The sequence below is a fragment of the Streptomyces sp. NPDC098101 genome, assembly GCF_044760185.1.
GTDB lineage: Bacteria > Actinomycetota > Actinomycetes > Streptomycetales > Streptomycetaceae > Streptomyces.
Window position 1 is genome coordinate 329876 of sequence record NZ_JBIWAS010000006.1, and the last position, 56863, is coordinate 386738.

General features: G+C 72.6%; 55 protein-coding genes (2 of these 55 cut by a window edge). 47 read left to right on the top strand and 8 right to left on the bottom strand.

Translation table 11 applies throughout. The annotated features are described in order from the left end of the window. On the top strand, window positions 1-2 hold a 2-nt sliver of the coding sequence (locus tag ACIQVI_RS27005; protein WP_403600343.1) for a RelA/SpoT family protein. It extends 2458 nt beyond the left edge of the window; only 2 of the gene's 2460 nt are visible here; the start codon falls outside the window, past its left edge; the stop codon is cut by the window's left edge — 2 of its three bases fall inside, at window positions 1-2. 97 nt (window positions 3-99) lie between these two features. On the opposite strand, the gene ACIQVI_RS27010 is transcribed toward ACIQVI_RS27005, so the two are convergent. Together ACIQVI_RS27010 and ACIQVI_RS27015 are read right to left on the bottom strand one after the other, a co-directional pair. Beyond that, entirely contained in the window at window positions 100-1329 is a 1230-nt protein-coding gene (locus ACIQVI_RS27010) for a DUF349 domain-containing protein (RefSeq protein ID WP_403600346.1), read from the bottom strand. Window positions 1330-1531: 202 nt separating this feature from the next. Further along, window positions 1532-2335 carry a peptidylprolyl isomerase gene (locus tag ACIQVI_RS27015; protein WP_403600349.1) on the bottom strand — a complete coding sequence of 268 codons (804 nt, stop codon included), beginning with the start codon at window positions 2333-2335 and terminating at the stop codon, window positions 1532-1534. A gap of 162 nt (window positions 2336-2497) precedes the next feature. Between ACIQVI_RS27015 and ACIQVI_RS27020 the strand changes: the two genes are divergently transcribed. The 4 genes from ACIQVI_RS27020 to ACIQVI_RS27035 all read left to right on the top strand — a co-directional run bounded on the left by ACIQVI_RS27020 (window position 2498) and on the right by ACIQVI_RS27035 (window position 6627). Beyond that, a complete protein-coding gene (locus tag ACIQVI_RS27020) occupies window positions 2498-3205 on the top strand; it encodes an MBL fold metallo-hydrolase (protein ID WP_161373553.1) in 708 nt (235 codons plus the stop codon). Between the two features lie 8 nt (window positions 3206-3213). Next, complete coding sequence (gene hisS / locus ACIQVI_RS27025; protein WP_389666865.1) at window positions 3214-4476, top strand: histidine--tRNA ligase; 1263 nt, start codon at window positions 3214-3216, stop codon at window positions 4474-4476. A gap of 134 nt (window positions 4477-4610) precedes the next feature. Next, window positions 4611-5222: a vitamin K epoxide reductase family protein gene (locus tag ACIQVI_RS27030; RefSeq protein ID WP_383408967.1), complete on the top strand. Its 612-nt coding sequence runs from the start codon at window positions 4611-4613 to the stop codon at window positions 5220-5222. A 43-nt stretch (window positions 5223-5265) separates the two neighbouring features. After that, a complete protein-coding gene (locus tag ACIQVI_RS27035) occupies window positions 5266-6627 on the top strand; it encodes a replication-associated recombination protein A (RefSeq protein ID WP_403600353.1) in 1362 nt (453 codons plus the stop codon). Between the two features lie 5 nt (window positions 6628-6632). Here ACIQVI_RS27035 and ACIQVI_RS27040 read toward each other — a convergent pair whose 3' ends face one another. Continuing rightward, entirely contained in the window at window positions 6633-7328 is a 696-nt protein-coding gene (locus ACIQVI_RS27040; RefSeq protein WP_161373552.1) for a DUF2470 domain-containing protein, read from the bottom strand. Window positions 7329-7534: 206 nt separating this feature from the next. Between ACIQVI_RS27040 and rpsD the strand changes: the two genes are divergently transcribed. Next, on the top strand, window positions 7535-8149 hold the full coding sequence (gene rpsD, locus ACIQVI_RS27045) for a 30S ribosomal protein S4 (protein ID WP_030214918.1): 615 nt from the start codon (window positions 7535-7537) through the stop codon (window positions 8147-8149). Between the two features lie 28 nt (window positions 8150-8177). Here the strand turns inward: rpsD and ACIQVI_RS27050 are convergent, their stop codons facing one another. Next, entirely contained in the window at window positions 8178-10391 is a 2214-nt protein-coding gene (locus ACIQVI_RS27050) for an ATP-binding protein (protein ID WP_403600356.1), read from the bottom strand. A gap of 157 nt (window positions 10392-10548) precedes the next feature. On the opposite strand from ACIQVI_RS27050, the gene ACIQVI_RS27055 reads away from it, so the two are divergent. The 15 genes from ACIQVI_RS27055 (at window position 10549) to nusB (ending at window position 24240) form a co-directional block, all read left to right on the top strand. Further along, a complete protein-coding gene (locus tag ACIQVI_RS27055; RefSeq protein WP_030214924.1) occupies window positions 10549-10986 on the top strand; it encodes a DUF948 domain-containing protein in 438 nt (145 codons plus the stop codon). A gap of 6 nt (window positions 10987-10992) precedes the next feature. After that, window positions 10993-11346 carry a DUF6167 family protein gene (locus tag ACIQVI_RS27060; protein WP_351971668.1) on the top strand — a complete coding sequence of 118 codons (354 nt, stop codon included), beginning with the start codon at window positions 10993-10995 and terminating at the stop codon, window positions 11344-11346. Beyond that, on the top strand, window positions 11346-14015 hold the full coding sequence (alaS, locus tag ACIQVI_RS27065) for an alanine--tRNA ligase (RefSeq protein WP_351971669.1): 2670 nt from the start codon (window positions 11346-11348) through the stop codon (window positions 14013-14015). The genes ACIQVI_RS27060 and alaS overlap by 1 nt, the downstream gene beginning before the upstream one ends. A 2-nt stretch (window positions 14016-14017) precedes the next feature. Continuing rightward, on the top strand, window positions 14018-14482 hold the full coding sequence (ruvX, locus tag ACIQVI_RS27070) for a Holliday junction resolvase RuvX (RefSeq protein WP_403600579.1): 465 nt from the start codon (window positions 14018-14020) through the stop codon (window positions 14480-14482). Between the two features lie 102 nt (window positions 14483-14584). Beyond that, window positions 14585-16396, top strand: a complete 1812-nt coding sequence (gene mltG, locus ACIQVI_RS27075; RefSeq protein ID WP_403600361.1) for an endolytic transglycosylase MltG — start codon at window positions 14585-14587, stop codon at window positions 16394-16396. Then, complete coding sequence (locus ACIQVI_RS27080) at window positions 16393-17220, top strand: shikimate dehydrogenase (protein ID WP_403600364.1); 828 nt, start codon at window positions 16393-16395, stop codon at window positions 17218-17220. Before mltG ends, ACIQVI_RS27080 begins: the two co-directional genes overlap by 4 nt. A gap of 52 nt (window positions 17221-17272) precedes the next feature. Then, a complete protein-coding gene (locus ACIQVI_RS27085; RefSeq protein ID WP_403600367.1) occupies window positions 17273-17488 on the top strand; it encodes a hypothetical protein in 216 nt (71 codons plus the stop codon). Window positions 17489-17601: 113 nt separating this feature from the next. After that, on the top strand, window positions 17602-18786 hold the full coding sequence (gene aroC / locus ACIQVI_RS27090; RefSeq protein WP_403600370.1) for a chorismate synthase: 1185 nt from the start codon (window positions 17602-17604) through the stop codon (window positions 18784-18786). Beyond that, window positions 18783-19304 (top strand): shikimate kinase, encoded by a 522-nt coding sequence (locus ACIQVI_RS27095; RefSeq protein WP_403600373.1) that lies wholly within the window; start codon window positions 18783-18785, stop codon window positions 19302-19304. Before aroC ends, ACIQVI_RS27095 begins: the two co-directional genes overlap by 4 nt. Beyond that, window positions 19301-20398, top strand: a complete 1098-nt coding sequence (aroB, locus tag ACIQVI_RS27100; RefSeq protein WP_403600376.1) for a 3-dehydroquinate synthase — start codon at window positions 19301-19303, stop codon at window positions 20396-20398. Before ACIQVI_RS27095 ends, aroB begins: the two co-directional genes overlap by 4 nt. Further along, window positions 20395-20841 carry a type II 3-dehydroquinate dehydratase gene (aroQ, locus tag ACIQVI_RS27105; protein WP_351971675.1) on the top strand — a complete coding sequence of 149 codons (447 nt, stop codon included), beginning with the start codon at window positions 20395-20397 and terminating at the stop codon, window positions 20839-20841. Before aroB ends, aroQ begins: the two co-directional genes overlap by 4 nt. A gap of 132 nt (window positions 20842-20973) precedes the next feature. Further along, on the top strand, window positions 20974-21990 hold the full coding sequence (locus ACIQVI_RS27110; protein ID WP_403600379.1) for an AAA family ATPase: 1017 nt from the start codon (window positions 20974-20976) through the stop codon (window positions 21988-21990). A gap of 74 nt (window positions 21991-22064) precedes the next feature. Continuing rightward, on the top strand, window positions 22065-23177 hold the full coding sequence (locus tag ACIQVI_RS27115) for an aminopeptidase P family protein (RefSeq protein WP_351971677.1): 1113 nt from the start codon (window positions 22065-22067) through the stop codon (window positions 23175-23177). 56 nt (window positions 23178-23233) lie between these two features. Beyond that, window positions 23234-23800 (top strand): elongation factor P, encoded by a 567-nt coding sequence (efp, locus tag ACIQVI_RS27120; protein ID WP_121828871.1) that lies wholly within the window; start codon window positions 23234-23236, stop codon window positions 23798-23800. Between the two features lie 2 nt (window positions 23801-23802). Continuing rightward, window positions 23803-24240 carry a transcription antitermination factor NusB gene (nusB, locus tag ACIQVI_RS27125; RefSeq protein WP_121828870.1) on the top strand — a complete coding sequence of 146 codons (438 nt, stop codon included), beginning with the start codon at window positions 23803-23805 and terminating at the stop codon, window positions 24238-24240. A gap of 211 nt (window positions 24241-24451) precedes the next feature. Here the strand turns inward: nusB and bldD are convergent, their stop codons facing one another. Then, on the bottom strand, window positions 24452-24952 hold the full coding sequence (gene bldD / locus ACIQVI_RS27130; protein ID WP_030214967.1) for a transcriptional regulator BldD: 501 nt from the start codon (window positions 24950-24952) through the stop codon (window positions 24452-24454). A 244-nt stretch (window positions 24953-25196) separates the two neighbouring features. Here bldD and pyrR point away from each other — a divergent pair, with 244 nt between their 5' ends. The 14 genes from pyrR to ACIQVI_RS27200 all read left to right on the top strand — a co-directional run bounded on the left by pyrR (window position 25197) and on the right by ACIQVI_RS27200 (window position 41813). Continuing rightward, on the top strand, window positions 25197-25775 hold the full coding sequence (pyrR, locus tag ACIQVI_RS27135) for a bifunctional pyr operon transcriptional regulator/uracil phosphoribosyltransferase PyrR (RefSeq protein ID WP_403600384.1): 579 nt from the start codon (window positions 25197-25199) through the stop codon (window positions 25773-25775). A gap of 83 nt (window positions 25776-25858) precedes the next feature. After that, entirely contained in the window at window positions 25859-26848 is a 990-nt protein-coding gene (locus ACIQVI_RS27140) for an aspartate carbamoyltransferase catalytic subunit (RefSeq protein WP_351973949.1), read from the top strand. A 2-nt stretch (window positions 26849-26850) separates the two neighbouring features. After that, complete coding sequence (locus ACIQVI_RS27145; RefSeq protein ID WP_383417237.1) at window positions 26851-28137, top strand: dihydroorotase; 1287 nt, start codon at window positions 26851-26853, stop codon at window positions 28135-28137. Next, the gene (locus ACIQVI_RS27150) at window positions 28134-28706 is read left to right on the top strand and encodes a hypothetical protein (RefSeq protein ID WP_163013762.1); all 573 of its coding nucleotides are present in this window, start codon (window positions 28134-28136) and stop codon (window positions 28704-28706) included. Before ACIQVI_RS27145 ends, ACIQVI_RS27150 begins: the two co-directional genes overlap by 4 nt. After that, on the top strand, window positions 28703-29851 hold the full coding sequence (carA, locus tag ACIQVI_RS27155) for a glutamine-hydrolyzing carbamoyl-phosphate synthase small subunit (protein WP_403600390.1): 1149 nt from the start codon (window positions 28703-28705) through the stop codon (window positions 29849-29851). The genes ACIQVI_RS27150 and carA overlap by 4 nt, the downstream gene beginning before the upstream one ends. Continuing rightward, window positions 29844-33152: a carbamoyl-phosphate synthase large subunit gene (gene carB, locus ACIQVI_RS27160; RefSeq protein ID WP_403600393.1), complete on the top strand. Its 3309-nt coding sequence runs from the start codon at window positions 29844-29846 to the stop codon at window positions 33150-33152. Before carA ends, carB begins: the two co-directional genes overlap by 8 nt. A gap of 79 nt (window positions 33153-33231) precedes the next feature. Continuing rightward, window positions 33232-34341 (top strand): quinone-dependent dihydroorotate dehydrogenase, encoded by a 1110-nt coding sequence (locus tag ACIQVI_RS27165; RefSeq protein WP_403600396.1) that lies wholly within the window; start codon window positions 33232-33234, stop codon window positions 34339-34341. Continuing rightward, the gene (gene pyrF / locus ACIQVI_RS27170) at window positions 34338-35174 is read left to right on the top strand and encodes an orotidine-5'-phosphate decarboxylase (protein WP_351973340.1); all 837 of its coding nucleotides are present in this window, start codon (window positions 34338-34340) and stop codon (window positions 35172-35174) included. Before ACIQVI_RS27165 ends, pyrF begins: the two co-directional genes overlap by 4 nt. 310 nt (window positions 35175-35484) lie before the next feature. After that, window positions 35485-35808, top strand: coding sequence for an integration host factor (locus tag ACIQVI_RS27175; protein ID WP_121828861.1), 324 nt, complete (start codon window positions 35485-35487; stop codon window positions 35806-35808). 72 nt (window positions 35809-35880) lie between these two features. Next, a complete protein-coding gene (gene gmk, locus ACIQVI_RS27180; RefSeq protein WP_351973339.1) occupies window positions 35881-36453 on the top strand; it encodes a guanylate kinase in 573 nt (190 codons plus the stop codon). A 54-nt stretch (window positions 36454-36507) separates the two neighbouring features. Further along, window positions 36508-36780, top strand: a complete 273-nt coding sequence (gene rpoZ, locus ACIQVI_RS27185) for a DNA-directed RNA polymerase subunit omega (protein ID WP_005319902.1) — start codon at window positions 36508-36510, stop codon at window positions 36778-36780. 120 nt (window positions 36781-36900) lie between these two features. Beyond that, complete coding sequence (coaBC, locus tag ACIQVI_RS27190) at window positions 36901-38112, top strand: bifunctional phosphopantothenoylcysteine decarboxylase/phosphopantothenate--cysteine ligase CoaBC (RefSeq protein WP_403600400.1); 1212 nt, start codon at window positions 36901-36903, stop codon at window positions 38110-38112. 265 nt (window positions 38113-38377) lie between these two features. Beyond that, window positions 38378-39586 carry a methionine adenosyltransferase gene (gene metK / locus ACIQVI_RS27195; protein ID WP_351973337.1) on the top strand — a complete coding sequence of 403 codons (1209 nt, stop codon included), beginning with the start codon at window positions 38378-38380 and terminating at the stop codon, window positions 39584-39586. Between the two features lie 94 nt (window positions 39587-39680). Next, a complete protein-coding gene (locus tag ACIQVI_RS27200; RefSeq protein WP_403600403.1) occupies window positions 39681-41813 on the top strand; it encodes a primosomal protein N' in 2133 nt (710 codons plus the stop codon). A gap of 85 nt (window positions 41814-41898) precedes the next feature. Here the strand turns inward: ACIQVI_RS27200 and ACIQVI_RS27205 are convergent, their stop codons facing one another. After that, a complete protein-coding gene (locus ACIQVI_RS27205; RefSeq protein WP_351969644.1) occupies window positions 41899-42420 on the bottom strand; it encodes a hypothetical protein in 522 nt (173 codons plus the stop codon). A 257-nt stretch (window positions 42421-42677) separates the two neighbouring features. On the opposite strand from ACIQVI_RS27205, the gene fmt reads away from it, so the two are divergent. The 8 genes from fmt (at window position 42678) to ACIQVI_RS27245 (ending at window position 50224) form a co-directional block, all read left to right on the top strand. Beyond that, window positions 42678-43610 carry a methionyl-tRNA formyltransferase gene (gene fmt, locus ACIQVI_RS27210; protein ID WP_121828855.1) on the top strand — a complete coding sequence of 311 codons (933 nt, stop codon included), beginning with the start codon at window positions 42678-42680 and terminating at the stop codon, window positions 43608-43610. 186 nt (window positions 43611-43796) lie between these two features. Continuing rightward, window positions 43797-45209: an RsmB/NOP family class I SAM-dependent RNA methyltransferase gene (locus ACIQVI_RS27215; protein ID WP_403600408.1), complete on the top strand. Its 1413-nt coding sequence runs from the start codon at window positions 43797-43799 to the stop codon at window positions 45207-45209. Between the two features lie 150 nt (window positions 45210-45359). Beyond that, window positions 45360-46043 carry a ribulose-phosphate 3-epimerase gene (gene rpe, locus ACIQVI_RS27220; RefSeq protein ID WP_351969646.1) on the top strand — a complete coding sequence of 228 codons (684 nt, stop codon included), beginning with the start codon at window positions 45360-45362 and terminating at the stop codon, window positions 46041-46043. 135 nt (window positions 46044-46178) lie between these two features. Beyond that, window positions 46179-47228: a sugar-binding transcriptional regulator gene (locus tag ACIQVI_RS27225; RefSeq protein WP_403600411.1), complete on the top strand. Its 1050-nt coding sequence runs from the start codon at window positions 46179-46181 to the stop codon at window positions 47226-47228. Between the two features lie 102 nt (window positions 47229-47330). Further along, a complete protein-coding gene (locus ACIQVI_RS27230; RefSeq protein ID WP_403600414.1) occupies window positions 47331-47768 on the top strand; it encodes a ribonuclease domain-containing protein in 438 nt (145 codons plus the stop codon). Next, entirely contained in the window at window positions 47758-48090 is a 333-nt protein-coding gene (locus ACIQVI_RS27235) for a barstar family protein (protein WP_351969648.1), read from the top strand. The genes ACIQVI_RS27230 and ACIQVI_RS27235 overlap by 11 nt, the downstream gene beginning before the upstream one ends. A 105-nt stretch (window positions 48091-48195) precedes the next feature. After that, entirely contained in the window at window positions 48196-49638 is a 1443-nt protein-coding gene (locus ACIQVI_RS27240) for a GuaB1 family IMP dehydrogenase-related protein (protein WP_351969649.1), read from the top strand. Window positions 49639-49714: 76 nt separating this feature from the next. Further along, window positions 49715-50224 carry a GNAT family N-acetyltransferase gene (locus ACIQVI_RS27245; RefSeq protein ID WP_403600417.1) on the top strand — a complete coding sequence of 170 codons (510 nt, stop codon included), beginning with the start codon at window positions 49715-49717 and terminating at the stop codon, window positions 50222-50224. Here ACIQVI_RS27245 and ACIQVI_RS27250 read toward each other — a convergent pair. Next, the gene (locus tag ACIQVI_RS27250; protein WP_403600420.1) at window positions 50213-51232 is read right to left on the bottom strand and encodes a GDSL-type esterase/lipase family protein; all 1020 of its coding nucleotides are present in this window, start codon (window positions 51230-51232) and stop codon (window positions 50213-50215) included. The genes ACIQVI_RS27245 and ACIQVI_RS27250 overlap by 12 nt on opposite strands. A 341-nt stretch (window positions 51233-51573) precedes the next feature. Between ACIQVI_RS27250 and ACIQVI_RS27255 the strand changes: the two genes are divergently transcribed. Beyond that, window positions 51574-53049: an amino acid permease gene (locus ACIQVI_RS27255; RefSeq protein WP_403600423.1), complete on the top strand. Its 1476-nt coding sequence runs from the start codon at window positions 51574-51576 to the stop codon at window positions 53047-53049. Window positions 53050-53059: 10 nt separating this feature from the next. Further along, window positions 53060-53515 (top strand): Lrp/AsnC family transcriptional regulator, encoded by a 456-nt coding sequence (locus ACIQVI_RS27260; RefSeq protein ID WP_015032260.1) that lies wholly within the window; start codon window positions 53060-53062, stop codon window positions 53513-53515. A 16-nt stretch (window positions 53516-53531) separates the two neighbouring features. On the opposite strand, the gene ACIQVI_RS27265 is transcribed toward ACIQVI_RS27260, so the two are convergent. Continuing rightward, a complete protein-coding gene (locus ACIQVI_RS27265; RefSeq protein WP_403600426.1) occupies window positions 53532-54089 on the bottom strand; it encodes a Repetin in 558 nt (185 codons plus the stop codon). A gap of 282 nt (window positions 54090-54371) precedes the next feature. On the opposite strand from ACIQVI_RS27265, the gene ACIQVI_RS27270 reads away from it, so the two are divergent. Next, window positions 54372-55178, top strand: coding sequence for a carbon-nitrogen hydrolase family protein (locus ACIQVI_RS27270; RefSeq protein WP_351969654.1), 807 nt, complete (start codon window positions 54372-54374; stop codon window positions 55176-55178). Window positions 55179-55233: 55 nt separating this feature from the next. Further along, on the top strand, window positions 55234-56863 hold the 5' portion of the coding sequence (locus ACIQVI_RS27275) for a flavin monoamine oxidase family protein (protein ID WP_403600429.1). The gene runs 62 nt beyond the window's last position; 1630 of the gene's 1692 nt are visible here — the first part of the coding sequence; it begins with the start codon at window positions 55234-55236; the stop codon falls past the right edge of the window.

The following is a 56863-nucleotide window of genomic DNA, read 5'->3' on the forward strand; positions in this document are numbered from 1 at the left end:
GACGGGGGCGTACGAGCCGTAACGAGGGCGTACGAGAAGGGCGGCCCCGGTACCTGCGTACCGGGGCCGCCCTCTTTTCCGTACGGACGTACGACGGGATCAGCCGCCGAATTCCTCCAGACCCTTCAGGGCCTGGTCGAGCAGGGCCTGGCGGCCCTCCAGCTCGCGGGAGAGCTTGTCGGCCTTGGCGTCGTTTCCGGCGGCGCGGGCCGCGTCGATCTGCTTGCGCAGCTTCTCGACCGCGTCCTGGAGCTGACCGGTCAGACCCGCGGCACGCGCACGCGCCTCCGGGTTCGTCCGGCGCCACTCGGCCTCCTCGGCCTCCTGGATCGCCCGCTCCACCGCGTGCATCCGGCCCTCGACCTTGGGACGCGCGTCACGCGGGACGTGGCCGACGGCCTCCCAGCGCTCGTTGAGGGAGCGGAAGGCCGCGCGGGCCGCCTTCAGGTCCGTCACCGGGACGAGCTTCTCGGCCTCGGTCGCGAGCTCCTCCTTCAGCTTGAGGTTCTCGCCCTGCTCCGCGTCCCGCTCGGCGAAGACCTCGCCGCGCGCCGCGAAGAAGACGTCCTGGGCGCCGCGGAAGCGGTTCCACAGGTCGTCCTCGTGCTCGCGCTGGGCGCGGCCCGCCGCCTTCCAGTCCGTCATCAGCTCGCGGTAGCGGGCCGCCGTGGCGCCCCAGTCGGTGGAGTTCGAGAGCGACTCCGCCTCCGCGACCAGGCGCTCCTTCGCCTTGCGGGCGTCCTCGCGCTGCGCGTCCAGGGACGCGAAGTGGGCCTTGCGGCGCTTCGAGAACGCCGAGCGGGCGTGCGAGAAGCGGTGCCACAGCTCGTCGTCGGACTTGCGGTCGAGCCGGGGAAGGCCCTTCCAGGTGTCCACGAGCGCCCGCAGCCGCTCGCCGGCCGAACGCCACTGCTCGCTCTGGGCCAGTTCCTCGGCCTCGGTGACGAGCTTCTCCTTGGCGGCGCGCGCCTCGTCGGCCTGCTTCGCCTTCTGGGCCCGGCGCTCCTCGCGGCGCGAGTCGACCGTTTCGACGAGCTTGTCCAGCCGGGCGGAGAGCGCGGCCAGGTCGCCGACGACGTGGTGCTCGTCGACCTGGTGCCGGATGTGCTCGATCGCCGCGGTGGCGTCCTTCGCCGAGAGGTCGGTGGTCCTCACCCGCTTCTCGAGGAGGCCGATCTCGACCACCAGGCCCTCGTACTTGCGCTCGAAGTAGGCCAGGGCCTCCTCGGGGGTGCCGGCCTGCCACGATCCGACGACCTTCTCGCCCTCGGCCGTCCGCACGTACACGGTGCCCGTCTCGTCGACGCGGCCCCACGGGTCGCTGCTCACAGCGCCTCCTCACCATGATGCCGTCGCGGGGTCGCAACCCCCCGGGCATCGTCCACAGTTTCCCGGCGGGCCTCGCCCGCCTTCCGCAGCGCGGCCGACGGCCCACGCTGCACACCGCCAATCTAGGCGAACGGCGGCCCGGCTGTCCGCACTCAGCGCGACCGAGATTCGACGGTCGGCCCGCCGGTGCGGACGCGCGGGCTCACTTCTCGGTGACGGTGGCCTTCTCGATGGTCACGGCCTTCTTCGGGGCCCCGTCCCCGGCGCCGCCCTCGACACCGGCGGCGGCGACCTCCTGGACCGCCTTGAGGCCGGCCGCGTCGATCTTCCCGAAGGGGGTGTAGGTCGGCGGCAGCTTGGTGTCCTTGTAGACGAGGAAGAACTGCGAGCCGCCGGTGCCCGGCTGCCCGGTGTTCGCCATGGCCACGGTGCCGGCCGGGAAGGTCACCGAGCCGTCCGCGCCGGCCTTGCCGAGGGCGTCCAGGTTCTCGTCGGGGATGGTGTAGCCGGGGCCGCCCGAGCCGGTGCCCTGGGGGTCGCCGCACTGCAGCACGAAGATGTTCTGCGTGGTGAGGCGGTGACACTTGCTGCCGTCGAAGTACTTCTTGTCCGCGAGGTGCTTGAAGGAGTTCACCGTGCGCGGGGTCTTCGACGCGTCCATGGTGATCGTGATGTCGCCCGCGTTGGTCTTGAGCGCCATGTCGTACGAGGCCTTCGGGTCCACCGTGAGCTTCGGCTCCGGGTTCTCGGACTCCTTCCCGGAGGGCGAGGGCGCCGGGGTGGTGGGCGTGTCGCCCGCCGCGTTGTCCGAGCCCTTTTTCGAGCCGTCGTCCGAGAGCGCCACCGAGGCGTACACGGCGCCGCCCGAGGCCAGCACCACCGCGAGGACGGACGCGATGACGGTGTTGCGCCGCCTGTCCTTGCGCCGCTTCTCCTCCCGCCGCTGCTGCTGCCGTACGTACTTCTCCCTGGCAAGCTGCCGCCGCCGCTGATCGCTGCTGACCACCGGTCCGCTCCTTGTCGCTCGTGTGTTCCTGTCCTGGCCGGATGTGCCCGTACCGTATACGGGTTGGCTGTGGAACCGGCAGCGCCGGTAGGCTCTGATCTGCCGAATCCCGTCATTCCCGGGATTTCCGCGCCCCGTGCCGGACGACATCTAAGGACGAACGTGCTGATTGCCGGGTTCCCCGCCGGAGCCTGGGGCACCAACTGCTATCTGGTCGCCCCCGCCGCAGGCGAGGAGTGCGTCATCATCGACCCGGGCCACCAGGCCGCCCAGGGAGTCGAGGAGACGCTCAAGAAGCACCGTCTCAAGCCCGTCGCCGTCGTCCTCACCCACGGACACATCGACCACGTCGCCTCCGTCGTCCCGGTGTGCGGCGCCCACGACGTCCCCGCGTGGATCCACCCGTCCGACCGCTACATGATGAGCGACCCGGAGAAGGCCCTCGGCCGCTCCATCGGGATGCCCCTCATGGGCGAGCTGACCGTGGGGGAGCCCGACGACGTGCGGGAGCTCGCCGACGGCTCCGAGCTGAAGCTCGCCGGTCTGGAGTTCTCCGTCGCCCACGCGCCCGGCCATACCAAGGGGTCGGTGACCTTCCGGATGCCCGAGACCGCGGAGATCCCCTCCGTGTTCTTCTCCGGGGATCTGCTGTTCGCCGGCTCCATCGGACGCACCGACCTCCCCGGCGGTGACATGGACGAGATGCTCGGATCGCTGGCCCGCGTGTGCCTGCCCCTCGACAACTCGACCGTGGTGCTGTCGGGGCACGGTCCCCAGACGACCATCGGCCAGGAGCGCGCCACCAACCCCTACCTCAGGCAGGTGGCCTCCGGCCTCGGGAGCCCCGACGCTCCCCGACGAGGAATGTGACGACTCACGTGAGCACCTTCAAGGCCCCCAAGGGCACGTACGACCTCATCCCGCCGGTCTCGGCGACCTACCTCGCGGTCCGCGAGGCCATCGCGGCCCCGCTGCGCCGCTCCGGCTACGGCTACGTCGAGACCCCCGGCTTCGAGGACGTGAACCTCTTCGCCCGCGGCGTCGGCGAGTCCACCGACATCGTGACCAAGGAGATGTACGCCTTCGAGACCAAGGGCGGCGACCGGCTCGCCCTGCGTCCCGAGGGCACCGCCTCGGTGCTCCGCGCCGCTCTGGAGGCCAACCTCCACAAGCAGGGCAACCTGCCGGTGAAGCTCTGGTACTCCGGCTCGTACTACCGCTACGAGCGCCCGCAGAAGGGCCGCTACAGGCACTTCTCGCAGGTCGGCGCCGAGGCCATCGGCTCCGAGGACCCGGCGCTCGACGCCGAGCTGATCATCCTGGCCGACGAGGCCTACCGCTCGCTCGGCCTGCGGAACTTCCGCATCCTGCTGAACTCGCTCGGCGACAAGGAGTGCCGCCCCGTCTACCGGGAGGCCCTCCAGGACTTCCTGCGCGGGCTCGACCTCGACGAGGACACCCTGCGCCGCGCCGAGATCAACCCGCTGCGCGTCCTCGACGACAAGCGCGAGGCGGTGCAGAAGCAGCTCGTCGGCGCCCCGCTGCTGCGCGACTACCTGTGCGACGCGTGCAAGGCGTACCACGAGGAGGTGCGCGCCCTGATCACCGCGGCGGGCGTGGTCTTCGAGGACGACCCCAAGCTGGTGCGCGGCCTCGACTACTACACCCGCACCACCTTCGAGTTCGTCCACGACGGCCTCGGCTCGCAGTCGGCGGTCGGCGGCGGCGGCCGCTACGACGGCCTCTCCGAGATGATCGGCGGCCCCGCGCTGCCGTCGGTCGGCTGGGCGCTCGGCGTGGACCGCACGGTCCTCGCCCTGGAGGCCGAGGGCGTCGAACTCGACCTGCCCTCCGCCACCAGCGTCTTCGCCGTCGCCCTCGGCGAGGAGGCCCGCCGGATCCTCTTCGGCAAGGTCACCGAGCTGCGCAGGGCCGGGATCGCCGCGGACTTCTCCTTCGGCGGCAAGGGCCTCAAGGGCTCCATGAAGGACGCCAACCGCTCGGGCGCCCGCTTCGCCGTCGTCGCCGGCGAGCGCGACCTCGCCGAGGGCGTCGTCCAGCTCAAGGACATGGAGTCCGGCGAGCAGCGGCCGGTCGCCCTGGACGACCTCCTGGACGCGGTGCGGACCGAGCTGGCCTGACCCCCGGTCGTACGGGAAGGGGCCCGGCGCGCACCGGCGCCCGGGCCCTTCCTTATGTCCACCGAACGGTGGGCACGGGCCTCCGTGCGGCAGAATGTCCGTGCCCAGCAGCCCGCGAGCGATGGATCGGAAACATGACGAAAGCAGCGGTGGACGACCCGGCACCCGGCACGATCGGAGCGAGCCGCGCCCTCGCCTGGCTCCTGGTGGTCACGGGCGCGGCCGGGCTGCTCGCCGCCTGGGTCATCACGATCGACAAGTTCAAGCTCCTGGAGGACCCCGGCTTCACCCCCGGGTGCAGCCTCAACCCGGTCGTCTCCTGCGGCAACATCATGAAGAGCGAGCAGGCCTCGGTCTTCGGCTTCCCCAACCCGATGCTCGGCCTCGTCACGTACGGCATGGTGATCGCCATCGGCGTCGGCCTGCTCGCGGGCGCCCGCTACCGCCGCTGGTACTGGCTCGGCCTCAACGCCGGCACCCTCTTCGGCGTCGTCTTCTGCGCCTGGCTCACGTACCAGTCGCTGTACGAGATCAACGCGCTCTGCCTGTGGTGCTGCCTGGCCTGGGTCGGAACCATCGTCATGTTCTGGTACGTGACTTCGCACAACGTGCGCCACGGCGTGATCCCCGCCCCGGCGGGTCTGAAGACCTTCTTCGGCGAGTTCACCTGGGTCCTGCCCGTCCTGCACGTCGGGATCATCGGGATGCTGATCCTGACCCGCTGGTGGGACTTCTGGACGGGCTGAGCCCGGACCGCGTTGTCGGTGGCGTGACCTAGGCTTCGTGAACGTGGAGCCCGACCTCTTTACCGCAGCCGCCGAAGACCGCCAGGAGAAGGACCCGTCCAGCAGCCCGCTGGCCGTCCGGATGCGCCCCCGCACCCTCGACGAGGTGGTGGGGCAGCGGCACCTGCTCAAGCCCGGATCGCCGCTGCGCCGGCTCGTGGGGGACGGCGACGGCGGCCCCGCCGGAGCCTCCTCCGTGATCCTCTGGGGCCCGCCGGGCATCGGGAAGACCACCCTGGCGTACGTCGTCTCGAAGGCCACCAACAAGCGGTTCGTGGAGCTGTCCGCGATCACCTCCGGCGTCAAGGAGGTCCGGGCCGTCATCGACGGGGCCCGGCGCGCGGCCGGCGGCTACGGCAAGGAGACCGTCCTCTTCCTCGACGAGATCCACCGCTTCTCCAAGGCCCAGCAGGACTCCCTCCTGCCGGCCGTGGAGAACCGCTGGGTGACGCTGATCGCCGCCACCACCGAGAACCCCTACTTCTCCGTGATCTCCCCGCTCCTCTCCCGCTCGCTGCTCCTCACCCTGGAGCCGCTGACCGACGAGGACCTCAAGGGCCTGCTCGCCCGGGCGCTCACGGACGAGCGCGGGCTCGGCGGGGCCGTGACCCTGCCCGAGGACGCCGAGGCCCACCTCCTGCGGGTCGCGGGCGGGGACGCCCGCCGCGCCCTGACCGCCCTGGAGGCCGCCGCCGGCGCGGCGATCGCCAAGAAGGAGGCGGAGATCACCCTCCTGACGGTCGAGGAGACCGTCGACCGGGCCGCCGTGAAGTACGACCGGGACGGCGACCAGCACTACGACGTGGCCAGCGCGCTCATCAAGTCGATCCGCGGCTCGGACGTGGACGCGGCCCTGCACTACCTGGCGCGGATGATCGAGGCGGGGGAGGACCCGCGCTTCATCGCACGGCGCCTGATGATCTCCGCGAGCGAGGACATCGGCCTCGCCGATCCGAACGCCCTGCCGATCGCCGTCGCGGCGGCCCAGGCCGTCGCCATGATCGGCTTCCCGGAGGCGGCGCTGACCCTGAGCCACGCCACCATCGCCCTGGCCCTGGCGCCCAAGTCGAACGCGGCGACGACCGCGATCGGCGCCGCCCTCGCCGACGTGCGGGGCGGCCTGGCGGGTTCGGTCCCGTCGCACCTGCGCGACGGCCACTACAAGGGCGCGGCCGAGCTCGGCCACGCGCAGGGGTACGTGTACCCGCACGACGTGCCGGGCGGTATCGCGGCCCAGCAGTACGCCCCGGACGCGATCCACGGCCGCCGGTACTACGAGCCCACCCGCCACGGCGGGGAGGCGCGGTACGCGGACGTGGTGGAGTGGACGCGGACGCGCCTGAGGGGCGAGGAGCCGCGGCGGTAGCGCGCTCAGGCGCGGGCGGCCTCGAAGAGCCGGTGCATCTCGCGGCGCAGCTCCGAGACCTCCCGCACCGGCTCCGGGAAGTCGAAGCGGGCGTCGAAGCAGTCCCCGGGGCCCGCGCTGAAGCGGACCCGCAGGCCGAAGCGGTCGAGCGCGAGCGGGGCCACGTCCCGGGTGGGGACGAGGGCGGCCGAGCGCTCGCCGAGGAGCGAGGTCAGCTCCCGCAGCCGGTCGCCGTGGGCCGCCGCCAGGTGCTGGAGCAGCTCCGTCTCGTGCGCGTGCAGCGGATCGGGGGCGGCGGCCGCGAACTCCTCCGCGTCGATCCCGGCGGTGCCCCACAGGTCGTCCACGCGCGCCTCCCCGACCTCCAGGCGCAGCATCATGCGGCCCTGCTCGGCGACGCCCGGCAGGCAGGTCAGCCAGCCGGAGACCCAGGCGCGGCCCCGGATGCGGTGGGGGACGGAGACGGGGGCCACGTCCGTGAGCTCCAGGACGACCGGCAGCTCGTCGTCCACGGCGTGCGTGGCGGCCCGTACGGGCGGGGCGTCGGCGGCGTAGAGCAGGAAGATCTCGCCGTCGGGTCCCACGGCCCGCGCCTCGGGCGCGAGCTGCTCGGGCCGGTGCCCCTCGGCCCCCGGGATCAGCAGCACGCCGGAGCATGTACTCTGTACGAGAGTTCGTGTGCGCTCGGCTGCTGACGGCATCCGCGCGATTTCAAGTCCGCTGGGACGCGGCTGACCATGAGCTGATCGGACCTCCGTCGTATCGATGCCATCCAGGGCTTCATCCATGGTTTGGGCGTCGTTCTTTGTGTTGCCGTCCGTGATGCGTGTGGTGTTCCCCGGGCGAGACATGCGATCTCCTTGAGTAAGGTGAGCCTAACCTAACCTACAACGGAGGTCTGGAGAACGTGCCTAACCAGTCGCGTCCCAAGGTCAAGAAGTCCCGTGCGCTCGGTATCGCGCTGACGCCGAAGGCCGTCAAGTACTTCGAGGCCCGCCCGTACCCGCCGGGCGAGCACGGCCGCGGTCGCAAGCAGAACTCGGACTACAAGGTCCGTCTGCTCGAGAAGCAGCGTCTGCGCGCCCAGTACGACATCAGCGAGCGCCAGATGGCCCGCGCCTACGACCGCGCCAAGAAGGCCGAGGGCAAGACGGGCGAGGCGCTGGTCGTCGAGCTCGAGCGTCGCCTCGACGCCCTGGTCCTGCGTTCGGGCATCGCCCGCACCATCTACCAGGCCCGCCAGATGGTCGTCCACGGCCACATCCAGGTCAACGGCCAGAAGGTCGACAAGCCGTCCTTCCGCGTCCGTCCGGACGACGTCGTCATGGTCCGCGAGCGCAGCCGCACCAAGCCGCTGTTCGAGGTCGCCCGCGAGGGTGGCTTCGCCGCCGACGGCGAGACCCCCCGCTACCTCCAGGTCAACCTGAAGGCGCTGGCGTTCCGCCTCGACCGCGACCCGAACCGCAAGGAGATCCCGGTCATCTGCGACGAGCAGCTGGTCGTCGAGTACTACGCCCGCTGACGCAGGCGCGGTACCACCCCCGCGGTGTTCAGCCCGCCGCTTCCCCGCCCTTTCCGGTGGGGGAGCCGGCGGGCTTCCGCGTTCCCGGGATCCCCGCCGACCGGCCCGTGCGGAACGGGCGCGGCGCCGCCCCGCCGTCCCCGGCCGGATCCCGGCGCCCGGCGAGCGCCCGCTCCACCACCGCGTCCAGCGAGAGCCCCCGGCCCTCCCGGAACGCCTCCTCGTACGCCGCCGCGCCCAGCGCCTCGCGCGCCCGCGCCTCGCACAGCTCCCCGGGCCCGCCGAACGACGTCGAACCGAAGAGCCGGACGCCCACCGCGTCCCACACCGGCACCGCCGCCCCCTGGAACACCGCCGCCTCCGCCGGATCCCCCTCGCTCACCGTCACGAGCGCGAGCAGCTCGATCGCCAGGACGAGCCCGACCAGGTCGTGGAAGACGTGGTTGACCGAGACGCACTCGGTCAGCAGCTCCCGCGCCTCCCCGTACGCGTCCCGGGTCCACGCCGCGTACGCCAGGACGTAGAGCGCGTACGCCCGCGTCCACAGCTCCCCGCGCTCCTCGCAGATCTCCCGGACCTCCCGGCAGAGGACCACCGCCCCCTCCAGATCGCCCCGGAAGGCCCGCGCCATCGCCACCTCGACCTGGCCCATCAGCACGTTGCTGTTCAGCTCGCCCAGCTCCCGGTAGGAGTCGAGCGCCCGCCCGATCAGCTCCTCCGCGCGCACCGGGTCGTCGGTGAGCAGCGCCAGACAGCCCATCCGGTGCGTCGCGTACGCCTCCGCCAGCGCGTTCCCCGAGGACCCGGCCCGCTCCCCGCACTCGTGGAGCGCCGCCACCGCCGCCGTGCCGTCCCCCTGGAGGATCGCCACGTACCCGAGCACCCACAGCGCCTTCAGGCGCGCCTCCTCGTGCCCGGAGTCGAGCGCGAGCGCCCGGTCCAGCCAGTACCGGCCCTCCGCGAGGCGCCCGCAGCCCGCCCAGGCGAACCAGAGCGTGCCCGCCAGGTGCTGGGCCAGGTGCGCGTCCTCCGGGAGCTCCAGGCACAGCTCCAGGGCCGCCCGCAGATGGGGCAGCGCCACGTCCGTGCGGGCCGCCACCTCCGCCTGGCGCGGACTGAACCACTCCAGCTCGCACCAGGTGGCCAGGCCCATGTACCAGTCGCGGTGCCGGCGCCGCATCCGCTCCGTGTCGCCGAGCGCCGCCAGCCACTCCGCCCCGTACGCGGCGACCGTCCCCAGCATCCGGTAGGCCGGGCCCGCGGGCGTGTCCTCCCGCGACAGCAGCGACTGCGCGAGCAGCCCGCCGAGCAGGTCCAGGATCCGCTCCGGCGGCAGCTCGCGGCCCCCGCACACGTACTCCACCGCCTCCAGGTCGAAGGGGCCCGCGAACACCGAGAGCCGTGCCCAGAGCAGCCGTTCCCCCGGCGTGCACAGCTCGTGGCTCCAGCCGATCGCCGTCCGCAGCGCCCGGTGGCGGGGCAGCGCCCCGCGCTCGCCGTCCGCGAGGAGCCGGAAGCGGTCGTCGAGCCGGTGCAGCACCTGCTCGGGGGAGAGCAGCGGCAGCCGCCCGGCGGCCAGCTCCAGGGCGAGCGGAATCCCGTCGAGCCTCCGGCACAACTCCCGTACGACGTCGGGTACTTCGGAGGCCGTACGGCCGGGGATCGCGTCCGCGCCCGGACCGCCCGGACCGCCCGCGCATCCCGGGAGCACCGGCGCGCCCGCCTCCGCCGCCCGCTCGGCCAGCAGGGCCACCGCGTCCGCCTCGGCCATCGGCGCCAGCGGGAACACCGCCTCGCCCGCCACCCGCAGGGGCCGGCGCCCGGTCGCCAGGACGGTGAGGCCGGGCGCGTGCGCCAGCAGCTCCCGCACCAGCGGAGCACAGCTCTCCACCAGGTGCTCGAAACCGTCGAGCACCAGCAGCACCCGCCGCTCCGCCAGGTGCTCCTTCAGCGCCTCGCGCGGCGGCCTCGGCGTGTGGTCGGTGAGGCCGAGCGCCTCGGCCAGGGCGTGCGCCACCAGGTCCGGATCGCGCAGCGTCGCGAGGTCGGCGAGCCCGACCCCGTCGCCGTAGCGTTTCTGCGCCCCCGCGGCCGCCCGCAGCGCGAGCCGCGTCTTGCCGACCCCGCCCACGCCCACGACCGTGACCAGGCGGGACGTTCCGAGGAGCGCCGCCAGTGCGGCCTGCTCGGCGGCCCGTCCGACGAACCGGTTCAGCTCCGCCGGGAGATTGCTCCGTCGCATGGGACACGGAGCGTACTCACCCCCGCGCGCTGCGTACAACCGGATCCCGTGACCGGTGCCTCGCGCACGGTAATGCGGTACGGCGCGACAGCCCGGGCGCGATAGGGTCGGGGGACGACTTTTCACAAGGCCCAACGACAGCAGAGAGCGGTGCAGCGTGACCGGTGGAGAGGTTGCCGGGATCCTGGTGGCCGTCTTCTGGGCGATCCTCGTCTCCTTCCTCGCCGTGGCGCTGGCGAGACTGGCGCAGACGCTCAGGGCGACCACCAAGCTCGTGGCGGACGTGACGGAGCAGGCCGTGCCCCTGCTCGCCGAGGCCTCCGCGACCGTGCGGTCGGCGCAGACCCAGCTCGACCGGGTCGACGCCATCGCCTCGGACGTCCAGGAGGTCACCTCCAACGCCTCCGCGCTCTCCACCACCGTCGCCTCCACCTTCGGCGGCCCGCTCGTCAAGGTGGCCGCCTTCGGCTACGGCGTGCGCCGCGCGCTCGGCCGGAGCCGGGACGGGGAGGGCGCACCGGGCGCCTCCGCCCGCCGCACCGTGATCGTCGGCCGTACCGTGCCGTCCATGCGACGCCGGAAACAGAAGGGCTGAGCCGCGATGTTCCGCCGCACGTTCTGGTTCACGGCCGGCGCAGCCGCCGGCGTGTGGGCCACCGCCAAGGTCAACCGGAAGCTGAAGCAGCTGACCCCCGAGAGCCTCGCGGCCCAGGCCGCGAACAAGGCCGTCGAGACCGGCCACCGGCTCAAGGACTTCGCCCTCGACGTGAGGGCCGGCATGGTCCAGCGGGAGGCCGAGCTGGGGGAGGCGCTCGGACTCGACGCCCCCGCGGAACCGCCCGCCGCACAGGGCCGGGAGCTCCCGGAGCCCCGCCGCAGGACCGCCCTCGGCCCCACCCCGCCTTCGTATTTCACCCTTCCCAAGAGTTCGTACAACCGGAATGAGGACCACTGATGGAGTCGGCTGAAATCCGCCGCCGCTGGCTGAGCTTCTTCGAGGAGCGCGGGCACACCGTCGTCCCTTCGGCGTCGCTCATCGCGGACGACCCGACTCTGCTGCTCGTCCCCGCCGGCATGGTGCCCTTCAAGCCCTACTTCCTGGGCGAGGTCAAGCCGCCGTTCTCGCGCGCCTCCAGCGTGCAGAAGTGCGTGCGCACCCCCGACATCGAAGAGGTCGGCAAGACCACCCGCCACGGCACGTTCTTCCAGATGTGCGGCAACTTCTCCTTCGGCGACTACTTCAAGGAAGGCGCCATCAAGCTCGCCTGGGAGCTGCTGACCACCCCGGTGGAGCACGGCGGCTACGGGCTCGAGCCGGAGAAGCTCTGGATCACCGTCTACGAGCAGGACGACGAGGCCGAGCGCATCTGGCGGGACGTCGTCGGCGTCCCCGCCGAGCGCATCCAGCGCCTCGGCATGGGCCCCAACTTCTGGTCCATGGGCGTCCCCGGCCCCTGCGGCCCCTGCTCCGAGATCAACTACGACCGCGGCCCCGAGTTCGGCGTCGAGGGCGGCCCGGCCGTCAACGACGAGCGGTACGTGGAGATCTGGAACCTGGTCTTCATGCAGTACGAGCGCGGGGAGGGCTCCGGCAAGGACGACTTCCCGATCCTCGGCGACCTGCCCGCCAAGAACATCGACACGGGCCTCGGCCTGGAGCGCCTGGCGATGATCCTCCAGGGCGTCCAGAACATGTACGAGACGGACACCCTCAAGGTCGTCATCGACAAGGCCACCGAACTGACCGGCGTCCGGTACGGCGCGAACCACGAGAGCGACGTCTCGCTCCGCGTGGTCGCCGACCACATGCGCACCTCCGTCATGCTCATCGGTGACGGCGTCACCCCCGGCAACGAGGGCCGCGGCTACGTGCTGCGCCGCATCATGCGCCGCGCCATCCGCAACATGCGCCTGCTCGGCGCCACCGGTCCGGTCGTCCAGGACCTCGTCGACACCGTGATCGCGACGATGGGCGAGCAATACCCGGAGCTGGTCACCGACCGCAAGCGCATCGAGACCGTCGCCCTCGCCGAGGAGGCCGCCTTCCTCAAGGCCCTCCGCGGCGGCACCAACATCCTCGACACCGCCGTCACCGAGACCAAGGCCTCCGGCGGCTCGGTCCTCTCCGGCGACAAGGCGTTCCTGCTCCACGACACCTGGGGCTTCCCGATCGACCTCACCCTGGAGATGGCCGCCGAGCAGGGCCTCTCCGTGGACGAGGACGGCTTCCGCCGCCTGATGAAGGAGCAGCGGGACCGCGCCAAGGCCGACGCCAAGGCCAAGAAGACCGGCCACGCCGACATGACCGCGTACCGGGAGATCGCCGACACCAGCGGCGCCACCCAGTTCACCGGCTACACCAGCACCGAGGGCGAGAGCACGGTCGTCGGCCTCCTCGTCAACGGCGTCCCCTCGCCGGCCGCCTCCGAGGGCGACGAGGTCGAGGTCGTCCTCGACCGCACCCCCTTCTACGCCGAGGGCGGCGGCCAGATCGCCGACCAGGGCCGCATCAAGCTGCACAGCGGCGCGGTCATCGAGGTCCGCGACGTCCAGCAGCCGGTCCCGGGCGTCTCGGTGCACAAGGGCTCCGTGCAGGTCGGCGAAGTGACCGTGGGCGCCACCGCCTACGCCGCCATCGACGTGCGCCGCCGCCGGGCCATCGCCCGCGCCCACTCGGCCACCCACCTCACCCACCAGGCCCTGCGCGACGCCCTCGGCCCGACGGCCGCCCAGGCCGGTTCCGAGAACCAGCCCGGCCGCTTCCGCTTCGACTTCGGCTCGCCGAACGCCGTTCCCGGCACGGTCCTCACCGACGTCGAGCAGAAGATCAACGAGGTCCTCTCGCACGAGCTGGAGGTCCACGCCGAGGTCATGCCGATCGACGAGGCCAAGCGCCAGGGCGCCATCGCCGAGTTCGGCGAGAAGTACGGCGAGCAGGTCCGCGTCGTCACCATCGGCGACTTCTCCAAGGAGCTGTGCGGCGGCACCCACGTCCGCAACACCGCCCAGCTCGGTCTGGTGAAGCTGCTCGGCGAGTCCTCCATCGGCTCCGGCGTGCGCCGCATCGAGGCCCTCGTCGGCGTCGACGCGTACAACTTCCTCGCCAAGGAGCACACGGTCGTCGCCCAGCTCCAGGAGCTGGTCAAGGGCCGCCCGGAGGAGCTGCCGGAGAAGATCTCCTCCATGCTCGGCAAGCTGAAGGACGCCGAGAAGGAGATCGAGAAGTTCCGCGCGGAGAAGGTCCTCCAGGCCGCCGCCGGTCTCGTCGACTCCGCCCGCGACATCCGCGGCGTCGCCCTGGTGACCGGGCAGGTCCCGGACGGCACCACCGCCGACGACCTGCGCAAGCTGGTCCTCGACGTGCGCGGCCGGATCTCCGGCGGCCGCCCGGCCGTCGTCGCCCTGTTCACCGCGGTCAACGGCAAGCCGCTGACGGTCATCGCCACCAACGAGGCCGCCCGCGAGCGCGGCCTCAAGGCCGGCGAGCTGGTCCGCACGGCCGCCAAGACCCTCGGCGGCGGTGGCGGCGGCAAGCCGGACGTCGCCCAGGGCGGCGGCCAGAACCCGGAGGCCGTCGGCGAGGCCATGGCCGCCGTCGAGCGCCTCGTGGTGGAGACGGCGTGACGATGCGCCGCGGCCGCCGCATCGCGGTCGACGTCGGGGACGCCCGGATCGGGGTCGCCTCGTGCGACCCCGACGGGGTCCTCGCCACGCCGGTGGAGACCGTGCCGGGACGCGACGTCCCGGCCGCCCACCGGCGGCTCCGCCGGATCGTCGAGGAGTACGAGCCGATCGAGGTCGTCGTGGGTCTGCCCCGCTCGCTCAGCGGGCGGGAGGGCCCGGCCGCGACCAAGGTCCGCGCCTTCGCCCGCGAGATGGCGAAGGGCATCGCCCCCGTGCCGGTCCGGCTGGTCGACGAGCGGATGACGACCGTCACCGCCACCCAGGGGCTGCGCGCCTCCGGGGTGAAGGCGAAGAAGGGCCGCTCGGTCATCGACCAGGCCGCCGCCGTGATCATCCTTCAGAACGCTCTTGAGTCCGAACGGGTATCGGGTAATCCTCCCGGCGAGGGCGTCGAAGTGGTCATCTGATCGCGATACGGTAACGTTCCGCGCGATGCGGCGGTGTTCGAACAGCTGCCGCACTACGTAGAGGCGGATCGTCCGGAAGCCTCGCGGCTGTTTTGGGGATCGATGACTGAGTATGGCCGGGGCCCGGGCTCCGAACCGTGGCACCCCGGGGACCCGCTCTACGGGGACCAGGGGTGGGAGGGCCAGCAGCAGTACCCGCATCCGCAGCAGCCGGGCCAGTACGACCAGGGCGGCCACGGCTACCAGGACCCGTACGGGCAGGGCGGCCAGGGGTATCAGGACCCCTACGGGCAGCAGTACCCGCAGCAACAGCAGCCGCAGGGCTACGCCGATCCGCAGTACCAGCAGCAGCACTACCCGTCGCAGTACCAGCAACAGCAGCCGTACGACCAGCAACAACAGCAGCAGTACGGGACGGGGCACCAGGGCGGTTACGACACGCCCGGACACCTCGGACAGCAGTACGACGGCACCTGGGAGTCCGGCCAGGCGGCGATGGCCTACGGCGCGCCCCCGGCCGATCCGTACGGCGGCCAGAACCCGGACCTGTACGGCACCCCCGAGGCCTATCCGCCGCCCCGGCCCCCCGGCCACCGGCAGGACCCGCCGGAGCCGGTGATCGACTGGGCCCCGGAGGAGGAGACCCGCCGGGAGCCCGAGCCGGACGAGGAGAACCACCCCTTCTTCACCGGCGAGGACGACGGCGACGCCGGCCGCGGCGGAAGGGGCGGCCGCGACGACGACTACGACGACGGGTACGACGAGGAGCCGGCGCGCGGCCGGGGCTCCCGCGGCGACGACCGCGACCGGCGCGGCAGGGACAAGAAGCGCAAGGGCAAGAACGGCGTGGCCTGCCTCGTCGTCGCCGCCGTCCTGGTGGGCGGCGTCGGCGGCGTCGGCTACTTCGGCTACCAGTTCTGGCAGGGCCGGTTCGCCGAGGTCCCGGATTTCGCGGGCACCGGCAGCGGCGAGGTCCAGGTCGAGATCCCCAAGGGCGCGTACGGCTCCGACATCGGCAACATCCTGAAGAAGGCCGGCGTCGTCAAGAGCGTCGACGCCTTCACCTCGGCCCAGATGAAGGACCCCAAGGGCCAGTCCATCCAGGCCGGCGTCTACACGCTGAAGAAGGAGATGTCGGCGGAGAGCGCGGTCAAGCTGATGCTCGACCCGGCGAGCCAGGCCAACCTCATCATCCCCGAGGGCAAGCGGAACGCCTGGGTCTACGAGACGCTCGACCAGCGCCTCGACCTCAAGCCCGGCACCACCAAGGAGATCGCGCTCGCGAAGGCCGACTCCCTGGGCCTGCCCGAGTGGGCCAAGCAGCACCCCGACATCAAGGACCCGCTGGAAGGATTCCTCTTCCCGGCGAGCTACCCGGTCGCGAAGGGCAGCAAGCCCGAGGACGCCCTGCGCAGGATGGTGACCCGCGCGAACCAGGAGTACAACAAGCTGGACCTGGACGCGAAGGCGAGTGCGGTCGGCCTCAAGGGGCCCTGGGAACTGCTGACGGTGGCGAGCCTCGTCCAGGTCGAGGGCAAGTACAAGCACGACTTCGACAAGGTCGCGCGCGTGGTCTACAACCGGCTCAAGCCCGGGAACACGGAGACCGTGGGCCGTCTGGAGTTCGACTCGACGGTGAACTACCTCAGGGGACAGAGCACCCTCGACGTCGGCACGGTCGACGCCATGCGCAAGATCGACGACCCGTACAACACGTACAAGGTGACCGGACTCGTCCCCGGGCCCATCAGCAACCCCGGCATGGAGGCGCTCCAGTCCGCGATCAAACCCGCGGCCGGCCCGTGGTACTACTTCGTCTCGATCAACGAGGACAAGACCGTCTTCTCCGTGACGAACGAGGAACACAACCGGAACGTCGCGGAGTACGAGAAGCAGCGGAAGCAGGGACAGTGAGCAAGCAGCGTCGCGCGGCGGTCCTGGGATCACCGATTGCCCACTCCCTCTCCCCGGTCCTGCACCGCGCCGCGTACGCCGAACTCGGCCTCGGCCACTGGTCGTACGAGCGCTTCGAGGTCGACGAGGCGGCCCTGCCGGGGTTCGTGGGCGAGCTGGACGGCAGTTGGGCCGGGCTCTCGCTGACCATGCCGCTCAAGCGGGCGATCATCCCGCTGCTCGACGAGGTCAGCGACACGGCCGCGTCCGTGGAGGCCGTCAACACCGTCGTCTTCCGTGAGGACGGACGGCGGGTCGGCGACAACACCGACGTCCCCGGCATGATCGCCGCCCTGCGCGAGCGCGGCGTCGAGAAGGTGGAGGCCGCCGCCGTCCTCGGCGCCGGCGCCACCGCCTCCTCCGCGCTCGCCGCCCTCGCCCTGATCTGCGCGGGGCCCGTCACCGCGTACGTGCGGAGCGAGGCGCGGGCCGAGGAGATGCGCGGCTGGGGCGAGCGGCTCGGCGTGGACGTGCGCACCGCCGACTGGGAGCGCGCGGCGGAGGCCTTCGAGGCGCCGCTGGTGATCGCGACCACTCCCGCCGGTACGACGAACGCCCTGGCCACCGCCGTCCCCGACCGCGTCGGCACCCTCTTCGACGTCCTCTACGACCCCTGGCCCACCCCGCTGGCCGCCGCCTGGTCCGATCGGGGCGGCAAGGTCGTCGGCGGCCTCGACCTCCTCGTCCACCAGGCCGTCCTCCAGGTTGAGCTGATGACGGGCGTGCCGCAGGCACCGCTCGCGGCCATGCGGACGGCGGGGGAGCGGGCGCTGGCCGCCCGATAGGCTTCCGTCGGCGCCCGGGGCCGGTCGGCGCCGAACGGGGGGATACGGGGACATGCTGCTGGCGTCCAAGTGGGACACGGCCTTCGACGTGCTGCGCTTTCTGTACGTGGGGTTCTTCAGCGACCTGCCCGCCTGGGCGCGGTACACCGTGCTCGGGCTCGGCGGCTCGACCGTCGTGTACGGCTTCGTCTCCTGGCTGCGGGGCAGGTTCGCGGCCACCCCCGACGACGGGGAAAGCGTCCCGGCAGCCGAGACTCCCGTCCGGTAGCTGGACAGGCGTCCAAGGGGGCGCTCCGGACGTGGGAGGATCGGGGGTGGCGGGCCAGGGCCGCGCACCCGGGCGCGCCGTCGCAGTGCCAGGCGCGAGCATGAGGAGCATCGTTGAGCAGGTTGCGTTGGCTGACGGCTGGGGAATCCCACGGACCCGCGCTGGTCGCGACCCTTGAGGGTCTGCCCGCCGGCGTCCCGGTCACCACGGAGCTGGTGGCGGACCACCTCGCGCGGCGACGCCTCGGCTACGGGCGCGGCGCCCGGATGAAGTTCGAGCAGGACGAGATCACCTTCCTCGGCGGCGTCCGGCACGGGCTCTCCCTCGGATCCCCGATCGCCGTCATGGTCGGCAACACCGAGTGGCCCAAGTGGGAGAAGGTCATGTCGGCCGACCCGGTCGACCCCTCGGAGCTCAAGGAGACGGGCCGCAACGCGCCCCTGACCCGGCCCCGCCCCGGCCACGCGGACCTCGCCGGGATGCAGAAGTACGGCTTCGACGAGGCCCGGCCGGTCCTGGAGCGCGCCAGCGCCCGCGAGACCGCCGCCCGCGTCGCCCTCGGCGCCGTCGCCCGCTCCTTCCTCAAGGAGGCCGCGGGCATCGAGATCGTCTCGCACGTGGTCGAGCTGGCCGCCGCCAAGGCCCCGTACGGCGTCTACCCGACCCCCGCCGACGTCGAGAGGCTCGACGCCGACCCGGTCCGCTGCCTCGACGCCGACGCGTCGAAGGCGATGGTCGCCGAGATCGACCAGGCCCACAAGGACGGCGACACCCTCGGCGGCGTCGTCGAGGTCCTCGCCTACGGCGTGCCCGTCGGCCTCGGCTCGCACGTCCACTGGGACCGGCGCCTCGACGCCCGCCTCGCCGCCGCCCTCATGGGCATCCAGGCCATCAAGGGCGTCGAGGTCGGCGACGGCTTCGAGCTCGCCCGCGTGCCCGGCTCCAAGGCCCACGACGAGATCGTCCGCACCGACGAGGGCATCAAGCGCTCCTCCGGCCGCTCCGGCGGCACCGAGGGCGGCCTCACCACCGGCGAACTGCTGCGCGTCCGCGCCGCGATGAAGCCGATCGCGACCGTCCCGCGCGCCCTCGCCACCGTCGACGTCGTCACCGGCGAGGCCACCGTCGCCCACCACCAGCGCTCCGACGTCTGCGCCGTCCCCGCCGCCGGCATCGTCGCCGAGGCCATGGTCGCGCTCGTCCTCGCGGACGCCGTCCTGGAGAAGTTCGGCGGCGACAGCGTCCCCGAGACCCGGCGCAACGTCCGGTCGTACCTCGACAACCTGCGCATCCGGTGACCGCCGGTCCCCTGGTCGTCCTCGTCGGACCGATGGGGTCCGGCAAGTCCACGGTGGGCGCGCTCCTGGCCGAGAGGCTGGGCGCGCCCTACCGGGACACCGACGCCGACATCGTCGCCGCCGAGGGACGCGAGATCTCCGACATCTTCGTCGAGGACGGCGAGGAGCGCTTCCGCGCCCTGGAGCGGGACGCCGTCGCCCGGGCCGTCGCCGAGCACGAGGGCGTCCTCGCCCTCGGCGGCGGCGCGGTCCTCGACGCCGGCACCCGCGCCCTGCTCGCCGGGCTGCCCGTCGCGTACCTCTCCATGGACGTCGAGGAGGCGGTCCGCCGCGTCGGCCTCGGCGCCGCCCGGCCGCTGCTCGCCGTCAACCCGCGCCGCCAGTGGCGCGAGCTGATGGAGGCGCGCCGCCACCTCTACACCGAAGTCGCCCGGGCCGTCGTCACCACCGACGACCGCACCCCCGAAGAGGTCGCGGACGCGGTCCTCTCGGCACTGGAAATCGAGAAGGACGCATGACGACGGACCAGGACGTGACCCGCATCCACGTGGCCGGCAGCGCGGGCACGGATCCGTACGAGGTACTGGTCGGCCGGCAGCTCCTCGGCGAGCTGCCCGGCCTGATCGGCGACCGGGCCAAGCGGGTCGCCGTGATCCACCCCGAGGCGCTCGCCGACACCGGCGAGGCCCTGCGCGCCGACCTCGCGGACCAGGGCTACGAGGCGGTCGCCATCCAGGTGCCGAACGCCGAGGAGGCCAAGACCGCCGAGGTCGCCGCCTACTGCTGGAAGGCCCTGGGCCAGACCGGCTTCACCCGCACCGACGTCGTCGTCGGCGTCGGCGGCGGCGCCACCACCGACCTGGCCGGCTTCGTCGCCGCGACCTGGCTGCGGGGCGTGCGCTGGATCGCCGTGCCGACCACGGTCCTGGCGATGGTCGACGCGGCCGTCGGCGGCAAGACGGGCATCAACACCGCCGAGGGCAAGAACCTCGTCGGCGCCTTCCACCCGCCCGCCGGGGTCATCTGCGACCTCGCCGCCCTCGACTCGCTCCCGGTCCACGACTACGTCAGCGGCCTCGCGGAGATCATCAAGGCCGGCTTCATCGTCGACCCGGTGATCCTCGACCTCATCGAGGAGGACCCGCAGGCGGCCCGCACCCCGGCCGGACCGCACACCGCCGAGCTGCTCGTCCGCTCGATCAAGGTCAAGGCCGAGGTCGTCTCCGGGGACCTCAAGGAGTCCGGCCGCCGCGAGATCCTCAACTACGGCCACACCCTCGCCCACGCCATCGAGAAGAACGAGCGCTACAAGTGGCGCCACGGCGCCGCCGTCTCCGTCGGCATGGTCTTCGCCGCCGAACTCGGCCGGCTCGCCGGACGCCTGGACGACGCCACCGCCGACCGGCACCGCGCGATCCTGGAGTCCGTCGGCCTGCCGCTCAGCTACCGCGGCGACCAGTGGCCCAAGCTCCTGGAGACCATGAGGGTCGACAAGAAGTCCCGCGGCGACCTGCTGCGGTTCATCGTGCTCGACGGGCTCGCCAAGCCCACCGTCCTGGAGGGCCCCGACCCGGCCGTCCTGATCGCGGCGTACGGCGAGGTGTCGGCGTGAGCGAGCCGCGCCCGGTCCTGGTGCTCAACGGCCCCAACCTGGGCCGCCTCGGCTCCCGCGAGCCCGACATCTACGGCGCCACCTCCTACAAGGGGCTCGTCGAGTCCTGCCGCGCCCTCGGCGCGGAGCTCGGCTTCGACGTCGAGGTGCGGGAGACCAACGACGAGGGCGAGATGATCCGCTGGCTCCACGAGGCGGCGGACGGCTCGGTCCCGGTCGTGATCAACCCCGGCGCGTTCACGCACTACTCGTACGGGATGCGGGACGCGGCCGCCCAGCGCACCGCGCCGCTGATCGAGGTGCACATCTCGAACCCGTACGCCCGCGAGGAGTTCCGGCACACCTCGGTGATCGCGGCCGTGGCGACCGGGACGGTCGCCGGGTTCGGCATCGGCTCCTACCGGCTGGCGCTGCGGGCGCTCGCCGAGGAGCTGTCCGGCTGACGGGGCACCAGGAAGCGCCCCCGGCCGTTCCCCCTGGGGGGAGCGGGGGCGCTCGGGAGCGGTAACGTTCCGCCGTCCGGGTACACGACCGGTCCCGGGTGACAACAGGCGTACGAGACGGAGTGGCACCGGATGCAGCACGCAGTGGGGGGCCCGCTGCCACCGCACGAGCGGTCGGGCGGGGCGCCCGGCCCCGTTCCCGCGGCGGGGGACGCCGACCGGGGCGGCCCGCCGCCCGTACACCCGGCACCGGGCACGACGCCGGGCGCCGGCTCCCGCCTCGGCGTCCACCCGGCCGTCCCCGGCGGGACGTCCGCGCCCCGGCACCCGGCCCCGCCACCGCCCGCGGCGCCCCCGCACCCGGCGCCCGCCGGGCAGGGAGCCCCGGGGTGGAGCGCGGGCGCCTCCGGCGGCATACCCGGCCACCCCCCGGCTCCCCGGCCCCCCTCCCAGGGCGCGCCCCAGGGCCCGGCCGCCCCCCACTACCCCACCGCCCCGCCGCTCCACCGGGCCGAGCCCGCCGGGCACGTCCCGCTGCCGCCCGTGGGCGCGCCCCTCGCCCCGCCCGCCGAGCACGGGGCCGGCACCGGCGGCGCGACCCTGGCCGTGCTGCTCATCGGCCCCGCCGGCGCGGGCAAGACGACCGTCGCCCGGCACTGGGCGCGGCGCCGCCGCGTGCCCACCGCCCACATCAGCCTCGACGACGTCCGCGAGTGGGTCTGCTCCGGCTTCGCCGACCCGCAGTCCGGATGGAACGAGCACTCCGAGGCGCAGTACCGGCTCGCCCGCCGCACCTGCGGCTTCGCCGCGCGCAACTTCCTCGCCAACGGCATCTCCTGCATCGTCGACGACGCCGTCTTCCCGGACCGGCCCGTCGTCGGCCTCGGCGGCTGGAAGCGCCACGTCGGCCCCGGCCTGCTGCCCGTCGTCCTCCTGCCCGGCCTGGAGGTCGTCCTGGAGCGCAACGCCGAGCGCAGCGGCAACCGGCGCCTCTCGGACGAGGAGGTCGCCGCCATCCACGGCCGGATGGCCGGCTGGTACGGCTCGGGCCTGCCGATCATCGACAACTCCACGTACGACGTCGAGACCACCGCCCGCGTCCTCGACGACGTCCTCGCCCGCGCGATCGCGAGCCCGCCCTCCTGGTGAGGCCGTGCCCGTCGCGGGCCCCGGTCGGCCGTCCCGAACAGGCCGGGGCGGCCCGCTGCTCGTACGCTCGGAGCATGTCAGAGGTGTATGCGGACCGCCGTGTACGGCTGCGCGACCGGTGCGCGGCCGCGGGCAGCCCGGCGGCCCTGGTCTCCCGCCCCGCCAACGTCCGCTATCTCGCGGGCGGCTCCCCGCCGGGCGCCGTCCTGCTCGTCGGCCCCGAACCGGAGGCGGACGTCCTGCTCTGCCCCGTCGCGCCCGGGGGCGAACCGGCCGACGGGCGGCTCGACGAACTGCTCCGGCAGCAGGTGCTGCCCACCGGGGGAGGGGATCCGGCCGTCGCGGCCGTCGACCTCGCCCGCCGGGCGGGCGCCGACGCCCTCGCCGTCGAGGAGCACCACCTGACGGTGGCCCGGCACCGGGCCATGGGCACCGTCGCGTCCGCGCCGCGCCTCACCGATCTGGACTGCGCCGTGGAGCAGCTCAGGATCGTCAAGGACGAGGACGAGATCGCCTGTCTCAGGATCGCCGCCGAGATCACCGACCAGGCCCTCGGCGAACTCCTCGAATCCATCCTGGTGGGACGGACCGAGCGACACCTCGCCCTGGAGCTGGAGCGGCGGCTCGTCGACCACGGCGCCGACGGGGCCGCCTTCCCCACCTCGGTCGCGACCGGGCCGCACTCCGGCCGCCGGGGACACCGGCCCACCGACCGCCGGGTCGAGGAGGGCGATTTCCTCTCCGTCTGCCTCGGCGCCGACTACCGCGGCTACCGGTGCGAGATCGGCCGCACCTTCGTCATCGGCACCACCCCCGCCGAGTGGCAGATCGAGCTGTACGAACTCGTCTTCGCCGCTCAGCGGGCCGGGCGGGAGTCCCTGGTGCCCGGCGCCGAGTACCGGGACGTGGACCGGGCGGCCCGCCGGATCCTGAAGGCGGCGGGGCACGCGGAGGCCGCCGTGCCGCTCACCGGGCACGGTGTGGGGCTCGAAATCGACGAGGACCCGCAGTTGTCACCCTCGGCCATGGGTAAACTGGACGCTTGTGTGCCGGTCACCGTCGAACCGGGGGTCCACCTCCCGGGCCGGGGCGGTGTCCGGATCGATGACACGCTCGTCGTGCGCCAGGAGGCGGACGGCGGACCCGAGCTACTCACCATCACGACCAAGGAGCTGCTCGCGCTGTAGGGCGCGCACGCCTCCCCGGTCCCACGTCAGTCCAGAGTCCAGGAGATTCCGCAACCGTGGCTTCCACGAACGACCTCAAGAACGGCATGGTGCTCAAGCTCGAAGGCGGCCAGCTCTGGTCCGTCGTCGAGTTCCAGCACGTCAAGCCCGGCAAGGGCCCGGCCTTCGTGCGCACCAAGCTCAAGAACGTGCTGTCCGGCAAGGTCGTCGACAAGACCTTCAACGCGGGCGTCAAGGTCGAGACGGCCACCATCGACCGTCGTGACATGCAGTTCTCCTACATGGACGGCGACTACTTCGTCTTCATGGACATGGAGACGTACGACCAGCTGCACGTCGACCGCAAGGCCGTCGGCGACGCCGCGAACTTCCTGATCGAGGGCTTCACCGCCTCCGTCGCGCAGCACGAGGGCGAGGTGCTCTACGTCGAGCTCCCGGCCGCCGTCGTCCTGACGATCCAGCACACCGACCCGGGCGTCCAGGGCGACCGCTCCACCGGCGGCACCAAGCCCGCCACGCTGGAGACCGGCCACGAGATCCAGGTCCCGCTCTTCATCACCACCGGTGAGAAGATCAAGGTCGACACGCGCAGCAGCGACTACCTCGGCCGGGTGAACGACTAACCGTGGCCGCTCGGAGCAAGGCCCGCAAGCGCGCCTTCCAGATCCTCTTCGAGGCCGACCAGCGCGGCGCCTCCGTCCAGGAGGTCCTCGCGGACCAGGTCCGGCACGCCCGGTCGGACGACCGGCAGCCGCCGGTCAACGAGTTCACCATGCAGCTGGTGGAGGGGTACGCGTCCCGCGTGGCGCGGATCGACGAGCTCATCGCGACCTACGCGGTGGACTGGGACCTCGACCGGATGCCCGTCGCCGACCGGAACATCGTGCGCCTCGGCGCGTACGAGCTGATCTGGGAGGACGGCACCCCGGACGCGGTCGCGATCGACGAGGCGGTGCAGCTCGCCAAGGAGTTCTCCACCGACGAGTCGCCGGCCTTCGTCAACGGCCTCCTGGCGCGCTTCAAGGACCTGAAGCCGCGTCTGCGCCGGGACGTCGAGGCCTGAGGCCCCGCCCGTCCCCGGCAGCCGAAGGGGCCCGCGGCATCCGGTGCTGCGGGCCCCTTCGGCGCGTCCGGGCCCTCCCGGGCCCCGGTGGGCCTCCCGAGGGCCCGGGGGCGCCTCGTACGGGCGTACGGGCCGGGAAAGCACGAGATCCGTGGACGTCGGTGACGTCCACGGATCCGGCGGTACGTTTCTGCTGAGTCCCGCGAAGGGGTCAGCTGTCCTCGTGGGCGACCGCGCGGCGCGCGTCCGCGTCCAGCACGCCCCAGCTGATCAGCTGCTCCGTGAGGACCGAGGGGGACTGGTCGTAGATGACGGCGAGGGTGCGCAGGTCGTCCTGGCGGATCGACAGCACCTTGCCGTTGTAGTCGCCGCGCTGCGACTGGATCGTCGCGGCGTAGCGCTGGAGCGGGCCGGCCTTCTCCTGCGGGACGTGGGCCAGGCGCTCCAGGTCCAGGACCAGCTTCGGCGGCGGCTCGGCGGCCCCGCCCGGTGTCGTGCCCGGCAGGAGCTCCTGCACCGGCACCCCGTAGAAGTCCGCCAGCTCGGCGAGGCGCTGCACGGTCACGGCGCGGTCGCCCCGCTCGTACGAGCCGACCACCACGGCCTTCCAGCGGCCCTGGGACTTCTCCTCCACCCCGTGGAGCGAGAGACCCTGCTGGGTGCGGATGGCGCGGAGTTTGGCCCCGAGCTGCTTTGCGTATTCGCTGGACATAACGCTCCCGGACGCTGTGACGACATGCGGCTGCGCCGCGCGGCTGGTAACTCACTGTGAGGTTACGCAGCGTTACACCCACCCGTCAAGCCGAAAGGTCCGTACCGCCCCCGCCCGGGGGACGGCGCCCGGAAGGGCGCCGGAGGTGCGGGTGAGACCCCGCACCACCCCTGCTAGGATCGACGCGCACATCCGACGTCCTTTAAGAACCGTCCCGTGAGGCGGAGAAGGAGGTCCGTTTCCCATGGACACCCGGCTGGACACCCAGCAGCAGTACGGCGACGACGCGCGGCCCGTTCTCGAAGGCCCCGACATCGCGCGGGTCCTCACCCGCATCGCCCACGAGATCGTCGAGCGCGCCAAGGGCGCCGACGACGTGGTCCTCCTCGGCATTCCCACCCGCGGCGTCTTCCTCGCCCGCCGGCTCGCCGAGAAGCTCGCCGCCATCACCGGCACCAAGGTCCCGGTCGGCTCCCTGGACATCACCATGTACCGGGACGACCTGCGGATGAAGCCCGCCCGCGCCATCGGCCGCACCGAGATCCCCTCCGACGGCATCGACGGGCGCCTCGTCGTCCTCGTCGACGACGTCCTCTTCTCCGGCCGCACCATCCGCGCCGCCCTCGACGCCCTCGGCGACATCGGCCGCCCCCGCGCCGTCCAGCTCGCCGTCCTCGTCGACCGCGGCCACCGCGAGCTGCCCATCCGCGCCGACTACGTCGGCAAGAACCTCCCCACGTCGCTGCGGGAGACGGTCAAGGTCCTGCTCGCCGAGGAAGACGGTCGCGACACCGTCCTGCTCGGCTCCAAGGCCGCCTCCTAGCCGGACCGGCTTCCCCGCCGGGGCCGGGGCACCCCCCTGCCCCCGCACGCCCGCACGCCTCCCCACCACGGAGAGAAACCCCGATGATGCGTCACCTCATCTCGGCCGCCGACCTCACCCGCGACGACGCCGTACTGATCCTCGACACCGCCGAGGAGATGGCCCGGGTGGCCGACCGGCCCATCAAGAAGCTGCCGACCCTGCGCGGCCGCACCATCTGCAACCTCTTCTTCGAGGACTCCACCCGGACCCGGATCTCCTTCGAGGCCGCCGAGAAGCGCCTCTCCGCCGACGTCATCAACTTCGCGGCCAAGGGCTCCAGCGTCTCCAAGGGCGAGTCCCTCAAGGACACCGCCCAGACCCTTGAGGCCATGGGCGTCGACGCGGTCGTCATCCGGCACGGCGCCTCCGGCGCCCCGTACCGGCTCGCCACCTCCGGCTGGATCGACGCCCCCGTCGTCAACGCCGGCGACGGCACCCACCAGCACCCCACCCAGGCCCTCCTGGACGCCTTCACCATGCGCCGCCGCCTCGTCGGCCGCGACACCGGACTCGGCCAGGACCTCGCCGGCAAGCGGATCACCCTCGTCGGCGACGTCCTGCACAGCCGGGTCGCCCGCTCCAACGTCGACCTGCTGCACACCCTCGGCGCCGAGGTCACCCTGGTGGCCCCGCCCACCCTGGTCCCCGTCGGCGTCGAGACCTGGCCCTGCGAGATCTCGTACGACCTCGACGCCGTGCTGCCCAAGTCCGACGCCGTGATGATGCTGCGCGTGCAGCGCGAGCGGATGAACGCCGCCTTCTTCCCCACCGAGCGCGAGTACTCGCGCCGCTACGGCCTCGACGGCGAGCGGATGGCGAGGATGCCCGAGCACGCCATCGTGATGCACCCCGGCCCCATGGTCCGCGGCATGGAGATCACCGCCGAGGTCGCCGACTCCGACCGCTGCACGGTCGTCGAACAGGTCGCCAACGGCGTCTCCGTCCGCATGGCCGTGCTCTACCTGCTCCTGGGCGGCTCCGAGCCCGCCGTCACCACCACCCCCGCCGCGCGCACCGAGGAGAACAAGTAACCATGAGCAAGATCCTTATCCGCGGCGCGAAGGTACTCGGCGGCGAGGTCCAGGACGTCCTGATCGACGGCGAGACCGTCGCCGAGGTCGGAAGCGGGCTCTCCGCCGAGGGCGCGACCGTGATCGAGGCCGACGGGCAGATCCTGCTGCCGGGCCTGGTCGACCTCCACACCCACCTGCGCGAGCCCGGCCGCGAGGACTCCGAGACCGTCCTCACCGGCACCCGCGCCGCCGCCTCCGGCGGCTACACCTCCGTCTTCGCCATGGCCAACACCCACCCGGTCGCCGACACCGCCGGCGTCGTCGAGCAGGTCTACCGGCTCGGCCAGGAGCACGGCTACTGCGACGTGCAGCCCATCGGCGCCGTCACCGTCGGCCTGGAGGGCAAGAAGCTCGCCGAGCTCGGCGCCATGCACGACTCCGCCGCCGGCGTCACCGTCTTCTCCGACGACGGCAAGTGCGTCGACGACGCCGTGATCATGCGCCGCGCCCTGGAGTACGTGAAGGCCTTCGGCGGCGTCGTCGCCCAGCACGCCCAGGAGCCCCGCCTCACCGAGGGCGCCCAGATGAACGAGGGCATCGTCTCCGCCGAGCTCGGCCTCGGCGGCTGGCCCGCCGTCGCCGAGGAGTCGATCATCGCCCGCGACGTCCTCCTCGCCGAGCACGTCGGCTCCCGCGTCCACATCTGCCACCTCTCCACCGCCGGCTCCGTCGAGATCGTCCGCTGGGCCAAGTCCCGAGGCATCGACGTCACCGCCGAGGTCACCCCGCACCACCTCCTCCTCACGGACGAGCTGGTCCGCTCGTACAACCCCGTCTACAAGGTCAACCCGCCGCTGCGCACCGAGAAGGACGTCCTCGCGCTCCGCGAGGCGCTGGCCGACGGCACGATCGACATCGTCGCCACCGACCACGCCCCGCACCCGCACGAGGACAAGGACTGCGAGTGGGCCGCGGCCGCCATGGGCATGGTCGGCCTGGAGACCGCCCTCTCCGTCGTCCAGCAGACGATGGTCGAGACCGGACTCCTCGACTGGGCCGGCGTCGCCGACCGCATGTCCTTCGCCCCCGCCCGCATCGGCCGGGCCAAGGGCCACGGACGACCCGTCTCGGCTGGTGAGCCCGCGAACCTGACCCTGGTCGATCCGGCTTACCGTGGAGTCGTGGACCCCGCGGACTTCGCCTCCCGCAGCCGCAACACCCCGTACGAGGGCCGCGAGCTGCCGGGACGCGTCACCCACACCTTCCTGCGGGGCCGGGCAACGGTCGTGGACGGGAAGCTGGCGTGACACCACTCATCGCAATCGCCGCAGAGGCAGCCGAACAGAAGTCGGCGGAGGTGACCGACTGGGCCGGAAGGATCGGCTGGGTCGCCGGACTGCTGCTCTTCATCGCCTTCGTGTACTGGCTCATGCGCCAGGGCTGGAAGTGGCGCGGCAGCCTCCAGTCGGACCTCCCCGCACTGCCCGCCGCGCCGGAGACGGCCGGTGCGGCGAAACTGACCCTCAGCGGGCGCTACCACGGGTCCACGACCGCCGGGCAGTGGCTCGACCGGATCGTCGCCCACGGCCTTGGCGTCCGCAGCCGCGTCGAGCTCACGCTCACCGACGCCGGGATCACGGTCGTCCGCCCCGGGGCGAACGACTTCCACATTCCGGCCGACGCCCTGCGCGAGGCACGCCTCGACAAGGGCATCGCCGGCAAGGTCCTCGCCGAGGGCGGGCTCCTGATCGTCACCTGGGAGCACGGCGGCACCCTCCTCGACTCCGGCTTCCGGTCCGACCGGGCGGCGGAACACACCGCCTGGGTCGAGACCGTCAACTCCATGATCAGCGCAACGGAAGGCATCGCACGATGACGACCTCCACCAGGGGAGCCGCCAAGACTCCCGCCGTACTCGTCCTGGAGGACGGCCGGATCTTCCGCGGCCGCGCCTACGGGGCCGTGGGGGAGACCTTCGGCGAGGCCGTGTTCTCCACCGGCATGACCGGCTACCAGGAGACCCTGACCGACCCGTCGTACCACCGGCAGGTCGTGGTGATGACCGCCCCGCACGTCGGCAACACCGGCGTCAACGACGAGGACCCCGAGTCCGGCCGCATCTGGGTCTCCGGCTACGTCGTCCGCGACCCCGCCCGCGTCTCCTCCAACTGGCGCGCGAAGCGCTCGCTCGACGAGGAGCTGGAGCGCCAGGGCGTCGTCGGGATCTCCGGCGTCGACACCCGCGCCCTCACCCGCCACCTGCGCGAGCGCGGCGCGATGCGCGTCGGCATCTTCTCCGGCGACGCCTGGACCGGCGTCCGCGACGAGGCCCTGCTCGCCAAGGTCAAGACGCAGCCCGAGATGAAGGGCGCGAACCTCTCCGCCGAGGTCGCCACCAAGGAGACGTACGTCGTCCCCGCCGTCGGCGAGAAGAAGTTCACCGTCGCCGCCGTCGACCTCGGCATCAAGGGCATGACCCCGCACCGGATGGCCGAGCGCGGCATCGAGGTCCACGTCCTGCCCGCCACCGCCACCGCCGAGGACGTCTACGCCGTCGAGCCCGACGGAGTGTTCTTCTCCAACGGCCCCGGCGACCCGGCCACCGCGGACGGCCCCGTCGCTCTCATGCGGGCCGTCCTGGAGCGCAAGACGCCGCTCTTCGGCATCTGCTTCGGCAACCAGATCCTGGGCCGGGCGCTCGGCTTCGGCACGTACAAGCTGAAGTACGGCCACCGGGGCATCAACCAGCCGGTCCAGGACCGCACCACCGGCAAGGTCGAGGTCACCGCGCACAACCACGGCTTCGCCGTGGACGCGCCCCTCGACAAGGTCTCCGACACTCCCTTCGGCCGCGCCGAGGTCTCCCACGTCTGTCTGAACGACAACGTCGTGGAGGGACTCCAGCTGCTCGACCGGCCGGCCTTCTCGGTGCAGTACCACCCCGAGGCGGCAGCAGGCCCGCACGACGCCGCGTACCTCTTCGACCGCTTCGTATCCCTCATGGAGGCCGAGCGTGCCTAAGCGCACCGATATCCAGTCCGTCCTGGTCATCGGCTCCGGCCCGATCGTGATCGGCCAGGCCGCCGAGTTCGACTACTCCGGCACCCAGGCGTGCCGCATCCTCAAGGCCGAGGGCCTGCGGGTGATCCTGGTGAACTCCAACCCGGCCACGATCATGACCGACCCGGAGATCGCCGACGCCACCTACGTCGAGCCGATCACTCCCGAGTTCGTCGAGAAGATCATCGCCAAGGAGCGCCCCGACGCCCTCCTGCCCACCCTCGGCGGCCAGACCGCGCTGAACACCGCGATCTCCATGCACGAGCAGGGCGTCCTGGAGAAGTACGGGGTGGAGCTGATCGGCGCGAACGTCGAGGCCATCCACAAGGGCGAGGACCGCGACCTCTTCAAGGGCGTCGTCGAGGCCGTCAAGGCCAAGATCGGGCACGGCGAGTCCGCCCGCTCGGTCATCTGCCACTCCATGGACGACGTCCTCAAGGGCGTCGACACCCTCGGCGGCTACCCCGTCGTCGTCCGCCCCTCCTTCACCATGGGCGGCGCCGGCTCCGGTTTCGCCCACGACGAGGAGGAGCTGCGCCGCATCGCCGGCCAGGGCCTGACGCTCTCTCCCACCACCGAGGTCCTCCTGGAGGAGTCGATCCTCGGCTGGAAGGAGTACGAGCTGGAGCTGATGCGCGACAAGAACGACAACGTCGTGGTCGTCTGCTCCATCGAGAACTTCGACCCGATGGGCGTCCACACCGGTGACTCGATCACCGTCGCCCCGGCGATGACGCTGACCGACCGCGAGTACCAGGTCCTCCGCGACATCGGCATCGCGATCATCCGCGAGGTCGGCGTCGACACCGGCGGCTGCAACATCCAGTTCGCGGTCAACCCGGACGACGGCCGGATCATCGTCATTGAGATGAACCCGCGTGTCTCCCGCTCCTCCGCGCTCGCCTCCAAGGCGACCGGCTTCCCGATCGCCAAGATCGCGGCCCGTCTCGCCGTGGGCTACACGCTGGACGAGATCCCGAACGACATCACGGAGAAGACCCCGGCGTCCTTCGAGCCCACGCTCGACTACGTCGTCGTCAAGGCGCCCCGCTTCGCCTTCGAGAAGTTCCCGGCCGCCGACTCCACGCTGACCACGACCATGAAGTCGGTCGGCGAGGCCATGGCGATCGGCCGGAACTTCACCGAGGCCCTCCAGAAGGCCCTGCGGTCCCTGGAGAAGAAGGGCTCGCAGTTCACCTTCGTGGGCGAGCCCGGCGACAAGGACGAGCTGCTGCGCGAGTCGGTCCGTCCGACCGACGGCCGGATCAACACCGTGATGCAGTCGATCCGGGCCGGTGCCACCCCGGACGAGGTCTTCGACGCGACGAAGATCGACCCGTGGTTCGTCGACCAGCTCTTCCTGATCAAGGAGATCGCCGACGAGCTGGCCGCCGCCGAGAAGCTCGACCCGGAGATCCTGGCCGAGGCCAAGCGCCACGGCTTCTCCGACGCCCAGATCGCGGAGATCCGTGGCCTGCGCGAGGACGTCGTCCGTGAGGTCCGGCACGCCCTCGGCGTCCGCCCGGTCTATAAGACGGTGGACACCTGTGCGGCGGAGTTCGCGGCGAAGACGCCGTACTTCTACTCCTCCTACGACGAGGAGTCGGAGGTCGCGCCGCGTGAGAAGCCGGCGGTGATCATTCTGGGGTCGGGTCCGAACCGGATCGGTCAGGGCATCGAGTTCGACTACTCCTGCGTTCATGCCTCCTTCGCGCTGAGCGAGGCGGGCTACGAGACCGTGATGGTCAACTGCAACCCCGAGACGGTCTCCACGGACTACGACACCTCCGACCGGCTGTACTTCGAGCCGCTGACGCTGGAGGACGTGCTGGAGATCGTCCACGCCGAGACCCTCGCCGGGCCGGTCGCGGGCGTCGTCGTGCAGCTCGGCGGCCAGACCCCGCTGGGTCTGTCCCAGGCGCTCAAGGACAACGGCGTTCCGGTCGTCGGCACCTCCCCCGAGGCCATCCACGCCGCCGAGGACCGGGGCGCCTTCGGACAGGTCCTGGCCGAGGCCGGCCTTCCGGCCCCCAAGCACGGCACCGCCACCACCTTCGCCGGCGCCAAGGCCATCGCGGACGAGATCGGCTACCCCGTCCTGGTCCGCCCCTCGTACGTGCTCGGCGGACGCGGCATGGAGATCGTGTACGACGAGGCCCGCCTGGAGTCGTACATCGCCGAGTCCACCGAGATCAGCCCCACCCGGCCGGTCCTGGTCGACCGGTTCCTCGACGACGCGATCGAGATCGACGTGGACGCGCTCTACGACGGCGAGGAGCTGTACCTCGGCGGGGTGATGGAGCACATCGAGGAGGCCGGTATCCACTCCGGTGACTCGGCCTGCGCGCTGCCCCCGATCACGCTGGGCGGGCACGACATCAAGCGGCTGCGGGCCTCCACCGAGGCCATCGCCAAGGGCGTCGGGGTCCGTGGTCTGATCAACATCCAGTTCGCGATGGCCGGGGACATCCTCTACGTCCTGGAGGCCAACCCGCGTGCCTCGCGGACCGTGCCGTTCACCTCCAAGGCGACCGCGGTGCCGCTGGCGAAGGCGGCGGCCCGGATCTCGCTGGGTGCCACCATCGCCGAGCTGCGCGCGGAGGGCCTGCTGCCGAGGAACGGCGACGGTGGGACCCTGCCGTTCGACGCGCCGATCTCCGTCAAGGAGGCCGTCATGCCCTGGAGCCGCTTCCGCGACATCCACGGCCGGGGCGTGGACACCGTCCTGGGCCCGGAGATGCGGTCCACCGGCGAGGTGATGGGCATCGACTCGGTCTTCGGCACCGCCTACGCCAAGTCGCAGGCCGGCGCGTACGGGCCGCTGCCGACCAAGGGGCGGGCGTTCATCTCGGTCGCCAACCGGGACAAGCGCTCGATGATCTTCCCGGCCCGTGAGCTGGTCGCCCACGGCTTCGAGCTCCTGGCCACCTCCGGGACGGCCGAGGTCCTCAAGCGCAACGGGATCAACGCCACGATCGTGCGCAAGCTCAGCGAGGGCGAGGGCCCGAACGGCGAGAAGACGATCGTGCAGCTCGTCCACGACGGGGAGGTCGACCTCATCGTCAACACCCCCTACGGCACCGGCGGCCGCCTCGACGGCTACGAGATCCGTACCGCCGCTGTCGCCCGTGGCGTCCCGTGCCTGACCACCGTCCAGGCCCTCGCCGCAGCCGTCCAGGGCATCGACGCGCTCAACCACGGCGGCGTCGGCGTCCGCTCCCTCCAGGAGCACGCCGAGCACCTCGTCGCGGCCCGCGACTAGCAGCCCGTACGGAGAAGGGGGACACCGGCCACAGCGCGGTGTCCCCCTCTTCATGACCGAACAAGGGATATTTCGGACGATGTACAAGCTGTTCTTCCACCTGGTCTTCAAGCGGATGGACCCCGAGAAGGCCCACTACCTGGCCTTCCGCTGGATCCGCCTGGCCGCCCGCGTCCCGGTGCTCCGCACCTTCGTCGCCGCCGCCCTCGCCCCCCGCTACGAGGAGCTGCGCACCGAGGCCCTCGGCCTGCGGATGCACGGCCCCTTCGGCCTCGCCGCCGGCTTCGACAAGAACGCCGTCGCCATCGACGGCATGGCCATGCTCGGCTTCGACCACGTCGAGATCGGCACCGTCACCGGCGAGGCCCAGCCCGGCAACCCCAAGAAGCGGCTCTTCCGGCTGGTCCCGGACCGCGCCCTGATCAACCGCATGGGCTTCAACAACGAGGGCTCCGCCGCCGTCGCCGCCCGCCTCCACGCGCGCGTACCGGTCTTCAGGACGGTCGTGGGCGTCAACATCGGCAAGACCAAGGTCGTCCCCGAGGCCGAGGCCGCCGCCGACTACGTGAAGTCCACCGAGCGCCTCGCCGCGCACGCCGACTACCTCGTCGTCAACGTCTCCTCCCCGAACACCCCGGGCCTGCGCAACCTCCAGGCCACCGAGTCCCTGCGCCCCCTCCTGACGGCCGTGCGGGAGGCCGCCGACCGCACGGTCACCGACCGCCGGGTCCCCCTCCTGGTCAAGATCGCCCCCGACCTGGCCGACGAGGACGTGGACGCGGTCGCCGACCTCGCCCTGGAGCTGGGCCTCGACGGCATCATCGCCACCAACACCACCATCGCCCGCGAGGGCCTCGGCCTGAAGTCGGCGCCTGAACTGGTCGAGGAGACCGGCGGCCTGTCCGGACGCCCGGTCAAGCAGCGCTCCCTGGAGGTCCTGCGCCGCCTCCACGCGCGCGTGGGCGACCGCCTGGTCCTCGTCGGCGTCGGCGGCATCGAGAACGCCGAGGACGCCTGGCAGCGCATCCTCGCCGGCGCCACCCTCGTCCAGGGCTACAGCGCCTTCGTCTACGAGGGCCCGTTCTACGCCCGCGCGATCCACAAGGGCCTCGCCGCGCGCCTCGCGGCCTCCCCGTACGCCACCCTCGCCGAGGCCGTCGGCGCCGACAACCGAAAGGCCACCCCGTGACGCTCTCCTTCGGATCCCGCCTGCGCGCCGCCATGGACGAGCGCGGCCCGCTCTGCGTCGGCATCGACCCGCACGCCGCCCTGCTCGACTCCTGGGGCCTCACGGACGACATCGCCGGCCTGGAGCGCTTCACCTTCACCGTCGTCGAGGCCCTCGCCGGGACCGTGGCCGTCTTCAAGCCCCAGTCCGCCTTCTTCGAGCGGTTCGGCTCGCGCGGCGTCGCCGTCCTGGAGCGCGCCGTCTCCGACCTGCGCGCGGCGGGCGGCCTGGTCGTCATGGACGCCAAGCGCGGGGACATCGGCTCCACCATGGCCGCCTACGCCGAGGCCTTCCTGCGCAAGGACTCCCCGCTCTTCTCCGACGCGCTCACGGTCTCCCCGTACCTCGGCTACGGCTCCCTGAAGCCGGCCGTCGACCTGGCCCGGGAGTCCGGCGCCGGCCTCTTCGTCCTGGCCCTCACCTCCAACCCGGAGGGCTCCGAGGTCCAGCGGGCCGTCCGCGAGGACGGAAGGACGGTCGGCGCGACGATGCTCGCCCACCTGGCCGAGGAGAACGCGGGGGAGACCCCCATGGGCTCCTTCGGCGCGGTCGTCGGCGCCACCCTCGGCGACCTCTCCTCCTTCGACCTGGACGTCAACGGCCCGCTCCTCGCCCCCGGCATCGGCGCCCAGGGCGCGACCCCCGCCGACCTCCCCGCCGTCTTCGGCGCGGCGGTCCGCAACGTCGTCCCGAACGTCAGCCGGGGGGTCCTGCGGCACGGTCCGGACGCCACCGCCCTGCGGGACTCGGCGCTCCGCTACGCGGACGAGATCCGCGCGGCCGTCGGCGCCTGATCCCCGCCGGGACCAATCCGCAGGTCGGAGCGGATCGGGCCCGGTTCGGCGGCCCGCGCCGGCCGGCCGTCTCACCACTTGACGAAAACTTGGCCCAAAACCCGGTCTTTATGTCGGGAAAGTCCTGGTCGGTCGATGCTGACCAGGACTTTTCCGCTGTTCTCGCTGACTGGAGCGGCCTCGGCCGCTAGTCTCCGGGGCAGAGCAGGCGTTCAACGGCCACTCCGTTGATCGTTGCTCCACTGGTGCGGGGCGACTAGGTTCCTCACCGGTCCGTATCCGACAGATCGACATCCGAGGTGACGTAGGCGTGGCTCTTCCGCCCCTTACCCCTGAACAGCGCGCAGCCGCGCTCGAGAAGGCCGCCGCGGCTCGCCGGGAGCGGGCCGAGGTCAAGAATCGACTCAAGCACTCCGGCGCATCCCTCCACGACGTCATCAAGACCGGCCAGGAGAACGACGTCATCGGCAAGATGAAGGTCTCCGCGCTCCTTGAGTCCCTGCCGGGCGTGGGCAAGGTCCGCGCCAAGCAGATCATGGAGCGGCTCGGCATCTCCGAGAGCCGCCGGGTACGCGGTCTCGGCTCCAACCAGATCGCCTCCCTGGAGCGAGAGTTCGGCTCCACCGGCGCCTGACCTTTCGGGACATTCCCGGCATGAGGCGTCCTCCCTGCGCAAGCAGGGGTGAACCACTGGAATAATCGCTGCATGGCAGCAGAGGTACGTCCGCGGCTGACCGTGCTCTCCGGCCCCTCAGGGGTCGGCAAGAGCACGGTCGTCGCGCATATGCGCAAGGTCCACCCCGAGGTCTGGCTCTCGGTGTCGGCGACGACGCGGAAGCCCCGCCCCGGCGAGAAGCACGGCGTCCACTACTTCTTCGTGACGGACGACGAGTTCGACAAGCTGATCGCCAACGGCGAGCTCCTCGAATGGGCCGAGTTCGCGGGCAACCGCTACGGCACCCCGCGCGGCGCGGTCCTCGACCGCCTCGACGCCGGCGAGCCCGTCCTCCTGGAGATCGACCTCCAGGGCGCCCGTCAGGTGAAGGACTCCATGCCGGAGTCCCAGCTGGTCTTCCTGGCCCCGCCGAGCTGGGAGGAGCTGGTCCGCCGCCTCACCGGCCGCGGCACCGAGTCCCCCGAGGTCATCGAGCGCCGTCTCGACGCCGCGAAGGTCGAGCTGGCCGCCGAGTCCGAGTTCGACACCACCCTCGTCAACACCTCCGTCGAGGACGTGGCGCGCGAGCTGCTAACGTTGATGCTGCTGTCTTCTGGGGAATGATCCCCGGTTCCCTGCAGTGTGTCTGATCTTTTTTCCATCTTCGGAAGGTAGAGCGTGTCCTCTTCCATCACCGCGCCCGAGGGCATCATCAACCCGCCGATCGACGAGCTGCTCGAGGCCACCGACTCGAAGTACAGCCTCGTGATCTACGCGGCCAAGCGCGCGCGTCAGATCAACGCGTACTACTCCCAGCTCGGCGAGGGCCTGCTGGAGTACGTGGGTCCGCTCGTCGACACCCACGTCCACGAGAAGCCGCTCTCGATCGCGCTGCGCGAGATCAACGCGGGCCTGCTGACGTCCGAGGCCATCGAGGGTCCGGCGCAGTAAACGCACGGCGTTTGTCATATCTGTCACCACAGGCCCGGCGGAACATCCGCCGGGCCTGTGGTGTCTCATGGAGTCGTACGCATCCGAGTGCGCGTCCGAGTGCGGGGAGTCGTGGAAGTCGTGGCAAAGCCGAAGGTCGTTCTGGGCGTCACCGGCGGCATCGCCGCCTACAAGGCGTGCGAGCTGCTCCGCCGGCTCACCGAGTCGGGCCACGACGTCCGGGTCGTGCCCACCGACTCCGCACTGCACTTCGTCGGCGAGGCCACCTGGTCCGCGCTCTCCGGGAACCCCGTCTCGACCGAGGTGTGGGAGTCCGTCCACGAGGTGCCGCACGTGCGGATCGGCCAGGCCGCCGACCTCGTCGTGGTCGCCCCCGCCACCGCCGACATGCTCGCCAAGGCCGCCCACGGCCTCGCCGACGACCTCCTCACCAACACGCTGCTCACCGCGCGCTGTCCCGTCGTCTTCGCCCCCGCCATGCACACCGAGATGTGGGAGCACCCGGCCACCCGGGAGAACGTGGCGACCCTGCGCCGCCGAGGCGCCGTCGTCATCGAGCCCGCCGTCGGCCGCCTCACCGGCGTTGACACCGGCAAGGGACGGCTGCCCGACCCCGCCGCGATCTTCGAGGTCTGCCGCCGCGTCCTCGCCCGGGGCGTCACCGCCCCCGACCTCGCCGGCCGGCACGTCGTGGTCAGCGCGGGCGGCACCCGCGAGCCCCTCGACCCCGTCCGCTACCTGGGCAACCGCTCCTCCGGCAAGCAGGGCTACGCCCTCGCCGGGGCCGCCGCCGCCCGGGGAGCCCGGGTCACCCTCGTCGAGGCCAACACCGGCCTCCCCGACCCGGCCGGCGTCGACGTCGTCCGCGTCGGCACCGCCGTCCAGCTCCGCGAGGCCGTCCTCAAGGCCGTCGCCGACGCCGACGCGGTGGTCATGGCCGCCGCCGTCGCCGACTTCCGCCCCGCCGTCTACGCCCCCGGCAAGATCAAGAAGAAGGGCGACGACGGCGCCCCCGTCGTCGAACTCGTCCGCAACCCCGACATCCTCGCCGAGATCTCCGCCGACCGGGCCCTGCCCGGCCAGGTCGTCGTCGGCTTCGCCGCCGAGACCGACGACGTCCTCGCCAACGGACGGGAGAAGCTCGCCCGCAAGGGCTGCGACCTCCTCGTCGTCAACGAGGTCGGGGAGCGCAAGACCTTCGGCTCCGAGGAGAACGAGGCCGTGGTGCTCGCGGCGGACGGCACCGAGACCCCCGTGCCGTACGGGCCGAAGGAAGCGCTCGCCGAGACGGTCTGGGACCTGGTCCTGCCCCGGCTGCGTCCCACCCACTGAGATGTCCGGGTCCGGTCAGCCCGGCCCGCCGTCACCCGGGCGGAGGAGCGAAACACCGCCTCGCGAGTGATTCGCGTCCCACCGGAGCGGCCGTCCCGCCCTTGTCGGCGGCCGGTTCCGGCCGCCCGGGGGCATTCGCCAGGCGAGACACCTGGTCCATTGTCCGACCACGACCGATAGACTGTTCGTGGAACGTCGCGGGGCGCAGCCCCCTGCCGGTCCGAGCCACGAGTAGCCAGCAGCCGCTGCAACCCCAGGGAGCGTTGTGTCCCGTCGTCTGTTCACCTCGGAGTCCGTCACCGAGGGGCACCCCGACAAGATCGCTGACCAGATCAGCGACACCATCCTCGACGCACTGCTGCGCGAGGACCCCACCTCGCGCGTCGCCGTCGAGACGTTGATCACCACCGGCCTGGTGCACGTCGCCGGCGAGGTGACCACCAAGGCGTGGGCGGACATCCCCACCCTCGTCCGGAACAAGATCCTCGAGATCGGGTACGACTCCTCGAAGAAGGGCTTCGACGGCGCCTCCTGCGGCGTGTCGGTGTCCATCGGGTCGCAGTCCCCGGACATCGCCCAGGGTGTCGACACCGCGTACGAGAAGCGGGTCGAGGGCGACGAGGACGAGCTCGACAAGCAGGGCGCCGGCGACCAGGGCCTGATGTTCGGCTACGCGTCGGACGAGACCCCCGAGCTGATGCCGCTGCCGATCCACATCGCGCACCGGCTCTCGCGCCGCCTCACCGAGGTCCGCAAGAACGGCACCATCCCGTACCTGCGCCCCGACGGCAAGACCCAGGTCACCATCGAGTACGACGGCGACAAGGCCGTCCGCCTCGACACGGTCGTGGTCTCCTCGCAGCACGCCTCCGACATCGACCTGGAGTCGCTGCTCGCGCCCGACATCCGCGAGTTCGTCGTCGAGCACGTGCTGGGGCAGCTCGTCGAGGACGGCATCAAGCTCGACACCGAGGGCTACCGCCTCCTGGTGAACCCGACCGGCCGCTTCGAGATCGGCGGCCCGATGGGCGACGCCGGCCTCACCGGCCGCAAGATCATCATCGACACGTACGGCGGCATGGCCCGCCACGGCGGCGGCGCCTTCTCCGGCAAGGACCCGTCGAAGGTCGACCGCTCGGCCGCCTACGCCATGCGCTGGGTCGCCAAGAACGTCGTCGCCGCCGGCCTCGCCGCGCGCTGCGAGGTCCAGGTCGCCTACGCGATCGGCAAGGCCGAGCCCGTCGGCCTCTTCGTCGAGACCTTCGGGACCAACACGGTCGACGTCGAGAGGATCGAGAACGCCATCGCCGAGGTCTTCGACCTCCGCCCGGCCGCGATCATCCGCGACCTCGACCTGCTCCGCCCGATCTACTCCCAGACCGCCGCCTACGGCCACTTCGGCCGCGAGCTGCCGGACTTCACCTGGGAGCGCACCGACCGCGTCGACGCCCTCAAGCAGGCCGCCGGGCTCTGATCCCGGACGTACGCGACCGAAGCCCGGCACCCCGCGAGGGGCGCCGGGCTTCGCGCCGTCCCGACTGTCGGTGGCGTCTGGTAGGTATGGGGCCGTGAGCAGCGAGAACGAGAAGCCCTCCGAGGAACCCGAGCAGCTCGCGCTCATTCGGGAGACCGTGCGGAAGGCGAAGGTGCCGCGGGCCAAGCCGCGGACGTGGCGGGGGGCCGCGCTCGCCAAGGAGCTGCCCGTCGCGCGGGTCGTCGTGAACAAGGGGGCGCTCCACCTCGACCAGTTCTTCGACTACGCGGTCCCCGAGGAGCTGGACGAGGCCGCCCGGCCCGGGGTGCGGGTGCGCGTCCGGTTCGGGGCCGGGGCCCACCAGGTCAAGAACGGGCGCCGGGAGGGCGGGCGCCTGATCGACGGCTTCCTCGTCGAGCGCCGGGCCACCTCCGACTACTCCGGCCCCCTGGCCGCCCTCGCCGACGTCGTCTCCCCCGAACCGGTCCTCGGACCCGAGCTGCTCGGCCTCGCCCGCGCCGTCGCCGACCGGTACGCGGGCAGCCTCGCCGACGTGCTCCAGCTCGCCGTGCCGCCGCGCAGCGCCGCCGCCGAGCGCCGCCCCTCCCCGGAGCCGCTGCCGCCGCCGGACGCCCCGGCGCCGGGGAGCTGGACGCGGTACGAGCAGGGGCCCGCCTTCCTGGACTCCCTGGCGGGCGGCGGGGCGCCCCGGGCCGTGTGGAACGCGCTGCCGGGACCGCACTGGGCCGAGGAGATCGCCCGCGCCGTCGCCGCGACCCTCGCCTCCGGGCGCGGCGCCCTCGTCGTCGTCCCCGACGGACGGGCCGCCGACCGGGTCGACACGGCCCTCACCACCGTCCTGGGGGAGGGGCGGCACGCGCTGCTCACCGCCGAGGCGGGCCCCGAGAAGCGGTACGCGCGCTGGCTCGCCGTGCGGCGCGGGGCGGTGCGGGCCGTCGTCGGCACCAGGGCGGCGATGTTCGCCCCCGTACGCGACCTGGGCCTGGTCGCCGTCTGGGACGACGGCGACGGCAGCCACAGCGAACCGCACGCCCCCCAGCCCCACGCCCGCGAGGTGCTCCTGCTGCGCGCCGCCCACGACCGGTGCGCCTTCCTCCTGGGCAGCACGAGCTGCACCGTCGAGGCCGCCCAGCTCGTCGAGTCCGGCTGGGCCCGGGCGCTGACCGCCGGACGCGAACGGGTCCGCGCGGCCGCGCCCCTGATCCGTACCGTCGGCGACGGCGAACTCGCCCGGGACGAGGCCGCGCGCGCCGCCCGGCTCCCCTCGCTCGCCTGGCAGGCCGTACGGGAGGGGCTCAAGACCGGTCCGGTGCTCGTCCAGGTGCCCCGCCGGGGGTACGTGCCCCGGCTGGCCTGCGAGCGCTGCCGGACCCCCGCCCGCTGCCGGCACTGCGCCGGGCCCCTGGAGGCCCCCGAGCAGCGGGAGCTGCGCTGCGGCTGGTGCGGGCGCGGCGCCCCCGACTGGCACTGCGTCGAGTGCGGCTCGACCCGGCTGCGCGCCCAGGTGGTCGGCGCCCGGCGGACCGCCGAGGAGCTGGGCCGGGCCTTCCCGGCGGTGCCGGTCCGCACCTCGGGCCGCGACCACGTCCTGGACAGCGTGCCCGGGCGCCCCGCGCTCGTCGTCTCCACCCCGGGCGCCGAGCCCGTCGCCGAGGGCGGCTACGCGGCCGCGCTGCTCCTCGACGGCTGGGCCATGCTCGGCCGGCCCGACCTGCGCGCGGGCGAGGAGGCGCTGCGGCGCTGGATCGACGCGGCCTCCCTGGTGCGGGGGCAGCCCGAGGGCGGCACGGTCGTCGTGGTGGCCGAGCCGACGCTGCGGCCGGTGCAGGCGCTCGTCCGCTGGGACCCGGTCGGGCACGCCCGGCGCGAGCTGGCCGAGCGCGCCGAGCTGGGCTTCCCGCCGGTCTCCCGGATGGCCGCGGTGAGCGGCCCGCCGGAGGCCGTCGAGGACTTCCTGACGGCGGCCGCGCTGCCGCCCGACGCCGAGGTCCTCGGCCCGGTGCCGCTGCCGGTGGTCCGCCCCGGCGGCGCCCGCAGACCCGGCGACCCCCCGCCGGGCGAGCAGTGGGACCGGGCCCTGGTCCGGGTTCCGCCGGGCAGCGGCGCGGCCCTGGCGGCCGCCCTCAAACAGGCCCGCGCGTCCCGCCTGGCGCGCGGCGGCGGGGACCCGGTCCGGGTCCGCGTGGACCCGCCGGACATCGGCTGACAGCGGGGCCCCCGTACCGATACCCGTACGGACGCGAGACGGCCGCCCGTCCCACGAGGGGCGGGCGGCCGTGGTGTCTCGTGCGTCAGACGTTCCGGGGTGCGGGGAAGGCCGACGGGCGGGGGTCGTCGCGGAGGGCCGAGCTGCCCGACGAGGGCTGCGGCGGCATCGAGCGGGCGGCGGGGACCGAGGGGACGGGACGGATCCCGCCCGGCTCCACCCCGTGCTCCTGCTCCACGGCGGCGCTCTGCTGGGGGGACGCCCGGCGGGCGCCGTAGCGGCGGTGGACGGCCTGCTTGGTGACCCCGAGCGCGGAACCCACCGCGTCCCACGAGAAACCGAGCGAACGGTCGAAGTCGACCGCGGCGGTCACCAGGGTCTCGACGCTGTCCCGCAGCTCCTGGGCGAGGCGTACGGTCGGGGCGGGCGCGCGCCCGTAGACGACGAAGCCCGTCGACGGGCCGGAGCGGCGAGGGCGGTAGACATTGCCCAGCTGGGCCGTGAGCGTGCGCAGCGCGTCCACCTGCCGCCGGACCCGCTCGATGTCCCGCACGAGCAGGTGCAGACTCGCCCGGGCTTGGGCGTCGTGGGTTGCGTGGTCGGCCATGTGAAAGCCTCTCGAACCGGCGTATGAGGGAGCGGGTCGCGAGGGGGAGCGGCGACCCGGTGAGGTCAATCTCTCTTGACCAACGCGCCACCGGGAGTTGGGTCACGCTGCGGGGGCGTACACGCATATGCGCGGAGCGCCCGCCCCTCCGTACGCCCCCTTCCGCCCCGGTGCCGCGCGCCGGGCGGGACCCGCCGGGCACCGCCTAGACTGGTGCGCTGCCCCAACGCCCCCGGAGAGACAGGCAGTCGCCCCCCATGAAGCTCGTCTTCGCAGGCACCCCCGAGGTCGCCGTTCCCGCCCTGGACGCCCTGATCGCCTCCGGGCGGCACGAGGTGGCCGCCGTGGTCACCCGGCCCGACGCCCCGGCGGGACGCGGCCGGCGGCTGGTCGCCAGCCCGGTGGCCCAGCGCGCGGAGGAGGCGGGGATCGAGGTCCTCAAGCCGGCCAGGCCCCGCGACGAGGACTTCCTCGCCCGGCTGCGGGAGATCGCGCCGGACTGCTGCCCGGTCGTCGCGTACGGCGCCCTGCTGCCCAAGGTCGCCCTCGACGTTCCGGCCCGTGGCTGGGTCAACCTGCACTTCTCGCTGCTGCCCGCGTGGCGCGGGGCGGCGCCCGTGCAGCACGCGCTGATGGCGGGCGACCAGGTGACGGGCGCCTCCACGTTCCTGATCGAGGAGGGGCTCGACTCGGGCCCGGTCTACGGCGTGGTCACCGAGGACGTCCGCCCGACCGACACCAGCGGCGACCTGCTCACCCGGCTCGCCTTCGCGGGCGCCGGGCTGCTCGCCGCGACCATGGACGGCATCGAGGACGGCACGCTCCAGGCCGTCCCGCAGCCCGTCGAGGGCGTCACCCTCGCCCCGAAGATCCAGGTCGAGGACGCCCACGTCGACTTCGCGGCCCCCGCACTGCGGGTGGACCGGGTGGTGCGCGGCTGCACCCCGGCCCCCGGCGCCTGGACCGTCTTCCGGGGCGAGCGCCTCAAGCTGATCCAGGTCACGCCCCTCCCGGACCGCACCGACCTGGCCCCGGGCGAGCTCTCGGTCGGCAAGAACAACGTGTACGCGGGCACCGGCTCGTACGCCGTCGAACTCCTCTGGGTCCAGCCCCAGGGCAAGAAGCCGATGAAGGCCGCCGACTGGGCGCGCGGGGTCCGGATCGCCCCGGGGGAGCGGCTGGGCGCGTGACCCCGGCCTCCCCTTAGGCCCCGCCCGGCGCCCCGGGCGAACGGCCGCGCGGCGGATCACGCGGCTGCCCTCACCGGGCCGCGGGTCCGGAACGGCCCGGGCGGGCGCCGCACCGCCCCGGGTCCGCCCCCGCGAGGGACTACGCTGGGAGCGTTCGACCTCGTCATTTCGTCACGCGGAGCACCTTTGAGCGAGCAGGCACGTCGCCGTCCCCCCAAGCCCTACCGGAAGCCCAAGAAGGATCCCGTCCGGATCCTCGCCTTCGAGGCGCTGAGGGCGGTCGACGAGCGGGACGCCTACGCGAACCTGGTGCTGCCGCCGCTCCTGAAGAAGGCCCGCGAGGGCGGGGACTTCGACGGGCGGGACGCGGCCCTCGCGACCGAGCTGGTCTACGGGACGCTGCGCCGCCAGGGCACGTACGACGCGATCATCGCCGCCTGCATCGACCGCCCGCTGCGCGAGGTCGACCCGCCCGTGCTCGACGTGCTCGCGCTCGGCGCCCACCAGCTCCTCGGCACCCGCATCCCCACCCACGCCGCCGTCTCCGCCAGCGTCGAGCTGGCCCGGGTGGTGCTCGGCGACGGACGGGCCAAGTTCGTGAACGCCGTGCTGCGGAAGATCTCCCGGCAGGACCTGGACGCCTGGGTGGCCCAGGTCGCCCCGCCGTACGACGACGACCCCGAGGACCACCTCGCCGTCGTCCACTCGCACCCCCGCTGGGTCGTCTCGGCGCTCTGGGACTCGCTCGGCGGCGGCCGCGCCGGGATCGAGGACCTCCTGGAGGCGGACAACGAGCGCCCCGAGGTCACCCTCGTCGCCCGCCCCGGCCGCTCCACCACCGAGGAGCTCGCCGCGGCCGTCGAGACCCTGCCGGGCCGCTGGTCCCCGTACGCCCTGCGGATGGCGGAGGGCGGCGAGCCCGGCGCCATCGAGGCGGTCGGGGAGAGCAGGGCCGGCGTCCAGGACGAGGGCAGCCAGCTCGTCGCGATCGCCCTCGCCAACGCCCCCGTCGAGGGCCCCGACACCCGCTGGCTCGACGGCTGCGCGGGCCCCGGCGGCAAGGCCGCGCTCCTCGCCGCCCTCGCCGCCCAGCGGGGCGCCGCGCTCCTCGCCTCCGAGAAGCAGCCGCACCGCGCCCGCCTGGTCGAGCGCGCCCTCGCCGGCAACCCCGGCCCGTACCAGGTGATCGCCGCCGACGGCACCCGCCCGCCGTGGCGCCCCGGCTCCTTCGACCGGGTCCTGATGGACGTGCCCTGCTCGGGCCTCGGCGCCCTGCGCCGCCGCCCCGAGGCCCGCTGGCGCCGCCGCCCCGACGACCTGGACGGCTTCGCCCCGCTCCAGCGCGCGCTGCTCACCGAGGCGCTGAGCGCGGTCCGCGTCGGCGGCGTCGTCGGCTACGCGACCTGCTCGCCGCACCTGGCCGAGACCCGGGTCGTCGTCGACGACGTCCTGAAGAAGACCGGCGGCGCCGAGCTGATCGACGCCCGCCCGCTGCTGCCCGGCGTCCCCGCCCTCGGCGAGGGGCCGGACGTCCAGCTGTGGCCGCATCTGCACGGTACGGACGCCATGTACCTGGCGCTGCTGCGCCGGACCGCCTGACCCCGGACCGCTCCACCCTTCGATCACCCGACCGCAATATCCCGGTCCGTCCAGGTCCCGGACTCGTCTTTTCGTACCGAACCTGGTCCGGACCTGAATCGAAACCGCCCAGCGGCAAAGAAGTGCCCAAGAACGTGGGAGGCTTGGCGCATGGCGCAGATCAACCCCAGCATCCTGTCCGCGGACTTCGCCCGGCTCGCCGAGGAGGCCGAGGCGGTCCAGGGAGCCGACTGGCTGCACGTCGACGTGATGGACAACCACTTCGTGCCCAACCTGACGCTGGGCGTGCCGATCGTGGAGTCCCTCGCCCGCGCGACGGACACCCCGCTCGACTGCCACCTGATGATCGAGGACCCCGACCGCTGGGCCCCGCAGTACGTGGAGGCCGGCGCCGGTTCGGTGACCTTCCACGTCGAGGCGGCCGCCGCCCCCGTGCGGCTCGCGCGGGAGATCCGGGCCAAGGGCGCCCGCGCCTCCATGGCGCTCAAGCCGGCCACGCCCGTCGAGCCGTACGAGGACCTGCTCCCCGAGCTCGACATGCTGCTGATCATGACCGTCGAGCCCGGCTTCGGCGGCCAGGCCTTCCTCGACATCATGCTGCCCAAGATCCGCCGCACCCGCGAGCTGATCTCCAAGCACGGTCTGGAGCTGTGGCTCCAGGTCGACGGCGGGGTCGCGGAGTCCACGATCGAGCGGTGCGCCGAGGCCGGCGCCGACGTCTTCGTCGCGGGCTCGGCGGTCTACGGAGCGGCCGACCCGGCCGCCGCCGTCGCCTCGCTGCGGGCCCGCGCCGAGACTGCGACGGCCTCCGCCGCGTGGGCGTGTGGCCACTGAGCCTCCGGCGGATGAACGCGGCCCGTCGGGCCGCCGACAGGACTGATCAAGGCCCGTCGTTTCTGACAGGATGAACGGCGAGCAGGAGTGTGAACGACCTCGGCGCGTGAACGGCGTGCCGCGGGCAAGCGGTACGTGAACGGCAGTGAGGAGATCGCGGTGGCGGGTATGTCGGCGGGACGGTCAGCCCTGCGGATGGGCCCCGCGGAGCTGGTGCAGGCGGCGGCCATGGCCCGCCGCTTCTACCTGGAGGGCAAGTCCAAGATCCAGATCGCCGAGGAGTTCGGCGTGAGCCGCTTCAAGGTGGCCCGGGTCCTGGAGACCGCCCTGGAGCGCGATCTCGTACGGATCGAGATCCGCGTGCCGGCCGAGCTGGACGCCGAGCGCTCCGACGCGCTCCGCGCCCGCTACGGGCTCCGCCACGCCGTCGTCGTCGAGTCCCCGGCGGAGGGCGAGGACGAGTCGCCCGACCCGGAGAACCTCGGCGAGGTCGCCGCCGACCTGCTCGGCGAGCTGGTCGCCGAGGGTGACGTCCTCGGCCTGGCCTGGGGCCGCTCCACCATCCACATGGCGGCCGCCCTCGACCGGCTGCCGCCCTGCACGGTCGTCCAGCTCACCGGCGTGTACGACGCGGGGACCGCCGAGCGCGGCTCCGTCGAGGCCGTCCGCCGGGCCGCCCAGGTCTCCGGCGGCGAGGCCCACCCGATCTACGCCCCCATGCTGCTCCCCGACCCGGCGACGGCGGCCGCCCTGCGCAGCCAGACCGGCATCGCGCGGGCCTTCGAGTACTTCGACAAGGTGACCGTCGCCTGCGTCTCCATCGGCTCCTGGGAACCGGGCATCTCCACCGTCCACGACATGCTCTCCGACGAGGAGCGCGCCCACTACGCCTCGCTCGGCGTCGCCGCCGAGATGTCCGCGCACCTCTTCGACTCCGAGGGGCGCCGGGTCGGCCGCGACCTGGGCGAGCGCTGCATCACCGTCGAGGCGGACCGGCTGCGCCGGATCCCCGAGGTCGTCGCCATCGCCGGCGGCCAGCGCAAGGCGGCGGCGATCGGCGCGGTGCTCCGCTCCGGGCTCGTCACCAGCCTGGTGACCGACCGCGCCGCCGCGGACTACCTGCTCACCGAGTCCGCCCCCGGCACCCACCCGGCGCTCGACCGGACGGACCCCGACGGCAGCTGAGCCGCGCGTTCCCCGGGGGCTTCGGCGGTGCGTACGCCGTCGTGCGTCCGGGCCGCGCGTGCCCCCGGGGTCCGGGCCGTCCCGCGACGGTATGTTCGGGACATGCTGCTCCGGCCCCCGCGCGTGCTCCTCGCGCTCGTCCTCTCCGTCCTCCTGGGCGGCTTCCTGGCCGGGTGCTCCCCGTCCGGCGGAGGCGCGGGAACCGCCGCCCCGACCCGTACGACCGCCTCCGCCGCGCCCACCGGGACCTCCGGCCTGCCCGTCGTCCGGACCGCCGACCTGCCGCCCGAGGCGCGCGCGACGCTCGCCCTCATCGCGCGCGGCGGGCCCTACCCGTACGCCAAGGACGGCACCGTCTTCTCCAACTTCGAGAAGGTGCTGCCCCGCGAGGAGCGCGGCTACTACCGCGAGTACACCGTGAAGACCCCCGGCGCACGCGACCGGGGCGCGCGCCGCGTCGTCACCGGGCGGAACGGCGAGGCGTACTACACCGCCGACCACTACGAGACCTTCCGGGAGGTGGTCGCGGATGAACCCTGACGACCCCGTCGTCCTCGACCTGACCGGAGTCGCGGACAAGGCCGCCCTCATGGACCGGTGCGCCGAGGCCCTCGCGCTGCCCGACTGGTTCGGCCGCAACTGGGACGCCCTCGCCGACTGCCTCACCGACCTGCCCCGGCCCGTCGTCCTCGTCGTCACCGGCTGGCGGGGGTACGCCGAGGCCCGGCCGCGCGAGTGGCGGACCGCCCAGGAGGTCTTCGCCACGGCGGCCGACGAGAGCCCCGCCCGCCTCTCCGTCCTCCTCTCCCTGGGCCGGTCCTTCGGAGGATCCTCCGAACCACCTGCCGCGAGACTCGGATGATCGGCCCGGGTCTGGTATGCGTACACCCGTGGGACAATGAACTACGTGCTTTTTCCCCTGGCTGAAATGCCTAGGGGCCGATCCGAATGACTGGGATGTCAGCACGTGCGTTTCCTCAATGACGTCAAGCCGCCCTACGACCTGACGTACGACGATGTGTTCATGGTGCCGAGCCGCTCGGCCGTCGGCTCCCGCCAGGCCGTGGACCTCTCCTCGCCCGACGGCACCGGGACGACCGTCCCGCTCGTCGTGGCCAACATGACCGCCATCGCGGGCCGCCGGATGGCCGAGACCGTAGCCCGCCGCGGCGGCCTGGTCGTCATCCCGCAGGACATCCCGATCGAGGTCGTCACCGACGTGATCTCGTGGGTGAAGAGCCGCCACCACGTCCTCGACACCCCGATCGTCCTGGAGCCGCACCAGACCGTCGCCGACGCGCTCGCCCTGCTGCCCAAGCGCGCCCACGACGCCGGCGTCGTCGTCGACGGGGACCGGCGCCCGGTGGGCGTCGTCACCGACGCCGACCTCTCCGGCGTGGACCGCTTCACCCAGCTCTCCGAGGTCATGTCCAAGGACCTGCTCCTCCTGGACGCGGACATCGACCCGCGCGAGGCCTTCAACACCCTCGACGCCGCCAACCGCCGCTACGCCCCCGCCGTCGACGCGGAGGGCAGGCTGGCCGGCATCCTGACCCGCAAGGGCGCCCTGCGCGCGACCCTCTACACCCCGGCCGTCGACGCCAAGGGGCGGCTGCGCGTCGCCGCCGCCGTCGGCATCAACGGCGACGTGGCGGGCAAGGCCAAGCAGCTCCTCGACGCGGGCGTCGACACGCTCGTCATCGACACCGCGCACGGCCACCAGGAGTCGATGATCTCCGCCATCCGGACCGTCCGGGCGCTCGACCCGCAGGTCCCGATCGTCGCGGGCAACATCGTCGCCGCCGAGGGCGTCAAGGACCTCATCGAGGCGGGCGCGGACATCATCAAGGTCGGCGTCGGCCCCGGCGCCATGTGCACCACCCGCATGATGACCGGCGTCGGCCGCCCGCAGTTCTCGGCCGTCCTGGAGTGCGCCGCCGAGGCGAAGAAGTACGGCAAGCACGTCTGGGCCGACGGTGGCGTCCGGCACCCGCGCGACGTCGCCATGGCCCTCGCCGCCGGCGCCTCCAACGTGATGATCGGCTCCTGGTTCGCCGGTACGTACGAGTCGCCGGGCGACCTCCACCAGGACGCCAAGGGGCGCTTCTACAAGGAGTCCTTCGGCATGGCCTCGGCCCGCGCCGTCAAGAACCGGACCTCCGACGAGTCCTCCTACGACCGCGCCCGCAAGGCGCTGTTCGAGGAGGGCATCTCCACCTCCCGCATGTTCCTCGACCCGCAGCGTCCGGGCGTCGAGGACCTGATCGACTCGATCATCGCGGGCGTCCGCTCCTCCTGCACCTACGCCGGCGCCGGCTCGCTCGCCGAGTTCGAGGAGAAGGCCGTGGTCGGCATCCAGTCCGCCGCCGGCTACGCCGAGGGCAAGCCGCTGCACGCCAGCTGGAGCTAGCCCCTCCGCACGCGCGAAGGCCGTGGGCCCCGGGAGAACACTCCCGGGGCCCACGGCCGTCCCGTACGGTCGGGGCATGGAGCGCACGGAGATCGGGCCCTGCCGGGCCGAGGACGTCCCCCTGCTCGACCGCCACCTGCCCGCCCCGGGCGCACCGACGCGCCACGCCGACCGGTTCGCCCGCCAGGAGGCCGGGACCGGCACCTATCTGCTCGCCCGGAGGGGCGGGGAGCCCGTCGGACACGGCCAGGTGCGCTGGGACGGCTGCGCGGCCCCCGAGGTGCGGGCCGCGGTGGGGGACTGCCCGGAGTTCAACGGCCTCGACGTACGGGCCGACCTCCGGGGCCGGGGCATCGGCACGGCCCTGATCCGCGCCGCCGAGGAGCTGGCGCGCGCCCGGGGGCGCACCTCCCTGGGCCTCGGGGTCGCCCGCGACAACCCGCGCGCGGCGGCCCTGTACGCGCGGCTCGGCTACGCACCCGTCACGGCGTACACCGACCGCTGGACCCGCACCGACCGGGACGGGCGCGTCCACGAGGAGGCCGACGCCTGCGTCTTCCTGGTCAGGGAGCTGTCAGCGGACTGACGGAGCCGGGGACGGGTCCGGGAGGTCCGGGAAACCGCCCAGGGCCTCCGCCACCGCCGCCGCGATCCGGGCGTGCCCCCGGTCGTTCGGGTGCAGCCCGTCCGCCAGGTGCTCCGGGCCGAGCAGCGGGCCGCCGGAGAGGACGCGGAGGTGCCCGTCGCCCTCGGCCGCCAGGTCCCGGCCCGCCCGCTCCATGGCCCGGCGCAGCTCCGTGAGGGTCGCCCCGAGGGCGTTGCGGGTGTGCTCGGCCTCCGGGCGCAGGACGGGCGAGACGACGAGCAGCGGGGTCTCGGGATGGCCCTTGCGGACGAGCCCGACGAACGCCCGGACCGTCTCGTACAGCCAGTCCGCCGTCGCGGGCGCCTTGGACCAGCAGTTGGTGCCGAACGCCAGGGTGATCAGCTCGCCCGGGAGCCGCGCCAGGTGCTCGGCGAGGGGCAGTTCGCCGCGCGCCGCGCCCGCGTACCCCAGGTTGACCGGGTCGAGGCCGAGCAGGCGGCCCGCCGTGGCCGGCCAGGAGCGGGCCGGGCGGGTCGACCACCAGCCCTCGGTGATGGAGTCGCCGTGGACGAGCCAGCGGGGCCGGGCCGGGGCGGGGGAGAGGCCGCCGCCGACGGCCCGCAGGGCGAGCGGCACGGGCGCCTGGCCCTCCGGCAGGTACACGCTGAAGACGCCGCCGCCCGGGGGCAGCGGGAGCTTCACGACGGTCTCGGCGGCCGGGGCGACACAGGTCTCCCCGACGAACCGCGCCCCGCTCCAGAGGGCGAAGCAGTGGCGCAGGTCGCGCAGCGGGTCGTCCGGATCCGGGACGGCCGCCCGGTAGCGCAGCTCCACCGCGCGCGTGCCGGGCGCGGCCGTGAACTCGATGCGCACCCCGATGGGCAGCTCCGCCCGCGCCGCCACGTCCCACGGCAGCCGCGCCAGATCGTCCGGGTCGGCCCGCACGGGCCGCCTCCCGTCCAGCCAGGCCGTGCCGCGCAGGAACGGTTCCGGGTCGAGCCAGTCCACCGGGGCCTCCGATCGTCGGGCCGCCGGGCCTCGCGGAGCGGGTCGTCCGGCACGTAGAGCCCATGCGTGCGTGGATCGCACCATGCCCCCGATGTACGGATTCATGCGGGGGAGCGCAATGTTTCCCCCCTTCGTGCCGCAAGTGCGCAATGATCATCCGGCATTGCGCAACAACCCTGCATTACGAGTGCGAACCCTGAGCCTTAGGCTCGTGCCTCGTACCAGGAGTGGCGGCGACCGCCTGCTCGGCGGTTCCGTCCCCCCGTGGGCTGCTCCGGCATGTCCGCACACCGCCGCGGTCCCCGCTCCGCCCCCACAGGCAGCGATAAGGAGCCTCCGCAGTGCTGGACCACGGCGTAGCCCCACCGGTCGGCGACACGACCGCCCCCAAGCCCTCCGCTCTTCGTTCCCTCACCCGCCGCAAGCCGGTGGAAGCCCTGGTCGCGGAGGGTGGGCAGGGCGAGGGCGGCAGCCTCCGCCGGTCCCTCTCGATGTGGCAGCTGACCATGATCAGCATCGGTGCCACGCTGGGCACGGGCATCTTCGTCGTCCTCGGCGACGCCGTCCCGGAGGCGGGCCCCGCGGTCACCCTGGCCTTCGTCATCGCCGGCCTCGCGGCCCTCTTCTCCGCCCTCTCGTACGCCGAGCTGGCCGGCTCCATACCGGTCGCGGGCTCCTCGTACTCGTACGCGTACGCAACGATGGGCGAACTCGTCGCCTGGGTCTGCGGCTGGTGCCTGGTCCTGGAGTACGGCGTCTCGGTCGCCGCCGTGGCCGTCGGCTGGGGCGAGTACCTCAACGAGCTGCTCGACGGCACCATCGGGGTCACCCTCCCCGAAGCGGTCTCCTCGGCCCCCGGCGAGGGCGGCTTCATCAACCTGCCCGGCCTGATCGTCGTCCTGCTCGCGATGGTCTTCCTGCTCGGCGGCGCCCGCGAGTCCGCCGTCGTCAACACGATCATGGTGTTCGTGAAGATCGCCGCGCTCGTGCTCTTCTGCGCCATCGGCTTCATGGGCTTCAAGTCCGGCAACTACGCCGACTTCATGCCGCTCGGCATGGCCGGCGTCAGCGCCGCCGGGGCCACCCTCTTCTTCTCGTACATCGGCTTCGACGCCGCCTCCACCGCCGGTGAGGAGGCGAAGAACCCGAAGCGCGACCTCCCCCGCGCGATCATGCTCTCGCTGCTCATCGTCACCGTCCTCTACGTCCTGGTCGCGGCCGTCGCCGTCGGCGCCTGGAACTGGAAGGACTTCGACGGCTCCGAGGCCACGCTCGCCGCGATCATGAACGACGTCAGCGGCCAGAAGTTCTGGGGCACCCTGCTCGCCGCCGGCGCCGTCATCTCGATCGCCAGCGTCGTGCTCACCGTGCTCTACGGCCAGACCCGGGTGCTCTTCGCGATGTCCCGCGACGGCCTCGTTCCCAAGGTCTTCGGCAAGGTCAACGCCAAGACCGGCACCCCCCGCGTCAACACCGTCATCGTGTCGCTGTTCTGCGGCGCCCTCGCCTCCGTCATCCCGCTGGGCAAGCTCGTCGACGCCACCAGCATCGGCACCCTGTTCGCCTTCGGTCTGGTCAACATCGCAGTGATCGTGCTCCGCAAGACCCGCCCGACGATGAACCGCACCTTCCGCGTGTCGCTCGGCTGGACCTTCCCGATCCTCGGCTTCCTGGCCTGTGCGTACCTCATGTGCAACCTGGACGCGATCACCTGGGCCGTCTTCGGTTGCTGGATGGCCGCCGGGCTCGTGTTCTACTTCCTGTACGGTGTGCGCCGCTCCCGTCTGGCCACCGCAGCGCCCTCAGCAGAGAAGTGATCCACCCGTAGTGCGACTCAACGACCTCGACGAACGCATCGTCCACGCCCTCGCGGAGGACGCCCGCCGCTCGTACGCCGACATCGGCTCGCTCGTCGGCCTCTCCGCGCCCGCCGTGAAGCGGCGCGTGGACCGGCTCCGGGCCGAGGGCGCCATCACCGGCTTCACCGTACGGGTGGACCCGGCGGCGCTCGGCTGGGAGACCGAGGGGTTCGTCGAGATCTACTGTCGCCACAACACCTCGCCGGACGACATCCGGCGGGGTCTGGAGCGGTACCCCGAGGTGGTGTCCGCGTCGACCGTCACCGGTGACGCGGACGCCGTCGTCCAGGTCTTCGCCTCGGACATGCGCCACTTCGAGCGCGTCCTGGAGCGGATCGCGGGCGAGCCCTTCGTGGAGCGCACCAAGTCCGTCCTGGTGCTCTCGCCGCTGCTGCGCCGCTTCTCCTCGGGCTCGCCCGCGTAGGACCCGCCCGCCGGGGTCACTCCGTCGGGTACTCGAGCTTCCAGGGCAGCACCCTGAAGTCGCCGGTGCCGGCCTTCACCTTCTCGAAGGGGGCGGGGCTCATGCACGGCGGCAGTTCCGCGTCCCCCTCCTTCGTGATCCAGCTGTACCCCAGGCGGTCGCGCTTCCCGTCGTCGTGCACCGAGATCCCGACCCGCTCGTTCCGGAACTCGTCCACGTCGGTCTCGATCACGACGCCCGTCACCACGGCCACCTTGCCGCCCGTGGTGAGGCAGTCGACCTTCGCCACCGCGTAGCCCCCCTGGCCGTCCTTGTAGTGGCTGAACCGGAAGGTGCCGGTCGCGGCCCGCGGGTCCATGGTGTCCTTCGCCGCCAGGTGCGCGTCGAAGGAGAACGTGATGTCGTCCCCGGCCGGCCGGTACAGCTTGGCCGTGCCGGTCAGCGCGGCCGCCTCCCGCCCGCCGTGCCGGGCGGCGGATTCCCCGCCGTCCGCCGAGGCGGTGGCGGAGCCCGCGGCCCCCGCGCAGATCAGGAGTGCGGCGGTCAGGGAGACGATCCTCGTACGACGGTTCATGGGCGTTCCGTTCCTCTTGGGCCGGTCGATCGGACGCCCCTCACTCTTCCGCGCGGACCGCGCCGGGGCGTCGCGCCGCGGAACGGTCCCCGTCTCCGCCGGGCGGCGGGGGAGGCGTACGACCACGGCGGGAGCCGTACGCAACGAATCGCCGCCGCGAGCGGGGATCGCGCAACGGTTCGACGGTCGGTCCGCAACGCTCCCGCCTTGTCCCGGCCGAGCCCGGAACCGTACCGTTTTTGACGTCTTCCCCCTGTACTCCGGACCCCCCCGAGGATCGCCATGCCCGCGCTGCGCACCGCCCTGCTCCAGAGCTCCGGCGAGCTCGGTGACGTGGCCGCCAACCTCAAGATCCTCGACGAGGCCGCCGCCCGGGCCGCCGCCGCCGGGGCGGGCCTGCTGCTCGCCCCCGAGCTGTTCCTCACCGGCTACGCCATCGGCGCCGACATGGCCCGCCTGGCCGAACCGGCCGACGGCCCCTCCGCCCGCGCCGTCGCGGCCGTCGCCGTCCGCCACGGCCTGGCCGTCGGCTACGGCTACCCGGAGCGCAACACCGAGGAGCACGGCGTCCTCCACAACTCCGTGCGGCTCGTCGGCGCCGACGGCGTCCCGCTCGCGAACTACCGCAAGACCCACCTCTACGGCGCCTTCGAGAACCAGTGGTTCACGCCCGGCGACGACGGCGTCGTCCAGGCCGAGCTCGGCGGGCTCACCGTCGGCCTGATGATCTGTTACGACGTCGAGTTCCCCGAGAACGTCCGGGCGCAGGCCCTGGCCGGCACGGACCTCCTCCTCGTGCCGACCGCGCTCATGCACCCCGCCGAGGTCGTCGCCGAGTCCGTCGTGCCCGTGCGCGCCTTCGAGAACCAGCTCTACATCGCGTACGCCAACCGGACCGGCCCCGAGGGCGACTTCGAGTTCGTCGGCCTCTCCGTGCTCGCCGCCCCCGACGGCACCGCCCGGGCCCGCGCCGGACGCGGCGAGGACCTCGTCGTCGGCGACGTCGACCCCGCCTTCCTGGCGGCCTCCCGCGAGCTGAACCCCTACCTCCGCGACCGGCGCCCGGACCTCTACGGCCCCCTGGTCTGAGCCCCCCTCGTCCTCCCGCCTCACCCTTCTTTTCCGTGCAAGGAGTCCGTACCCCATGACGTCCACGGTGCCCACCGCCGTCCAGCACACCGACGCGCAGCCGCCGATCACCATGTTCGGTCCGGACTTCCCGTACGCCTACGACGACTTCCTGGCCCACCCGGCCGGGCTCGGCCAGATACCGGCCACCGAGCACGGCACCGAGGTCGCGGTCATCGGCGGCGGCCTGTCCGGGATCATCGCCGCGTACGAGCTGATGAAGATGGGCCTCAAGCCCGTCGTCTACGAGGCCGACAAGATCGGCGGCCGGCTGCGGACCGTCGGCTTCGAGGGCTGCGACGACTCGCTGACCGCCGAGATGGGCGCCATGCGCTTCCCGCCCTCCTCGACCGCGCTCCAGCACTACATCGACCTGGTCGGCCTGGAGACCGTTCCCTTCCCGAACCCGCTCTCCGAGGCCACCCCGTCGACCGTGGTCGACCTCAAGGGCGAGTCGCACTACGCCGAGACCATCGACGACCTGCCGCAGGTCTACCGCGACGTCGCCGCCGCCTGGGGCAAGTGCCTGGAAGAGGGCGCCGACTTCTCCGACATGAACACCGCGATGCGCGAGCGGGACGTCCCGCGCATCCGCGAGATCTGGGCGCAGCTCGTCGAGAAGCTCGACAACCAGACCTTCTACGGCTTCCTCTGCGAGTCCGAGTCCTTCAAGTCCTTCCGGCACCGCGAGATCTTCGGCCAGGTCGGCTTCGGCACCGGCGGCTGGGACACCGACTTCCCCAACTCCATCCTGGAGATCCTCCGCGTCGTCTACACCGAGGCCGACGACCACCACCGCGGCATCGTCGGCGGCTCCCAGCAGCTGCCGCTGCGCCTCTGGGAGCGCGAGCCGGAGAAGATCGTCCACTGGGCGCAGGGCACCTCCCTCGCCTCCCTGCACGGCGGCGACCCGAAGCCGGCCGTGACCCGGCTGAACCGGACCGCCGGCAACCGGATCACGGTCACCGACGCCTCCGGCGACATCCGCACGTACCGGGCGGCGGTCTTCACTGCCCAGTCCTGGATGCTGCTGTCCAAGATCGCCTGCGACGACTCGCTCTTCCCGATCGACCACTGGACGGCGATCGAGCGCACCCACTACATGGAGAGCTCGAAGCTGTTCGTGCCCGTCGACCGGCCGTTCTGGCTGGACAAGGACGAGGGCACCGGGCGCGACGTCATGTCGATGACGCTGACCGACCGGATGACCCGCGGCACCTACCTCCTGGACGACGGCCCGGACAAGCCGGCCACCATCTGCCTCTCGTACACCTGGTGCGACGACAGCCTGAAGTGGCTGCCGCTGTCCGCGAACGAGCGGATGGAGGTCATGCTGAAGTCGCTCGGCGAGATCTACCCGAAGGTCGACATCCGGAAGCACATCATCGGCAACCCGGTGACGGTCTCCTGGGAGAACGAGCCGTACTTCATGGGCGCCTTCAAGGCGAACCTGCCGGGCCACTACCGCTACCAGCGGCGCCTGTTCACCCACTTCATGCAGGACCGGCTGCCCGAGGACAAGCGGGGCATCTTCCTCGCCGGCGACGACATCTCCTGGACGGCCGGCTGGGCCGAGGGCGCGGTGCAGACGGCGCTCAACGCGGTCTGGGGCGTGATGCACCACCTCGGCGGCTCCACCGACGCCA

What these genes read in the sequence shown, in the direction of transcription:
- ACIQVI_RS27030 (WP_383408967.1), top strand. Translation starts at nt 4,611, where the DNA reads ATGACGAAAGCAGCGGTGGACGACCCGGCACCCGGCACGATCGGAGCG.
- ACIQVI_RS27040 (WP_161373552.1), bottom strand. Translation starts at nt 7,328, where the DNA reads ATGCCGTCAGCAGCCGAGCGCACACGAACTCTCGTACAGAGTACATGC.
- ACIQVI_RS27050 (WP_403600356.1), bottom strand. Translation starts at nt 10,391, where the DNA reads ATGCGACGGAGCAATCTCCCGGCGGAGCTGAACCGGTTCGTCGGACGG.
- ACIQVI_RS27060 (WP_351971668.1), top strand. Translation starts at nt 10,993, where the DNA reads ATGTTCCGCCGCACGTTCTGGTTCACGGCCGGCGCAGCCGCCGGCGTG.
- alaS (WP_351971669.1), top strand. Translation starts at nt 11,346, where the DNA reads ATGGAGTCGGCTGAAATCCGCCGCCGCTGGCTGAGCTTCTTCGAGGAG.
- ruvX (WP_403600579.1), top strand. Translation starts at nt 14,018, where the DNA reads ATGCGCCGCGGCCGCCGCATCGCGGTCGACGTCGGGGACGCCCGGATC.
- mltG (WP_403600361.1), top strand. Translation starts at nt 14,585, where the DNA reads ATGACTGAGTATGGCCGGGGCCCGGGCTCCGAACCGTGGCACCCCGGG.
- ACIQVI_RS27085 (WP_403600367.1), top strand. Translation starts at nt 17,273, where the DNA reads ATGCTGCTGGCGTCCAAGTGGGACACGGCCTTCGACGTGCTGCGCTTT.
- aroB (WP_403600376.1), top strand. Translation starts at nt 19,301, where the DNA reads ATGACGACGGACCAGGACGTGACCCGCATCCACGTGGCCGGCAGCGCG.
- ACIQVI_RS27110 (WP_403600379.1), top strand. Translation starts at nt 20,974, where the DNA reads ATGCAGCACGCAGTGGGGGGCCCGCTGCCACCGCACGAGCGGTCGGGC.
- ACIQVI_RS27115 (WP_351971677.1), top strand. Translation starts at nt 22,065, where the DNA reads ATGTCAGAGGTGTATGCGGACCGCCGTGTACGGCTGCGCGACCGGTGC.
- bldD (WP_030214967.1), bottom strand. Translation starts at nt 24,952, where the DNA reads ATGTCCAGCGAATACGCAAAGCAGCTCGGGGCCAAACTCCGCGCCATC.
- pyrR (WP_403600384.1), top strand. Translation starts at nt 25,197, where the DNA reads ATGGACACCCGGCTGGACACCCAGCAGCAGTACGGCGACGACGCGCGG.
- ACIQVI_RS27140 (WP_351973949.1), top strand. Translation starts at nt 25,859, where the DNA reads ATGATGCGTCACCTCATCTCGGCCGCCGACCTCACCCGCGACGACGCC.
- ACIQVI_RS27145 (WP_383417237.1), top strand. Translation starts at nt 26,851, where the DNA reads ATGAGCAAGATCCTTATCCGCGGCGCGAAGGTACTCGGCGGCGAGGTC.
- carA (WP_403600390.1), top strand. Translation starts at nt 28,703, where the DNA reads ATGACGACCTCCACCAGGGGAGCCGCCAAGACTCCCGCCGTACTCGTC.
- ACIQVI_RS27165 (WP_403600396.1), top strand. Translation starts at nt 33,232, where the DNA reads ATGTACAAGCTGTTCTTCCACCTGGTCTTCAAGCGGATGGACCCCGAG.
- gmk (WP_351973339.1), top strand. Translation starts at nt 35,881, where the DNA reads ATGGCAGCAGAGGTACGTCCGCGGCTGACCGTGCTCTCCGGCCCCTCA.
- ACIQVI_RS27205 (WP_351969644.1), bottom strand. Translation starts at nt 42,420, where the DNA reads ATGGCCGACCACGCAACCCACGACGCCCAAGCCCGGGCGAGTCTGCAC.
- fmt (WP_121828855.1), top strand. Translation starts at nt 42,678, where the DNA reads ATGAAGCTCGTCTTCGCAGGCACCCCCGAGGTCGCCGTTCCCGCCCTG.
- rpe (WP_351969646.1), top strand. Translation starts at nt 45,360, where the DNA reads ATGGCGCAGATCAACCCCAGCATCCTGTCCGCGGACTTCGCCCGGCTC.
- ACIQVI_RS27230 (WP_403600414.1), top strand. Translation starts at nt 47,331, where the DNA reads ATGCTGCTCCGGCCCCCGCGCGTGCTCCTCGCGCTCGTCCTCTCCGTC.
- ACIQVI_RS27235 (WP_351969648.1), top strand. Translation starts at nt 47,758, where the DNA reads ATGAACCCTGACGACCCCGTCGTCCTCGACCTGACCGGAGTCGCGGAC.
- ACIQVI_RS27245 (WP_403600417.1), top strand. Translation starts at nt 49,715, where the DNA reads ATGGAGCGCACGGAGATCGGGCCCTGCCGGGCCGAGGACGTCCCCCTG.
- ACIQVI_RS27265 (WP_403600426.1), bottom strand. Translation starts at nt 54,089, where the DNA reads ATGAACCGTCGTACGAGGATCGTCTCCCTGACCGCCGCACTCCTGATC.
- ACIQVI_RS27270 (WP_351969654.1), top strand. Translation starts at nt 54,372, where the DNA reads ATGCCCGCGCTGCGCACCGCCCTGCTCCAGAGCTCCGGCGAGCTCGGT.